Source organism: Blautia sp. MSK20_18, from assembly GCF_020553125.1.
GTDB classification, from domain to species: Bacteria; Bacillota; Clostridia; order Lachnospirales; family Lachnospiraceae; genus Blautia_A; species Blautia_A fusiformis.
The window spans coordinates 230,687-288,357 of sequence record NZ_JAJCGR010000001.1 but is presented as its reverse complement, the minus strand read 5'-3'; the positions used below and the strand labels follow the sequence as shown (position 1 = coordinate 288,357).

The following is a 57,671-nucleotide window of genomic DNA, read 5'->3' as shown; positions in this document are numbered from 1 at the left end:
TTTGCTTTAAGTTCTATGTTATGTATGGTAATGGCGATATATACAGGTCATAAAATGATTACCGGGAATAGGAAGAAAAAGGCGAATAAAGAGAAAGATACAGAAAGGGAGGGATAAATAATGTTGGAAGTAGGGGTTAAGGCACCGGATTTTGAGTTGCCAGATCAAAATGGGAAAATACATAGATTATCGGATTATACAGGAAAAAAAGTGATTTTATATTTCTATCCCAAGGATAATACAGCGGGATGCACGAAACAGGCATGTGGGTTTTCTGAGCGATACCCTCAGTTTACCGAAAAAGGAGCAGTTATTCTTGGAGTCAGTAAGGATTCTGTATCCTCTCATAAGAGATTTGAGGAAAAATATGGATTGACATTTACACTTTTAGCAGATCCAGAGCGGAAAGTTATTGAAGCATATGATGTATGGAAAGAAAAGAAAAATTATGGCAAAGTCTCTATGGGAGTAGTAAGAACCACATATCTTATTGATGAACAGGGGATTATTATAAAGGCAAATGATAAAGTCAAGGCTGCAGATGATCCTGAAAATATGCTCAAGGAATTAGATTAATGAAGATAATATTATCCCCTGCTAAAAAGATGATTACAGATACTGACAGCATAGCGCCGGATGGATTGCCTGAATTTATTGAAAAGACGACAGAGATACAAAGTTGGTTGAAAAGTAAGTCAAAAGAAGAACTGAAGACTATCTGGAAATGTAATGACAAAATTACAGAACAGAACTTCAATAGATTGGAAAACATGGATCTTTATCATTTACTTACCCCAGCTGTCTTATCATATGAAGGAATTGCTTTTCAATATATGGCTCCATCCGTGTTTGAGGACAGTCAATTCGAGTATGTACAAAATCATTTGAGAATAATATCTGCATTTTATGGTGTGCTAAAACCAAGGGATGGTGTGACACCTTATCGTTTGGAAATGCAGGCGAAGGTTGGAATAGGAGAAACAAAAAATCTGTATGAGTACTGGGGAGATTTATTATACCGCTCAGTGATTGATAACAGCAGGATTATAATCAATCTGGCATCGAAAGAATACTCTAAGTGCATAGAAAAATATCTGACACGACAGGATAGATACATTACGATTACATTTTGTGAGTTATCAGGAGATAAACTGGTGACAAAAGGTACATATGCTAAGATGGCCCGTGGTGAAATGGTTAGGTTCATGGCTGAAAACAGAATTGAAAATCCTGAGGATATTAAGAAATTTGATAGACTAGGCTATTCATTCCGCTCTGATTTATCATCAGATGCAGAATATGTTTTTGAACGGAAAAAATGATGATTGAATGATTATTTTAAATAAAAGGTAATCAGTAATATTGATTATTATAATAATAGTAATTATTACTATTATTTATTGACAATAAACAGATTGAGATGCACCACGAAGAGAGATATCGTGCACTTCTTAAGAATATTGAAACTGCACAGGTGTTTGAAAAGAGTGAAGTTAAGGTATGGGAATGCCGTAACTGTGGACATGTTGTGGTAGGAACAAAGGCACCTGAGATATGTCCAGTATGTAACCATCCACAGAGTTATTTCGAAATACGTGAAGAGAACTATTAAAGAGAAGGAGATTATTACAAAGAAGAAAGTGATTATTAAAAAAAGCAGTAATGATAGGCTGTGGCTTTGTTGGTTCTGCATCGGTTGGTAAAGAAGCATTAAAGTTTAAGAATCGACGGATGCTTTGAAGAAAGTTATAGAAACAATTGGATTTTAAATTTTAAACATAGGAAGATAAAAAAGATGGAAGTAAAATATTATGTATGCAATCATTGTGGAAACATTATTGAAATGTTAAAGGATCAAGGCGTACCAGTAATGTGTTGCGGAGAGGCTATGCATGAGTTAAAAGCTGGAGTGACAGATGCTGCTGTTGAGAAGCATGTACCTGTATATACAGTGGACAAACAGCATGTACATGTTGTGGTCGGTGAAATAAAACATCCAATGCTTGATAATCATTTCATTGAATGGATTACACTAAATACAAATCAGGGTATTTATAGAAAACAGCTAATTCCAGGACAGGAACCTATTGCGGATTTCTGCCTCTGTGATGGAGAATATGTAGAAGAAGTATACGCATACTGCAATCTTCATGGACTCTGGAAATGCTAAAAACACTTGACTTTCGTGCTAAGATTACAAAATAATTCAGATACAACAGTAATATATGCTGTGTATTAATATATTTATAAGGAGGAATAAACTAATGAAATATGTATGTGACGTTTGCGGATGGGAATATGATGAAGAGGAAGGTTATCCTGAAGGTGGTATTGCACCAGGAACAAAGTGGGAGGATGTTCCAGAAGATTTTGAATGCCCATTATGTAATGTTGGAAAAGATCAGTTTTCAGAAGTTGAATAGAAGCCTAATCTTGTGTTAAATACAGATGGATAAACCAAAACCCTGGTGCGTGAGCAACAGGGTTTTTTATTGCGATATTTTGTGATGATATCACAGAAAATAATCTACCTTTTGCTTATAATGTAGTTAGAAACTAAGTAAGGAGGTAGTCTAAATGAGATTAAAAGATAAAGTTGCAATCATTACGGGTGGAAGCCGTGGTATAGGATTTGCTACAGCTGATAAATTCTTGAAGGAAGGTGCTTCAGTTGTGTTGGCAGCAAGTTCACAGGAATCGGCAGATGTTGCTGTAGATAAATTAAAAGAAAAATATCCCAATGCAATAGTTGCTGGAATTAGTCCAAATCTGGCAAGCATGGAGTCTGTCAGAAAGGCTTTTAAAGAGGCAACTGAAAAATATGGATGTGTCGACATACTGGTAAATAATGCAGGGATTTCAGAAAACACCTCATTTATGGATTATACAGAGGAGACTTTTGATAAAGTCATGGATCTAAATGTAAAAGGAGTATTTAATACTACTCGTGTAGCAGCAGAATGTATGGTGGCAAGAGGCAAGGGGGTCATTCTCTCAACTTCTTCCATGGTGAGTATTTCGGGACAGCCAAGTGGGTTTGCTTATCCGGCATCGAAGTTTGCAGTAAACGGATTGACTGTATCATTAGCAAGAGAACTAGGACCTAAAGGTATTCGTGTTAATGCTGTTGCACCTGGAATTACAGAAACTGATATGATGAAGGCCGTGCCAAAGGAAGTTATCGAACCTATGATTGAAAGAATTCCATTGCGTCGTCTTGGACAGCCAGAAGATATTGCCAACGCGTTTGTGTTTCTTGCTTCAGATGAGGCGAGTTACATTACAGGTGTTATATTAAGTGTAGATGGTATGGCAAGAAGTTAAGTTAATGAGGTATGGTGATGTAATCACGGAAAATAAATGAAATTAAGACTATAATAAATCTACAAAAAGAGAAAGATAAGGAGGACTGTAAAATGTCTGCTATTAATATCAATAAAAATAATTTTCAGAACGAAGTACTGAATTCCGATAAACCCGTTCTTTTAGATTTTTGGGCATCTTGGTGTGCGCCTTGCCGTATGGTAGTACCTATTGTAGAGGAGATTGCAAGTGAGCGTAGAGATATTAAAGTTGGAAAGATTAATGTAGATGAAGAGCCTGAACTGGCAAATAAGTTCAGTATTATGAGCATTCCAACTTTAGTGGTTATGAAGAATGGGAAGATTGTACAGCAGGTTTCAGGGGCGAGACCTAAGAATGCGATTTTAGAAATGCTTTAGGGGGGGGTGTGCTAATGGGATTTTTTGATCTCTTTAAACAGTCGAATATTAATCAAGGCATAGAAGAATATAAAAGGACTGATGATGCAGTTCTGCTGGATGTACGTACACCGCAGGAATATCAGGAAGGACATATACCAGAAAGTAAAAATGTGCCGTTGCAGCAACTTGACAATATTGCTTCTGTAGCGAAGAATAAGGATATCCCACTGTTTGTATACTGTTATTCCGGTTCACGAAGCCGCCAGGCAACTGGGATACTGCAACGAATGGGATATTCTAAAGTAAATAATATCGGTGGCATTGTAGCTTACTCAGGAAAGGTGGAAAAATAAGATGAAGGTAATAATTGTAGGAGGTGTAGCCGGAGGAGCTACAGCCGCAGCAAGAATACGCAGACTGAATGAACATGCTGAAATTACTGTGTTTGAAAGATCCGGATACATATCCTATGCAAATTGTGGACTTCCATATTATATTGGAGACGTGATCACAGACCCGGAAGAACTTACACTACAGACACCAGAGAGTTTTTTTAAACGCTTCCGTATTAACATGAAAATTCATCATGAAGTTATCTCCATACATCCGGAACGTAAAACGGTTTCAGTGAAAAATTTAGAGAATGGTGAGATATTTGAAGAAAAATATGATAAGCTGATCCTCTCTCCAGGTGCAAAGCCAACACAGCCGAGACTTCCCGGAGTAGGTATTGATAAACTTTTTACACTTCGTACTGTAGAAGACACTTTTCGGATAAAGGAATATATAAATAAGAATCATCCAAAATCGGCTGTATTGGCAGGTGGTGGTTTTATTGGTCTGGAACTGGCAGAAAATTTGAGGGAGCTTGGCATGGATGTTACGATTGTCCAGCGGCCTAAGCAGCTGATGAACCCTTTTGACCCGGATATGGCATCCATGATCCATAATGAAATGAGAAAACATGGGATAAAACTGGTACTGGGCTATACAGTAGAAGGATTTAAAGAAAAAGACACCGGAGTGGAGGTCCTGTTGAAAGATAATCCATCCCTTCAGGCTGATATGGTAGTTCTGGCAATCGGAGTCACACCAGACACAGTATTAGCAAAAGAAGCCGGTCTGGAACTTGGCATCAAGGAAAGTATTGTAGTGAATGACAGAATGGAAACCTCTGTACCGGATATTTATGCTGCAGGTGATGCAGTTCAGGTAAAACATTATGTTACGGGTAATGATGCGCTGATTTCTTTGGCAGGACCAGCCAATAAACAGGGCAGAATCATCGCTGATAATATTTGTGGCGGTGATAGTCGTTACCTGGGCAGTCAGGGAAGCTCCGTTATAAAAGTGTTTGATATGACAGCAGCCACTACAGGTATCAATGAAACCAATGCCAAAAAGTCAGGATTAGAGGTAGATACAGTAATTCTTTCTCCTATGAGTCATGCCGGTTACTATCCTGGTGGAAAAGTGATGACCATGAAGGTGGTTTTTGAAAAAGAGACCTATCGTTTGCTTGGTGCTCAGATTATTGGATATGAAGGAGTTGATAAACGTATTGATGTGCTGGCAACAGCAATTCATGCAGGGCTGAAGGCAACCCAGCTGAAGGATTTGGATCTCGCATATGCACCGCCTTATTCCTCTGCCAAGGATCCTGTAAATATGGCAGGATTCATGATAGACAATATAGCAAAAGGTACCTTAAAACAATGGCATCTGGAAGATATGGATAAGATTTCTAGAGATAAAAGTGTTGTGTTGCTGGATGTGAGAACTGTAGGTGAATTTAACAGGGGGCATATGGATGGATTCAAAAACATTCCTGTAGATGAACTGAGGGAACGTATCAATGAAGTTGAGAAGGGAAAGCCTGTTTACCTGATATGCCAGAGTGGGCTACGCAGTTATATTGCAAGCCGTATTTTGGAAGGAAATGGATATGAAACATACAACTTTTCAGGTGGATTCCGCTTTTATGATGCAGTGGCTAATGACCATGCACTGATTGAAAGATCATATGCATGTGGTATGGATTATTAGAAATAAATAAAATATTTTTATAGTTTGATTGTAATATAAAAAGATCCCCCATTTATTAGAATGACTTCCATAATTCTGATAAATGGAGGATTCTTCTTTATATGTTACAGAAAAACAATTTTATGACCTTTGGAGTATTTCCAGTCTTTTTGGATCAAGGATTGTGATTTTGCCGCGGGAGAGTTTGACGAGACCCTCGCCTTGAAAGTATCGAAGCATTCGAGTGATAACTTCCCTGTGGGAACCAAGATGATTAGCAATCGTCTCATGAGTGATTTTCAGCTCGTTTGTTCCTTCGATAGAGGTCTCTTCTAAAAGAAATGAAGCAACACGCTTATCCAAACTCTTCCACATGATTTGTTCAATCAGCCACATGACATCAGAAAAACGGGTGGCCATTAACTCATTGGTATAGTTTGCGACGGGAGCAGATTCCTTCATAATGTCCTTATAGATTTCAGCAGGGATGATCCAAAGATCAGTATCTTTTTCTGCTTCAATGGTTACTTCAAATTGAATGGAGCGTATGATACATGAGGCGGATAAAAGACACATATCCATATCGAACAGACGGTAAAGTGTAATCTCCCGTCCTTCATCTGAAAGTATGTAAGTTCGAAGCTGCCCGGATTTAACCAGTAATAATCCAGTACAGTCCAGGTTTCCATTGTGAATGATTGTCCCTTTTTTTACATACTGTGTGATTAAATTGTCTGAAATTATTTTTTTCTGTGTTGTATTTAAGTCATTCCATAGTGGAAAACAATTTTCGAAGTTCATAACCGTTATCTCCTTTACGAACATAGTATACTTGCTTTTTTTAGATGCGTCAATTATGTAACTGGCATATGCCATAAATAGAAATAAAAAGAAGTGTAATAAAGTAAATTATCTTTTCTGTGATATCATCACAGAAGCAAGATCTTTTATGCGATATATTAAGTTCAAATAGGAGAAGGAGTTGAAAAATATGACATCTATAAATATAAATAAAGAAAAGTTTGGACAATTAATTCATAAGGAAAAACCGGTTTTGGTTGATTTCTGGGCACCGTGGTGTGGTTATTGCCGTAGAATTGGAGCGGCTTATGAAAAAATAAGTGAAGAATACAGCGATATTCTTATTGCTGGAAAAGTAAATATTGATGAAGAACCACAGATTGCAGAAGCTGAAAAGATTGAGATAATTCCTACGCTGGTTTTATATCGGGATGGAAAGGCAATAGATTCTATTGTTGCACCTGAATCAAAAATAATGATAGAGAATTTTATTAATGAAGCATTGGAAAAATAAAAGGAGGACTGCTGTATGAATGAAAATCATGTTTACGATATGATTATCGTGGGTGGAGGACCTGGAGGGTATACTTCAGCATTATACGCAGCCAGAGCAGGACTTGATACAATTGTTATAGAAAAATTATCTGCAGGTGGTCAGATGTCATTGACCTGGCAGATTGATAACTATCCTGGTTTTGAAAATGGAATTGACGGATTTTCATTGGCAGAGAAAATGCAAAAACAGGCGGAAAAATTTGGCGCTAAAAGTGAATATGCTGAAGTTTATAATATGGATTTAACAGGAAAGCTTAAGAGAGTAGAAACTAGTTCGGGAATTTATATTGGGAAAACAGTAGTGATTGCTACTGGAGCAAATCCAAGAGAACTTGGTCTTGCTAAAGAAAAAGAATTGATAGGTCATGGGGTTGCTTATTGTGCCTCCTGTGATGGTATGTTTTATAAAGATAAGATCGTGGTGGTTGTTGGTGGTGGAAATTCTGCTGTATCAGATGCTGTTCTTTTAAGTCGAATTGCTAAGAAAGTCATCATTGTTCATCGAAGAGATACATTACGTGCAACGAAAATCTACCATGACCAGCTGATGAAAACTGAAAATATAGAGTTTCGATGGAACAATACAGTAAATGAACTGATTTATGGAGAACGATTGACTGGTGTGCGGTTGAAAGATACAGTTACAGGAGAAGAAAACATTATAGAATGTGACGGCCTGTTTGTGAGTATAGGAAGAAAACCGACAACAGATTTTTTAGATAATCAGATAGAACTGGATAATAAAGGATATATTGTGGCAGGTGAAAACACTGAAACGAGTATTCCGGGTGTTTATGCTGTAGGAGATGTCAGAACAAAGTTACTTCGTCAGATAGTAACAGCAGTGGCAGATGGTGCTATGGCAGTACATATGGCAGAAGAGTATGTGGAGAAATAACAATCAGAATTTAATTGTTTAAGAAATTGTTCTTTGGTTAATGGCATTTTTATGTATCCTCTAGTTTTACTAAAATTCAATATGTATTATGTATATAAATAACAGATAATCAGGTATTATCCTTCAGCTATTTGAAAAAATATATATCTACTGCAACTGTTCCGTAATATCTATAGTTTAAAAATGTACAAGAAGCTCGGTTGTCTTATTTGGGACGATTAAGAGGAAGAAATAAACACTATATAATAAAACAATTACATATGAGATGGAATTTTCTATAAGGACACAGGAATCTGGCAGTTCTTAGTGTTACCAAATCCTTCTGTCGTACAGGCTTCATAAAAGGAACTAATATGCGACACTATTGCAATCGAGGTAATATTGACATAGAATTCCATGTATTATAGAATGGTATCTGTAAAAAGAAGGCATGAAGAAAGCAGCTTTAAACGGGCTGCTTTTTTTGTGTCTTCTTTTGTCTTTCCTGAGTACCGGAGGAGTTTTCTGGATGGAGCAGAGAAGACAAAAAATAAATAAGAACAGGAGGAAATATATGGAGGATACCAAAAAAACAGTTTTGGCGGGAAACGGGGAAAAAGATGTTCCGCGTGCAGTCTACGATGGTGTTTTGACAATCGATGTAGACGCGCAGGTTGAAAGCATGGAGGAACAGGAAGAAGCCAGATGGCATCAGCTTTTGAATGCACATCGTACCAGAAAGATTCTGACGGGCCAGCTCGGGGGCATTGAAAAACTGGAGAGTGGATGGATGGTTGCTGTTACATACTTTAATGGCTTCCGGATTATTATCCCAATGAATGAAATGATGATCAACCTTCAGGGAGACGGGCGTGAAAACGCGGATACCTTAAACCGTCAGGTCCGTATTGCTAACAACATGCTCGGCTGTGATATTGATTTCATCATCAAAGATCTGGATAACAAGAGCCGGAGCGTTGTAGCATCCAGAAAAGATGCAATGCTTAAAAAGAGACAGACTTTTTACCTTGGGGAAGATACAGAAAAACCAATGCTCTATGAAGGCAGGATCGTAGAAGCAAGGGTGATCGCGGTAGCTCCCAAAGCAGTCCGCCTGGAAGTCTTTGGTGTAGAAGTATCTGTCCGGGCCAGAGACATGGCCTGGGAGTGGATGGTAGATGCCGGAGAAAAATTCCAGGTAGGTGATCTGGTGCTGGTCATGGTCAATAAGGTGGAAGCAAGCTCTGTTGACCAGATCATTATAGAAGTGGATGCAAAGAGTCCGACAGCCAATATCAATAAAGATAACCTCCGGAAATGCCATAAACAGGGAAAATATACAGGGATCATTACGGAAGTCTATAAGGGAACCTATTTTATCCGCCTTGATATCGGAGTCAATGCCGTGGCACATTCCTGCAATATGTCCGCACTTCCGGGAAAGAAAGATAAGATCGGATTTGTGGTGACCCGCATCAACGACAACTATGAAGTGGCAGAAGGCATTATCACAAGGCTTATCAAAAGAGCTTCCTGAAAATGTTTTTATGATTTTCAAAGAATTCTGTTGACACAGAAAAAGGGATTTCTTTAACATCGGAGATAAAGATGGAAAGGAGTGACGTCAGATGGCAAAAAAGAAGAGAAAACAGATGCGGGAAACCTTGTACTGTCCATATTGCAAAAGACCCGGGGTACTTAGGCCTGCAGCCTATGTCTATGGGGATAACAACCTGGATCCGGAGAAATACCTGTATGTATGCAGCGGCTATCCTTCCTGTGATTCATACATTGGGGCACACAAAAAAAGTATGCGTCCCATGGGAACCATGGCTGACAGCAATCTGCGTAATAAGCGGATCGAAGCACACAGAGCTTTGGATGCAATCTGGAAAAATGGTTATATGACCAAACATAGCACGTATATCTGGCTTCAGAACCGTTTGAATCTCCGGGAAAAGGACACACATATCGGGAAATTTTCTTATTACCTGTGTGAACAGACCATCCGGGAATGTACAGACTATATAAAAAGCCGAGAGGAAAAAAAGAAATCCCCGGATAAAATAAGCGTGGCATGACGGAAAGGATGGATGCCCTTGAGACTACAGGCGACAGAAGATGATGTATATCATCTGATGGACCTTAAAGAACAGTATTTTATTATGACAGCAATATGCAGTGTGGCAGAGGGAATCAGCGCATACTTTTTCATATACCAGAAAAGATGCTGGGATCTTGTATATTTGTGTACTGCACTGACGCTTGCGATAATCCTGCTTCTTCGTCAGGCCATAAAAATCAGCCGGAGGATCATGGAGGCAGAAAACTGTTATATGGCACTTGAAGAGGACAGCCTGGCAGTCTGCCAGCCGGAAAAAAACGGAAAATATGAGTCCTGCAGGATCTTTTACGATGAGATGGATAAGATCGTAGAAGGAACCAGACGGGGAATTCCGGAATTTTATATCGTGATCCGAAAAGAAGGGAAAGAACAGAAAAGCTTTTTCCTTTTGGATGAAGAAGAACAGGAACGGGATGTTTTCTGTGTACGATCCTTTGGCTTTGACAATCAGGGATTTATGGAGTTTTATCGGAAACTCAGGTGGATCGTACCGGGAAGAACAAGGATTATCGGGACCAAAACACAGGAAGTATGGAAACTGCGGCGGCCGAATATCGGAATCTGTACGGCAGCAGGCATGCTTTTGGGGTATGTACTTCCAAAACTCCTGGAAATGATATATGGGTAACAAGTTATATGAAAGAAAACAGATCAGAAGCAGAGATTAGAAAGAGTGAAAATGACAAGGAGGAAATGTCATGAGATGGTATACAGCAATCGGAATGAAAAAAGATGATGCAGATGGAAGGTTTTGTGTCTGGGTAGATGGGGAAGAAAAAGTACTTACAGAAATGGAAACTATTTTGTGGGCTGCGCTCACCTGGTCTTTCTGTGAAGAGGATAAGGTCCACTCCCAGATGCATCGTCTTCTTGTATTTAGTCTTGGAGAAAAACAGGCACAGGAATGGGCGGACAAAGAGGATTTTCAGTTTTGCCTGAACCGTCTGGTAAAGCGGGGCCTGGTTGTGCTGACAGAAGGATGTACCAGAGAGGAAGCTGTATACAGCATTATCAGCCGGTCAGTCATGGCTCCCATGGCCTTTTCACGGACAGAACGCATGAAGCATTTTATGGAAGCCCTTTCCATGGGAAAAGGACTGAAGTTTTCACTGAGGGCTTTTAAAAAGCCGCTGCTTACAGAAGAGGAATACCAGCTACTTTCCTATCTTCAAAGAGAAGGGGATGTTTCCTGCCACCTGAAATGTTTAAAAGAAGAGGCAAAAAGCAGGGAACCCAATTTAACAGATTCCCTCCAGGAACAGATACAACGGGAATTTATAAGCCGTGTAGCGCAGCTTTACTATAAGAAACAGCTTGTGATCGACAACATAAGAAGGGAGGACTGCCTTGAAGCAAACGGAACATCCGTATTGGCACAGGCTGTATAGATGCTTGGAAGATTTTGGAACACGTTATCAGAATATACCGGATTTTTTTAAGGACAGGATCCAGCGATATGGTATCCTGTCTCTTTTTATCCTGCTTTTCGGATCATTTATGGGAACATGGATGAAAGACAAAACTTTTATTTTCTGGTCTTTCCTGCTTGGGATTATCGGGTTTATAAGAACATATCTTATTTTCTGCACCGCGGATAAAAAGACCTATGAAATCGTGGAAGGGCTGGTAACCGGGATAGACGGGAAAAATCCCTTTGCAAGATTACGGAAGATCCGGGTAAGTGATCCGGCCGGCCGGCAGAGTGAACTTTTGCTGGATAAAAACGTAAAAGTTTTGGAGGGAAAACGTTACCGGTTTTATTTTGGCATAAATGAAAAGAAGCTGGTAGGAATCCGCCGGGTGGATGCAGCACTCAATAACGGGACTTTTTTGGGAAACGAAGAAATATAAGAGGAAGAGATCCATTTTATAGCAGGGAGGGGAGCACCAGGCATGGTTCGATTCCATGCTGCCCTGTTTCCGCAAAAGACTATTGCGGGAAATACAGCAAAGGAGAGAAGGATATGTCAGAAACACTACAGGGAACCGTGAAATGGTTCAGCGCACAGAAAGGATACGGCTTTATCACCGGTGAAGACGGGATTGATTATTTCGCCCACTTTTCAGAGATCCAGATGGATGGATACCGGAAATTAAGCGGTGGCCAGCCGGTCCTTTTTGAAGCAGGGACGGATGCCAACGGGCGAAGCCTTGCCAAAAATATTTCCACGGCGGATCCAAACGCTGAGTAAGACGTTTTCATAGTGCATGTACAGATTACCTATTCCCCTCAGATACATGCACTTATGCAGACGGATGAAACAGACAGGCGGTATCATGCCGCCTGTCACAACATGTAGCAGAATAATAAAGACAACTCACGCAATAACACAATATATAGTTAAAATTAATTGACAACCACAAAATGTTGTGGTAGTCTTTAAATGAAAAATAATTTAACAGTCTATAAAAGACTGTGGTTATTCTTTAGTTCCGGACATTCCGGAAGAAACACTTTGGGGCGGTCTTGCCCTTAATGAGAAAAATGGATATGCAAAATATAAGGAAGATGCAAGAAGGAAAGAAGATTCTTTTTGTGTCTTTTTTTATTGCATAAAAAGCAGAAAGGAGGAGCACGAATGAAACTGTCAGTTAAGGAAACTGCAAAAAGAAATACCTTAAGAACATCAAAAAAAGAAAACACATTGTAAAATCAGGAGGGTCGATTATGGAGACAATTAAATGGGAAAACGCAAATGCACTGGAAATTGGAATGCTTATGGAGATGGCAGAAGACGGCTATGTATTTTGCATCGAAGATGGAAAGATACAGGCTGTTGAAGTCCGGATTTTCAGCTAGCATGGAAAGGCGGACATTATGTATTATAAAGATGACTTTTATAAGGAGTTCCGGACAGAAAAGGAACTGTGCGAGTATCTGGAAGAGATAGACAGCCGGGCAGAATGGATCCGGATCACCAGTAAGAAATTAAAGGTGGCAGCTGCAGGAGAGGAAACCTGTACAGAGGTTCAGGGCATTTCCCTGGAAGCACTGGAAAAAGATACCTTATCTCATTCCAGGCTGGTTCTTATCCTGCCCGAGAGGATCTGTTATATAGGAAATTCAGCAATCAAATCGTTGAAAGGACGGGCCAGGATTGATGGCAAAGCCCTGGCAGATGTCGATAAGAAAACACTGGCAGAGATCTTGAATAAATGCCTGAAGGTTGCAAGAGGAAGAGCACTGATCCGTTTCTGTGAAGGAAAAATAAGGGCAGTCCTGTCTGGTGATGAAAAAGATTATGCCATCATATCCATGCCGGATATGTACATGGTTACCTCGGCATATATCCATGGGGACTATGAGAAGGCAACGTTTTTAAACGGCTATGCAGATCATTATTCTGTTACGGCGTCCTGGCAGCTGGAAGATACGAAACTTACAGATGTTTATAAGGAACTGATGCAGAATTATGGAAGAAAGACTGATAAGGACATAAAAGCAGTTGTACGGATCACTACGTCAGACGTCGGTGTGTCCGGAGCGAATATTTTTTATTCCCTGCAGGAGCCGACAAGAAATGTGATCCTTGGCAATGCCCTGAAGGTTACGCACAAAAACTGTAAAGGAATGGAAGATTTCACGGAAAACATAGAGTCGATCTTTGATTACTACCGGGAAGTCTTAAAAGGGGTCATGCGGCTGTGTGATATCTGGATCGAGCATCCGGCAAATGCCATGGCAGGGATCATGAAGCAGGCGGGATTTGGAAAAAAACTGCTTGCAGAAACCGTGGAGCAGTTTAAGGCTACTACTGGGACTGAGCCATGCAGCGCATACGAAATCTACTGCGGGATCTGTGAATCCATTACCATTGCAAGGCAGGAAAAGACGAATGAGAGAGGCCTTTTAGCTCTGGAAGAAAAAATTGCCGGCTGTGTGTCAAAACGCTGGCATGAATATGATATTCCTGGCACTGTAAAATACTAACAGGATTTAAAAGAATGGAGACAGCATGGACTGTCTTTTTTTGATGGGAGGAAAACATGAAGGTTACGAATGGAAAAGATGTGGCAAGGCTGCTGGTAGATGAATACTTGAACTGCCATCCCACCGGACACAAAAAATTTATGGAGTCCATGGCAAAAGAGCAGCAGGAAATAAAAGACAATTACACTTATCTTGGGTTTGCCTGGCTAAAAGGTCTTTCAGAGGTCAGATATTACGACCTTCGAAACGAAGCATCGAAACTGATGGCCGATGATCTGTGCCTGCATGTAAAGGAACAGCCAGAGAGGGTGCGCCTGGTGTATGACGGCGCAGAGGAAATGGAGATCAATCCTTCAGATGAAGAGCAGATGGCAAAAATGTTTACCTGCTACCTGCTTGCAGGAAGTATGGACGGATATGGGGAATTTGTGGATTATGCCCTTGATACCCACCGGACACTGCAGCAGAACCTGACACGTTTTTTTGTGGAATGGTTTGCAAAAGCAGAAAAAGGCTCTGCATTTTTAAAACGGGCAAAGATGGTGTATTCCAGGTATTCCCTGCCATATATCTAAATTACGGAGGTATGTGATGGATAGAAAACTTCCGGACTGGTTAAAAGAGAGCAGGGAGGCAGAAAAACTGATCGCATGGCTGAAATCGCCGGATTGTGAAGTAAAAGAATTTTCCGGACAGCTGTTTATAAAGGCAAGATATGGAAACTGTTTCTTTTTCTTTGACTGTTTAAAGGAAAACAGAAAAACAGACCGGAACTGGTGTGCCGTGATCCACATGCCGGAGTATTCCCTTTATGAAGCAGAAGATCTTTTTCTGAAGCCGATCGGGATACCGGATGATTTTGGTTTTCCTGTGCGTGAGGATCTGATCCCGAAACTGGAAACACAGATAAGCCGCATTGGAAAGAAACTTATCCGGGAACAATGGGATGAACTTTTGTTAAAAGGCGGGTATGCAGCTGCACAGATGATCCCGGAGATCAGCAGGGTTTATATCCAGCTAAATGCAGACCGTTTTATTAAAAAAGGAAAGCGGCCGGAGGATCTGATCTATCAGCCGCAGTTTCATTTTGCGGATATGAAGTGGGAATTTTCTGACTGGATGTTTTTGGAATATTTAAGCAACCCACAGCGGGCAGCAGAGCTTTTCGCCCAGAAGTGGCTGCTTGAAAAACTTCCGGAGATCTCAAAAAAGAAGATCTGTATCGGATGTATCCGGGAGGAAATGGAAGAAATGTTAAAAAAGACTGGGACAGGGCCGGAGGTAAGCCTTCCGCGTTCTGCTTAGTATAAAAAATGAAAAAATCAGGAGGAAACGAATAATATGGGTAAATACAATTACATGAATCTGAACCAGAAGATGATCAGGATTAGAAAAAAGGTGCCGAAGCTGATCCGCAAACGGTACAGTGAGGACGTTACTTATGATTTTGTAAAACTGGATGATATTTATGAATGCCTGACACCGGCCCTTAATAAATACGGGGTCGATTTTGACATCTTAAGTGAAAGGCCGACACAGATGGACGAACAGGGCAATTCCGTGTTTTTAAAGGAAATGGGAGCGCTCTGGAGATATGAGGCTGACCTGGAGCTGTGCTGGACCAATGCAGACCGTCCGGGAGACAAGGTACGGAGCTTTTTGCATGTCATTGGAACCAATGAAGCACCGGATAAAGCAAAAGGTGCGGCATGGACGTATGGCCTGAAGTATTATTTCTTAAATAAATTCAACATCATGCAGGCATCTGGAATAGACGATCCGGACATGCGTGGGACGGAAAAAGAAGAAATGCCGAAGCAGGAAGCTTCCGTAAAACCGGAAAAACCGGAAAAGAAACAGGAAAAGGCAGAAAGAAAAGAAACCGCAGCAAAGCAGGAGCAAACGGAACCGGTCAGGGAAAAGAAAACGGACCGTAAAAAACTGCGTGATGGAAATGCCATATCAGAAAGTCCTGTAAAAGTGGAATATGCAGTGACGGATACAGAAGAAAACCTTCCTGGACAGATGACTTTTGGAATGGAAGAAAGTGAAAGCGGACTGGAAGAATTTTCCGATGAAGAAACCAAAGCGGAAGATCCGGTTCAGACCGAGGAAATCTCCGTAGATGAGGAAATTACTGCCGAGACGGATGCAGACGGTTTCCGTGCAGTAAAAAAAACGGATGAAGTTCCATTTGATGAAGATGATGAGATTTCTTTTGATGCAGAAGAAGAGGAAGAAACACCAGAAGAGACTGCAGAGGAAGTGTTGGAGGATATGGCTCACGAAGAGGATGCAGAGGATGAAGTGAAATGGGCAGAAAAGGTTATCTGCAATTTTGGTGTCTATGCCGGAACCCCTCTTGGGGAAATGATGCAGGATGCCAGAGGTTACCAGACGATCAAATGGCTGGTACAGCGTTACAAAGGCCAGAATCAGGAAATACAGAAAGCTGCGAAGATTCTTTTGGATCATGAAAAGGAAATGCAAAAAGCAGCCTGAAAACAGAGAAATAGTTTGAGATGGCTCCGGGAACGGGGCCATCTTTTATGAAAAGGAGGAAGGCATGTATGCCAGAGAATCGTTTACGATCGCAGAAGTAGCAGATCTTTTGTCAATCCGAAGACTGAGTGATTCTTACCAGGACGAATTTCCGGTGGAATGTCCTTTTTGCGGGGATTTAAGAGGAAAATGCAGTTTTTGCATCCGCAAAAATGGAGAACTGAAGAATGTTTACCATTGCTATCATTGCGGGGCAGCCGGAAACATGCTGACACTGTATGCGGAACTATCCGGCATTTACGGGAGAAACCGGTATAAAGAAGCCTACCGGGAGATAAAGCAGGCACTTTCTTTTTCTGGAAAGGATAAAAGACAGCAGTCCACGACACAAAATGGGTTCGCTTCTATCGTTTCTAAAAAGAAACGCATTTCCCTTACGGAAGAGGAATGGGATTACCGGGACCATGTATATAAGGAAATGCTCACTTTTCTTAAGCTTAAGGAAACACACCGGAGGAACCTTCTCCTGCGTGGGCTGACGTTAAATGAGGTCAGACAGATGGAAGAACGAGGTTTTTTAAGTACGGATGAGGAGAATTCCGTGACCATTGCCAGAAAGCTCTTAAAAAAGGGATTTCGCCTGGATGGGGTTCCTGGATTTTTCATCAACCGGGATGGTGACTGGGAAGCTGCTTTTTATAGGAAGAATAACGGGTATCTTTGCCCGGTCCGGGATGGGAAGGAACGGATCATAGGATTCCAGATCCGGCTGGATGTTCCTTTAAAAGAACGGAAGTACCTCTGGTTTACCAGCAGCGGCTTAGAAAAAGGCACATCAAGCGGCAGCCCGGCAGGAATGTTTGGGAAAATAAAGGATGGCACGGTTTACGTAACGGAAGGGATCTTAAAGGCAGAGATCGCATGGATGTGTACAGGAAATCCTTATATCGGAGTCCCTGGAGTTTCCAATCATAAAGGACTGGAAACTGTCTTGCGAAAACTGAAAGAGCAGGGGTTAAAAAGAGTTTACGAATGTTACGACATGGATAAAATGATGGAATTGTCCTGTAAGCACGATGAAAAAAGTGCGTGCCGGCAATGTGAACATGGAATTTATCTGTATCATGGAGAATGCCCCAGAAAGCGCAGAAAGCGGGACATGATCCGAAAAGGCTGTATAAAACTATATGAGATCTGTGAGGAACTGAATGTATCCTGCAAAAGAGTCACCTGGGATACCGATGCATCCGGTACCTGGATGGAACACTACAAAGGCGTGGATGACTGGATCCTTCAAAAAGAGGAAAAAGGACACAGGAAGACGGCATAAAATGTTTGGTCAGATAAAAGGGAAACTGGAATTTTTTTCAGTTTCTTTTTTATCTGGCTGAAAAAGCCGGAAGAAAGGAGAAAGCGATGCAGATAAGAGACGGACCAAAAGAAAACTGCAGGGAAAAAAGCGATCATGAAAGGAGAACGTGCACTTGGAAAAAAACTGGAAGAAAAGATGGATGGCGGGTGCGATGGCTTTTGCTCTGTGCTGCACTACGCTCTTGCAGACGGGAGCTTCTGCAGTATCCGCCGCTGAGGTGGGAGGCGTTTCCGCACAGAGCGAGACGCAGATCGAGGTACAGACAGAAACACAGACAGAAACGCAGACGGAGAAAAGCGAGGAGGAACTGATCGAGGAAACCGTTGCTGATCCGGAACTTGCGCTTATGGTTACCGAAGGGGAAGCCTTTGATATCCAGAATGATTTTACAGGACTGAAACTCTCTGACGGAGACCATGTGGAACTGAAAAAAGCAGCAATGGAAGACGGGACTGTATTTGATTATAACCATGCGGGGACCTATAAATGCGTATATCTTGTTACGCCCGCATCCGGGGAAGCCTATCTGGTTGCCAGAAACATCACGGTGACACCAAGGGAAGCAGAAACAGACGGATCCAATGGCGGCCAGGAACAGGAAAGCGGCGATGACGAACCGGAGGCAGACCCCGTCCTCCCGACCATAAGCCCGGAAGATGCCCCGGAAACTCAGGAAGAGCCGGAAGAAACGGAGGAACCAGAAGAAGAGGAAGCAGAAGGATTTTCCGATGAGGAAACAGAGGATGGAAGCCATCAGGTTGACATTGTACAGGGAAATGAATTCAATATTGAACTGGACCACGAGGACGGACGTTACCAGACGGGGGAGACGGTCAACTTTTCCGGTGATATCCCGCAGGGAAGCCTGATCGCAGTGGGAACAAGTCTTGTCGAAGCAAACCAGACAGAGAATACCGAAGATCTTCTGTATGCAGAAGTAAGCTACGATGAGGGAACAAATTCCTTCAGCTTTGAGATGCCGGAAGATGATGTTGCATTAAGTGTGCTATATGACCAGGCTGAGGGCGGTATTAGTACCGTGGCAGCTTCCGATGGAGACTTGTGGGATGATTCAACAGACATTGAAGCTAATACCTATTACTATTATTCAGATGGAAAACTGCATCCTTTTGATTCTGTTATGGGACAGGGCGGAAATGATTCCTATAAGTATATCCGTTACAAAGCAGGCGGAAAGACTTATACCGTCTATGCATACTGCATGCAGCACAGTAAACAGTCCCCGCCAAGTGGAACGACTTATAAAAATATGGTCGAACTGGATGAAGGCGGCGATGACCGTTATTTAAGGAAGGCCATGTTTTACGGATATGGCGGTCCCGGATGGGGCGGCACATTCAACGGCTATAATATCAAATCCATCATGGAAAAATACGGCTGTTCCTCCGAGACCCGTGCAATGCAGCATTATCTGGTCGATTATTTATATGACGGGGAATCCGGATTTGGCGGCTCCCTTTCGACAACTGCCAAAAACATGTTAAAAGAGATCAAGGCAGCCCTTGCAAAGATGCCGGATCCAACGACCATGGAACTGACACCAGGGCTCAGTGCTTCTGCAAATGGAAACCAGAGCCCGACCTTTACATGGAAGGCAAATGCAGCTTTTGTGATCACGGTCCATCTGGAAAACGGGGTCTCCCTTGTAAATGAGACGACAGGGAAAACCGGGACCGGAAATGTGAGCGTAAAGGGCGGTGAAAAATTCCATCTGGAAGCAACCACCCAGAATATTGGAAGCCTGAAAGGAAAATATGCGATCACATCCAACTATCCGCTTAATTTCCATGCCATGCTCTTAAAGCTGGCGAACAGCCAGGATATCGGATTTGGATATTATACAGATACACTGGAGCTGAACCTGGAGGTAGACTGGCCGGATGAAGCAACGGTCAAGATCATCAAAAAAGATAAGGGAAGCAACGCGCTCCTTGCAGGTGCCGTTTACGGCATCTATGCAGATGAAGCCTGCACGAAACTTATCAAAAAAATGCCGGCAACAAATGCAAAAGGGGAATCCGAAGTAAAGATCACCAAAACACAGGATACCGTTTACCTTCGTGAGATTTCAGGCCCGTCCGGATACGTGCTGGATACGAAAGCCTATGGGGTAAAGCTGGTCGTAGGGCAGACCGCTTCCAAGAACTTAACGGATAAAGAGCAAAAGGGTGCACTCACCATTTATAAAGAAGGAGAAGTGCTTACCGGAGCGACCGTCACGGAAAATGGTGTGACATTTACCTACGAAAAACGGAAATTGAAAGGAGCCGTTTACAGTGTTTATGCAGGTGCAGATATCAAGGCGGCAGATGGCACCCTCATCTATAAAAAAGGTGCACTTGTCAAGGATAATCTGGTTACCGGAGATGACGGAAGCGTTACGTTAAAAGACCTCTATCTTGGCACCTACACAGTAACCGAGACGAAGGCTCCGGATAATTATGTATGTAAAGGAGAGTCCAAGACTATTGAGCTTGTGTATGCAGGCCAGACCGTAGAAGTGCAGACTGGCAGTGCAACATTTTTAAATGAACGCCAGAAGGCAGCAGTCCGTGTGGAAAAACAGGACGAAGAGACCAAAAATCCGCTTTCCGGAGGTATTTACGGGCTGTATGCAGCAGAAGATATCAAAGTTGATGGTAAGACCGTTGTTCCCAAAGGAACACTGATTGAAAAAGCAACGACCGGAGCCGATGGAAAAGCTTCTTATAAAGCGGAACTTCCGATCAATTACAGCTACAGCATCCGGGAGATCCAGGCACCGGAACTTTACCTTAGAAACAGTGAGGATACTTACACCTTCACTTTTAAGTTTACCAATGATAAGGAAGAAAAGGTAAACTTTAGCCATACCTTTACAAATAAGCGTGTAAATGCAACGATCGACCTGGTAAAAGAAGACAGCGAGACAGGAAACAGCGCACAGGGAGATGCAGTATTTGAAGGAGCCATTTACGGGCTCTATGCAAGAGAAGACATTAACCATCCGGATGGCAGGAGCGGAGTCCTTTATAAAAAGGACGAGCAGGTAGCTACCCTGACGACCGATAAAGAGGGAAAAGCAAGCGTAAGCAATCTGTATCTTGGAAAGTATTATTTGAAGGAGATCACGCCTCCAGTAGGTTATCTTCTGGACGAAGAGGAGCATGATGTAAACTGTGACTACGAAGGAGACCAGGTAGAGACGGTAAAACGAAATACCGTTTCCAAAGAAGACGTGATCAAACAGCCCTTCCAGCTGATCAAAGCAGCGGATAATGATAAGACCGATGCGGATCTTTTAAAAGGTGCCGGATTCTCTGCTTATCTGATCAGCAGCCTGACTGTAAAAGACGATGGAAGCTATGACTTTACAAATGCGACCCCGATCGTTCTTACGGAAGACGGAAAAACAGAAATGTTTACCGATGAACGCGGCTATGCGTGCAGCATCCCGATCCCTTATGGACGCTACATTGTCCGTGAGACTACAACACCGCATAATTTTATGCCGGTAGATGATTTTATCGTAACCGTAACTGAGAACAGCACCACACCGCAGGTGTGGAGAGTCCTTTTGGACGATGAGTTCAAAGCAAAGCTTAAGATCGTGAAACAGGATGACGAGACCAAACTGCCGGTCCTCCTTGCCAATACAGAATTCAAAGTGTACGACCTGGATGCGAAAAAGTATGTGGAACAGGTAACGACCTATCCAAATACGGTTGTCCATAAATCCTATTTTACGGACGAAAATGGTTACCTGATCCTTCCGGAATCCTTAAAATGTGGAAATTACAGGATCGAGGAAGTGAGCGCGCCGGATGGCTACACCCAGAATACCCAGTATGTGGAGATCAAAGTTGACAAAAATACAGCTTATCAGATGGATTCTGTCAGCGGGGATGCCATCATTACCGTGACCTATGAAAACCATCCGGTCAAGGGCAAACTGGTGATCCATAAATCCGGTGAAACCTTAAAATCCTTTAAAAAGGATTTTGTATACGAAGAAACTTCCCTGGAAGGGGCAGAATTTGAAATCTACGCAGCAGAAGATATTTTCACACCGGATCATCAGGTGGACGAGCAGGGAAACCGTCACGTGATCTATGCAAAGGATACCCTGGTAAAAACAGTGACCACCGATAAGAATGGAGAAGCTGTGATCAAAGACCTTCCGCTTGGAAAATACCGTGTGAAAGAAACAAAAACACCGGCCGGATTTGTCTTAAATCCAGACAGTCAGGAAGTATCCTTTATCTATAAGGATCAGAACACACCGGAGATCGAAGAAAAACTGGAATTTTCCAATGAACGCCAGAAAGTAGAGCTAAGTGTGGAAAAACAGGATGCCGAGACCGGAAAGGCTTTAAAAGGTGCAACCTTTGGATTATACAATAAAGAAGCAATTTCTTCCGGCGACAAGGTGATCGTAAAAGCAGATACACTGCTTCAGGAGATCACAAGCAACGAAAAAGGTAAGGCAGCGTTTACGCTGGATCTTCCGCTTGGCAGATACTATGTGAAAGAACTGCAGGCGCCGGCGGGTTATGTATCTTCCGATGAGATCCTGGAATTTGATGCCACATACCAGGGCCAGGACGTAAAAACGATCAAATTAAAATCCGTGAAGAAAAACCAGCCGACAACGGTAGAAGTAACAAAAGCAGATATCACGACCGGAACAGAACTTGACGGGGCTTCCATGAGTGTACTGGATAAGGATGGCAACGTGATCGATTCCTGGACATCCGTAAAAGATTCCCCACATGTGATCAAGCGACTTCAGGTTGGAAAAACTTACATTCTGCGTGAAGAGCTTGCACCATATGGCTACTTACGTGCAACAGACGTAGAGTTTACGATCTCTGATACTGCAGAAGTACAGAAAGTCAAAATGGAAGATGAAGTCCCGGTAGCAAGACTTCTGGTAAACAAGAAAGGGGAATTCTTAGACAGCGTATCCCTTCTTGACAATGCAAAAGGCATGATCGAGCACCTGTTCAACTATGTGACTGGAAACCTGACTGATGTAACCTTCAATGTTTACGCGGCAGAAGCCATCCGTGCAGCAGACGGGGTAAGTGCAGATTATTATGCGGCAGATGAACTGGTCGGCTCCATTACAACAGATGGAAATGGCATCGCCCAGATGGATAACCTCCCGCTTGGACGCTATTACATCGTGGAAAAAGAGACCTCACATGGCTACGTTCTGGATAATGAACCAAGATATGTGGATCTTACATACCGTGACCAGGATACACCTCTGGTTACTTATAGTGCCGACTGGCAGAATGCGCGCCAGAGGGTACAGGTGGAAGTCCTGAAAAAAGAAAAGGACAGTGACAAAGTACTTTCCGGGGCAATCTTTGGCCTCTATGCAGCAGACGACATCGTATCTTCTAAAGGAAAAGTACTCCTTGCGAAAGACACCCTGATCGAACTGAAGACCACAGATGAGGATGGAAAGATCCAGTTTGTTGCAGATCTCCCGGTTGATAGCAGGTACTACATTAAGGAACTTGCCGCCCCGGATGGCTATGTGACAGATCAGGAACCGCAGGAATTCACTTTTGAGTACCAGGGCAGTGGAACCAGTGTTGCAGAGTATGCGTTCACCTTTGAAGATGAGCAGACTACGGTAGAACTTTCCAAAGCAGACCTAACGGACAAAAAAGAACTTCCGGGAGCATCCTTAAAGGTAACAGATGAGGATGGGAATACGGTGGATGAATGGGTATCCAAAGAGGAAGCACATATCATCAAGGGTCTTATCGTAGGAAAGAAATACAAGATGACAGAAACAAAGCCGGCAGATGGTTATGTGACTGCGGAAAGTATTGAATTTACCGTCGAAAACACAAAAGAAGTACAGAAACACCAGATGCTTGATGATGTGACCAAAGTGGAAATCAGCAAGAAAGACATTGCGGATTCCAGTGAGGTACCGGGAGCAAAACTGATCATCCTAGATAAAGATGGAAAGAAAGTTGAAAGCTGGACGTCCACGGATAAACCGCATATGGTCGAAAAACTTCCGGTAGGCAAATATACCCTTCGTGAAGAGCAGGCCCCGGATGGATACCTCATTGCGGAAGATGTGAAATTTACGGTAAAAGATACTGGAAAAGTCCAGAAAGTCAAAATGAAGGACGCACATCCGTATGGAAAACTGGTCATCAAAAAGACCGATTCCACCAGTAAGGCAGCCCTTCCAGGAGCAGAATTTGAACTGCGTGAAAAGGAAAACGGAAAAGTCGTAGAAAAACTGGTAACGGATAAGACCGGAACAGCGACAAGCGGCAAGATTCCGATTGCTACTTATAAAAATGGAAAAGTAGAGAAAACCGTGGAATATATCCTGGTAGAGACCAAAGCACCAAATGGTTATGAATTAAGCAACAAAAAAGAAGAGATCCGCTTTGAATACAAAGACGGAAAAACCAAAGTGATCGAGATCGTAAAAGAGATCAAAAACACCAAATCCCCTTCCGGTAGCACACCGACAGGAAACAGCCCGAAAACAGGGGACAGCACCAACATCTGGCTTCCGATCCTTCTGGCAGTCCTTTCTGCCTGCGGCATTGGCGGCGTGATCTGGTATAAGAAGAAAAAAGGAAATTAAGGAATACGGTTCAGGGCTGCTCGATTTACCGGCAGCCCTTTTTCCAGGAAGAATAATCGGAGGTTTGTATGAGATACATAAAAGAAATCATGATCGTGGCAGTCTGCCTGATGGTACTCAGTTTTTGCGTATGTACCGGTTTTGGCATTTACTTTATGTACCGGGAAGGTGTGCAGGAATATGAAGACCTGCGTACATACGTCAAGGAAACAGATGAGGATGACCACACAGAAGGAACAGACGGAAGCGATGGGAAACAGACCGTGGTTGATTTTAAGGCATTAAAAAAGATCAATCCGGATATCGTTGCATGGATCCGGATCCCAGATACCAGCATTGATTACCCGGTAGTTCAGGGAAACGATGACTCCTATTACCTGACACATACTTTTAAGAAGACAGAACATGTGGCAGGGGCCATTTTCCTGGATTCCGATAACAATGCCGATTTTTCTGATGACAAGAACATCATTTATGGTCACAATATGAAAGATGGCAGCATGTTCCGCGGACTTCGAAATTTCCTTGGCGATAAATTTTTAAAAGAACACCATATCCTCTATCTGTATCTTCCGGATGAAGGGGTATGGATCTTTGTGATCGTAAAATGCGAGTATACACCGGCAGATGGAGATGCTTTTTTACTTGGAACGCAGGAAGAAGTCCCGACGCTTCTGCTTTCCACCTGTGGAACAGATGCCTCCAAACGTCTGGTCATATGGTGTGAAAGGCAGGAAGAGAAAGGTGGGCAGATAGAATATTCTGACGAGGAAGCAGAAGTACAGGAAGCTACGGATGATCTTGCTTTCTTAGATGGGGAGTTTGTAGAAAACGAAACCCATGATTTTATTTAAATGTTTGCAGAAATTTAATGGATAATTTCTAAAAAATATAACATTTTAATTTTCAGGTCTTTCTGGATGGACAGGAACAATAATAGTCTATCCGGGAGGACCTTTTTTTTATTGCAAGAATGGCGTAAAATGGCACTTTTGATGGAAATACGATTGCAGAAAAATGAAAAAAGAAATATTAGTTCTGACTATCATGTCCAGTATGCCGCAAATCATTTGGAGAAGGCGAAGGACGTGTTTATGAAAGCGATGAAGATCCTCTGGATTTATATAGCCCAGTGGAAGGAAAAATAGAAATTAAACTGAGATGATAAAAAAATATAGAAAAAAGAATTGACAATTGTATTCTACAGTTGTAGAATACAATTAACTTCTACAGATGTAGAAAATAAAATTCTAGGAGAATCCACGATGAAGACAAAATTTATGACACTTATGACGGTAGCAACACTTGGGATTTTTTCAGCTGCAACGGTTATGGCAGCAGGAAATAACGATTTCTATACACAGCCGCCGGCTGGATCTGAATGGGAAAAAGCAGATACGGAAGGTACCTATGCAAGCTATACGAACGGAAATGATTATGTAAATATCTATAAATATTCACTGGAGGATGTCAAAACAGGGATTGCCAAATGCAATGACACATACGATGCCTGCTATCAGACAATTTATTCAGAGGGAAACAGCCTGTATATGGCAGTGGGATATGCAAAAGATGCAGATGACATCAGTGACGTCAGAAAATTTGTAGAATATATTTCGTATCCTGGAAATCCTTCACTTACCAGACAGGAGAATGAAAACCAGACCGATGATTCTTCTGATGATTCTGATAAGGCAACTACAGATACTGCCAGTCAGAAGTCAGGAGGAGATTCAGATTCCTCCGATACAGAAGAAAATGCTTCTGCAAAATCCTCGGACAGCAATGATGATTCCGATATCCTTTCTACCTCACCAATGACATTAGTTGACAGTGATGGAAATACCATTGAGATTAATTACATTCTTCACAAAGATTATTCTTGTGAATATCGTGGAGATGATGGAATGAACTATACCGATAATGGGGATGAGACTTATACCGACGAAAATGGAAATACCTACTCAGCTCTGAATGATGATACTCATCATCTGGGACATACGTTGGAACAGCATGACCTTCAGGATGCAAACGGTAATACTGTGACGGTTACGGAAACTACAAATGGTGATTATTATTTCCAGGACGAAAATGGTACAGGATTTACGGACAATGGAGACGGGACATGGAGTGATGAAAATGGCAGCAGTTATACAGAAATAGACTGATAGTGGTCAGTAGCTGCAGGAATGGCAAGGGCATTTGCAAATTGTGCAAAAGCCCTTGCCATTTCCGTGAACCGTGGTAAAATAGAGTTATTCCTACATTTGTAGAAAATATGTAACAGGAGGTATGAAAAAGTGAAAAAAACTTACCAGAGACTTCCGGAATCAGAGCTGGATATTATGCTCGTTCTTTGGAATAATACTCCGCCGATGACCAGACCGGAGATTGAGAAAGTGATCACTATGAAGAAAAAACTTGCATCAACAACAATTTTGTCATTGCTGACCAGATTGGAGAACAAAAATTTCGTGGAAGTGACGAAACAGGGAAAAATGAATCTGTATACACCCCTGGTTTCGCAGTCAGATTATCAGGCACATGAAAGCCAGAGTGTTCTTGAGAAACTTTATGGGAATTCACTAAAAAAGTTTGTAACTTCACTTTATCATGGAAAGAAGATCAGCTCGGAAGAAGTCCAGGATCTCAGTGAATTTCTTAAGAACCTGGAGGACAGGGAGGAATAGCGAATTATGGAGGTTTTCATTCTACACATTCTGAAACTGAATGTTATTGCAGCAGTAGTAATTTTACTGGTAAAAGTGCTTGCGACTCTGTTTAAAGGACGTGTATCAGCGAGATGGAAGTACCTTATCTGGCTGTTGATTACGATAAGCCTTTGTGTTCCGGTGCGCCTTCCGGCGAATCTGGCACTGGTGGATTTCAAAGTACTTAGAAGCAGTCAACAGAATACGCAAAGCCCGAAGATAACGGATTACGCAGTCAGACCAGAGGAAAGTCAGAAGATAACAGAAAACGTATCATCTGCGAGCAAAGACATGAAAAATCTGACAGAAATCCCGGAACAAAAGAGAACTGTCAGGTACGAATCAGATAAATGGCTGGGAATTGTGGCTTTGATTTTTGCTGCTGTCTGGCTGAGCGTAGCGGTACTTAAACTGACGGGAGAATTGCTGGCATATTATTTTTCTATAAGGAATCTGGAACGGATGAGTCTGCAGGTAAGTGATACGGTGAGTATTCAGATGTACCGTGCAGCGTGTCAAAAGAAGCACGTACGCAGAATACCGGAACTCAGGCAAAACGCAGGTCTTACCACACCGCTTCTTGCAGGACTTTTACATACAAAATTGTATCTACCAGCAACCGGGTATTCAGCAGAAGAAAGAAAACTTATCTTTTACCATGAACTTACACATTATTGCCATCGGGATCTCTGGTATAAGATGCTCCTTCGAATCTGTGCATCGATATACTGGTTCAATCCCTTTCTTCTTATCATGCTGAAAGAAGCGGATAAGGATATTGAGAATCTGTGTGATACAGCAGTTGTTCGCAGAGTTAATAAAAAGGAACATAAATTATATCGACAGCTGCTTCTCAGGACAGTAGCCATGGAAAATCAGATTCCATATGTGACAGCAAGTCTTAATGACAGCGAAATGGTGTTTAAAGATCGGATTCTGTATATGGTGAACATTCGGAAACTCCGCAAAGGAATTCTTCCGGGAATTCTTGTGACGCTGCTGCTTGCAGGCGGTAATCTGGTATTTAATGTCTCTGCCGGGACAGATACAGTTTCAGTAGAGACGGAGAAGTCTGGTATTGAAAAAAATGCAGATCCAGAGAAAAATAATGTACCGGATTATGCACCATTTTCTGAAATGGTAACTATGCAGAAAGCTGCTGAAACCCAGGACGAAGGAGGAGTGACAGAGAATACAGATACAGAGGATTCTGTAGACGAAGAGGAAAAAGCAGATGCGGAAACAAACGATGAACCTGCCATGGAAAACAGCGGACAGGTAAGTGAAACGACCGATGATGGAATTACCTCTGACAACAACGGGTCTGTTTCATCTTATGAAAATCTGCCAGCAGGCGTACCATATACCAGTGGATTCAGTACTACTTCCGGTGTAGCATCAATTGTAGCACCGGGTGGAGGAGATGAAGAATCCAGAGTTCTTTACGATAACGGAGATGGGACCTATTCTGATTATTATGGGAGCCGATACAGTTATCAGGGAGATGGAAACTGGGCAGATGCCAATGGAAATTCATATCGTACCTGGAATGACGAAGGTTATCATTTCGGAAACCAACTGGAACAGCATGAACTCCAGGGCAGTAACGGTACTGTTAATGTAATAGAAACAACAAACGGAGATTATTATTATTGTGACGCAGATGGGGTCGGATACACAGACAATGGTGACGGCACCTGGACGGATGAGAATGGGAACATCTATACAGAATAAAGGATTTGTCCGATCGATGCATATTCAAATGATATTATTTCAGAAGAGGTATTGTATATGACCTACAATTTAGTAGAAATTCAGAAAAGACAGGAATCTACTGACAAATTTGTTCAGAAAGTTGGTAAAACTTTATGGCATTACACTTCTTTTCCAGCCTTGGATGGAATTTTAAGGAAAAAAAAGATTTGGTTTGGCAGCGCAACGAATGTGAATGATGCAAAAGAAGTGATTGGGTTTATTGATAACCTGAAGCAGAACATTGAGAACGTTCTTACCCAAAACAATATAAAACCCAAATGTGATGTTGATAAAATATTTAAAGAAATATATGACAGAACATCGCAAAAACACCTTTTTATGTTCTGTTTGTCACAGGCATTAGACGATGCAGCTCAATGGGACCGCTATGCCGATCATGGACGTGGTGTTGCAATAGAATTCAATACCGAAGCATTGCACAACCTGTTATATTATCATGGGATGATCATTGGCGAACAGTATTATACTCAGGAGACCAGGGATCATGAATTATACAAATTATTGTCTTCATATATTTCCACTGGAATTCTGGAAGGATTTTCCAACTTAGATGGATTCATTGATAATTTAGCATTATGTGCCCTTATTCACAAACATCCTACATTTACTGCTGAAAAGGAAATCCGAATCGCACCATATTTTGTAACGGACAACGATCCTCATATCGAATACAAAACATTCAATATAATAAAAGAGTTCTACATTTTAGATTTACAAAAAGTCTTAGAAACAGAAAATATGCACAGGGAAGATATTATCAATTCAATTATTATCGGACCACGTTCATCCCAGAATCCAAAAGATTTGGAAAACTACTGCAGACATCTTGGGTTGCATAAACTGGCTCAAAATATAAAAGTATCTGATTGTCCATTGCGTTAATAGATAAGAGGTTCCACTTACAGTGTGGAATCTCTTTTTCTGTCGAAACTCATTTAATGATTTTTGTTGTTGTCGGTTGCTTCATATAGTACACTGTCGTTATAATTATTAACCGGCAATGGAAAGAATGAGGAAATCGTATTGGATACCACAGATTACACTTCATGTGCAGAGATCGAAGAAGCAAAGAAAGCGTTTTTCGAAACCAAAAGGAATCGAAAAACGCTTTTTCATATATGACATATAAAAAAATGGGATCATAAACGATAGCATATTATTTGCGAATATCTACTAGTCCCTTTTTCAGTATATATTCAGAGAACTCATATGAAGCTCCGTCTCCAGTCACATTCAGATACAGATTTTTGAGGTCGCTTTCATTTACGATCCAGGCCATGTTCAGCTGTACACTTTCGCCTGGTTTTATAGAGGAAATGTAGTTTCCACCATTGCCATAATTTTCAGAGACACTATAATATACCATTCCTCCAGTCTTTGCCACGCCGTCCCAGCTAATGTAGTCATAGCCATCGCCGGCCTGTTCTGTTGGAATGTAAAGCTGTACTTTTCCATTTTCCTTAGTCAGGGTCAGTAAAGCACCAAGATAAAGCATATGGTCGATTTCCTCATTTGAATGATTGGTATAGGTAACTGTAACATAGACCAGTTTCTGATTCACTTCCTCTGACTTCACAATTTCATCCAGGGAATCGATTCCGTCGCCAGATTTCACATAATTCAATGTGTTTGTAGATAGCTTTCCATCAGCATCAATGGCTTCCGCCCATTCTTGTGGTATTTTGTCCGGATCGAGAAGCTGAAGATCATCAGAAATTTGAACAGAATCTACCTTTGCAGAAATCGTTTTTTCCAGATATTCACCATTTGTGTTTTCACCAATCACATCCAGATCAAAGGTGTCACCAATTTGGTAAATGGGTAGTTTTTTCTCATTTACAGAAGTACTTATTTCATCATTATCATCTTCTGTCTTTTCAGATATCATCTCTCCGCTCCATGTAGGCAATCCGGCGGTCTTTACCATAGTCGTGTTTCCCTCAATCACCAGATTTTCTGCAACTTTTATGGCTTCATCCTTTGACACATCATCTCCGATGTAGATCATAAGCACACGATATAAATCCGGGCAGACAAGATAAATTCTCTGGTTAAGAGCCCCGTTTTCGGTAATGCTATTATATTTGAGATATATCCCCTGGTATTTTCCAAATGTACGCTCTTCACTATCAATAACATTCTGATCCTGTACTACCTGTCCCAGATCATTTTTATCCAACAGGACAAATGAAAAACTGAACCCGCCAGTCATGCCATGCTCAGGATATTGGAGATGGTACTCGTCAATCCAGCTCATGCCCTCCGGAACATATTTAGCAGACAGATCTACCTCTGGGACCTCATCTGGAAGCACGGTCTTCTTTGCTGCATCACCAGCATCAATTTTGACTGAAACACCATAAGAACCCTGTTTTTCCAAAAACCAGTGATACAGATTTACTCCTGCATATACTGCCGTGGAAACTGCCAGTGCACACGCAGCTGCCACTGCGGCAACTTTCGGAGCTGTCCATCGTTTTCTTCTTCGCAGATTCGCCACTTTATTATCCGCCAGCTGCTTTGCTACCTCATTTTGAATCATATTATGGATAAAATCCGGTGTTTCGGGAATATCGTTTTTCATATCTTCTAATCTCATATTGACACCTCCTGTAATTCCTGCCTTAATTTTCCTCTTGCCCTTGCAAGTCTCTTTTGAACGGCACCTTCCGATATTTCAAGGATCTGGGCGATTTCTTTTACACTGAAATCTTCTATATAGTATAGAATAACGGGTAAACGCAGTTCCTCTTTTAAGGAATTTACGGCTGTATACAATTCACTGTAATTCTTTGTTTTTTCTGATTCCGGTTCCTGTCTGTCAGCCAGATTTTCCAATGGGATAAATTTACTGGATTTACGCACAAGGCTGTAACATTCGTTGATTAAGATACGGATTAACCAGGTCCGGGCATAGTTATCGTTTTTTAATGTGCCGACGTTGGAAAAAGCCTTCACAATTGTTTCTTGAATAGCATCTGCACAGTCATAGTCACTAAATAAAATTGTTTTTGCAGTTGAGTATAATTGTCTTTCTGAATCTAGGATCAGAGATCCAAGTTGTTCCTTTGTCATTTAAACACCACCTTTTTTTTTGCCAGCCAGCATTTTCTTAGACGTGCAGAAATCAAAAATATCCCTAATAATTTATTCTTTTTCTTATAAATGGACAAGTTCGTGGTTTTGCACAAAAAAATGTCTACTTTCGATAGTATTCCATAATAAAAGCAATAAAACAAGCATTTGCAAAGGGACATTGTTATAATTAAATTTGTTCATGGGTGTTATTTGTGATTACTTTCATGCTAATATGCTAATGTGCATTATCATATTAGCATGAAAAAAAATTAGGAAAATCTTAATAATTTCTCATGTAATCCATTGTGAATTTAGATGCTGTATTTGTTATACTTAATCGAGTACAAGCAAAAAGGAGAGTTGAAAATATGTCTGAAAAGATATTGATTATAGATGACGAGCAAGATATAGCGGATCTGTTGGAGGTCTACTTGAAAAACGAAAATTACATCGTTTATAAATTTTATTGCGCAACGGATGCCATGTCGTGTATTGAAAGCGGCGACATTGATCTTGCCATTCTGGATATTATGCTCCCGGATATGAACGGTTTTTCACTTTGCCAGCTTATTCGAAAGAAATACACTTATCCAATCATCATGCTAACGGCTAAAATTGAGGAAACGGATAAAATAACGGGGCTGACATTGGGAGCGGACGATTATGTGACAAAACCTTTTCGCCCACTTGAAGTAATTGCCAGAGTGAAAGCGCAGTTAAGACGTTACAAGAAATATTTGCCCAGTATCATCACAGAGAAAGTTCCATCGGAACTTTCCTATAACAAATTGTGCCTGAATGTGCAGACCCATGAATGTCTGTTAGACGGTGAGCCGGTTTCTCTGACACCGACAGAATTTTCTATCCTCCAGGTTCTTTTGGAAAGTGCCGGGAATGTTGTAAGCATTGAGGAACTGTTTCATGCAGTTTGGAAAGATGAATACTACTCTAAAAACAGCAGCACAATTACTGTGCATATCCGGCATCTGCGTGAGAAACTGAAAGACACTTCCGATACTCCGCAGTATATTAAAACGATTTGGGGTGTTGGTTACAAAATTTAAGCGAAAGGAGTACGCTATGAAAAGAAAATCAAATTGCTTTGTAACCATTTTATTCTTAATTTATCTGGCACTTTTGGTTTGGATCATACTTTTTAAACTACAATTTTCAATCAGTGATCTGGATAAGATAAGAAGTATAAACTTTATTCCTTTTCACTATGACAAGGAAATCGGAGCAGCATTTCACTTAACAGAGGGGCTCGATAATTTCTTGATTTTTGTGCCTATGGGTATTTATCTTCAAATGCTTCTGCCAGGAACAAAATTATATGTGAAATTCATGCTGATTGCTGGAACAAGTTTTTTATTGGAAACTATGCAGTATATCTTAGCAGTCGGACGTTCTGATATTACTGATGTACTCACAAATACGGCAGGTGGTCTTTTGGGGCTTGCTGTATATTCGATGACGGCTCGGTTAATCGGAAATAGAATAAAAGCAAACAGACTGTTTTCCATTCTGGCAAGCATAGTAAGTGTTGTCGTGATTGGACTGCTTGGCTTAATTCTGTTTGCTAATCGGTAGGAGGTGTATTCTCATGTCGAAGAAAGAAATGACAACAGAAAAGCGCCTTAAAGTGCGCTTATATCTATCATTGCTGATTTATACCGTTGTTGGATATGGTTTGACCCTTCTCTTGGACTACATCTTTTCAAAATTTGACAACGATATTTTTGCATGGATCTACTGGAGGCTTGGTCCGCTGTTTATTCTGTATCTGGTGATAGGCTTTGTATGTATCTTCAATTACTATTGGAAAAAGCCGTGGGACTATCTGGATGAAGTAATTGACGCAACCCAAACGGTCTATGAGCAGAACAGTCATACAGTATCGTTGTCTGATCCTCTGAAAGAACTGGAGGAACAGCTCAATCAGATCAAAATGTCTGTTCTGTTAAGCAAGCAGGCTGCAAAGCAGGCTGAAGAAAAGAAAAATGAAATTGTCATGTATCTGGCACATGATATACGCACACCTTTAACAACAGTGATCGGTTATTTGAGCCTACTCCATGAAGCCTCTGATATGCCTGAGCAGCAAAAGGAAATGTATGTCAAGATCGCGTTAGACAAAGCAGAGCTCCTTGAAAGACTTATCAATGAGCTTTTTGAAATTACCAAGTACAATGCACATACGGTCATTATCAAAAAAGAAAATGTAGATTTGCATTGTCTGATTGCGCAGGTAATAGATGAAATATACCCGACACTCTCTGCAAATGGCAACACGGCGGTATTTACTGCGGAGGACAACTTATCTGTGAACGCTGATCCCGAAAAGCTGGCGAGAGTTTTCAGTAACCTTTTACGAAATGCCGCGTCATATAGTTACCCGCAGACAGAAATCACTATATCCGCCAAACGGTTAGAGCATGATATTCAGATTACTTTTGAAAATCGTGGGGAAACAATCCCGGAGGAACAGCTTAACAGTATATTTGAGAAATTCAATCGCTTGGATGATGCCCGGCTTTCTAATACAGGTGGTGCGGGACTTGGTCTTTCTATTGCGGAAGAAATTATACATTTACATGGTGGAAAGATTACTGCATCCAGTCAAAACGAAACTATAGACTTTGTGATTACATTACCCCTTTCCGCTTAGGAAAATAAGACTGTGATCTTAGGAATTACTTAGGAATTTAAGCGTGTGATTTTTGAGATTGAAAAGCCTTTGTTCGGTACAATGATTATCGAACAAAGGCTTTTTATTGTTCAGCCGAAGCAAAAGAAAGGAGTGTAAGCATGGAACTGAAAATAGAGCATTTAAGCAAGCAGTTCAAAGACAAAACAGCAGTAAATGATGTCAATCTGACATTGACTCCCGGCGTTTGGGGACTTTTGGGGGCGAATGGTGCAGGGAAAACCACGCTCATGCGCATGATTGCTGATATTATGACACCAACCAGCGGAGCAGTTTACTATGACGGAAAAAACATTCGAGAGTTAGGTGAAGTCTACCGAAGCAAGTTTGGCTTTCTGCCGCAGGATTTTGGGTATCACCGGGATTTTACGGTCAAAGATTATTTGGAGTATATAGCTGCGCTGAAAGATATTCCCACAAGGGCAACTACCAAAAAGATCAATCATTTGTTGGACATTCTTTCGCTCTCCGATGTGAAAAAGAAAAAAATCTCCAATCTGTCAGGCGGCATGAAGCGTCGTGTTGGTATTGCGCAGGCTATGTTGAACGACCCGGAGATACTTGTCATGGACGAACCGACAGCAGGACTTGATCCCGGAGAGCGCGTGCGTCTGCGGAATTTCATTTCCGAGTTTTCGCATGATCGAATCGTGTTGATTTCCACCCATATCGTATCTGACATAGAATATATTTCTACGCGCAACGCAATTATGAAAGCCGGAGAAATTGTTGATGTCGGAACTACCGCAGAACTTGTCAAGCGGATTGAGGGCAAGGTTTGGAATTGCATAATTCCGACCTCAAAGCTGCCGGAATGTGAAATGCGGCTGCGCATTATCAATCAGCGAGGCGAAGATCACAATCAGGTTTCTATTCGTTATCTGTCCGAACATTCGGAAATTGATGGGTCTGTTACAACGGAGCCACGATTGGAAGATCTGTATCTGTGGTTGTTCCCGCAGACAGACTTGGAAAAGGAGGACAGATAATATGCGGCTCTTTAGACTTGAACTAAAACGTATCTTGAAGTCACGGCGCACCCTGATTTTACTTGCAATCGCACTTTTGCTTTCCGTAGCCATGGCATACCTGCCTATTTCATTTGAGGGTATTAACCGTCCAAACGAAGATGGCTCGGTTACAGAATTAGATGGCTTGGCAGCTATCAAGTACAAACAAGATTTATATAAAACATCCGCTGGTGAAGTGACCCCGGATAGGATCAAATCGGCTTTGGAAACTTATCAAAGCTGCGTTCGAGAATATGGGCCGGTCGAGAAAGAGGGCTTTCCTCTGGCTGTATTTATTGAAAAAATCGTCCCGTTCCGTCACTTGCTGATGGGTCTGTCCGAAGCGTTTGCTGATCCAGTAACAGGCATTGGTGCTGATTTAATGGATATTGACCCGAATGACATTGACGGAGCCTATTATGAAAAGTGCGCAGAACATTTACAGGATGTCATGCGGAATGAGCAAAGAGAAAACGAAACCGCACAACAGAAAGCTCTTGAAAAATATTCAGAACTTGATACGCCATTTTATCTTCATTCTGGAATTTCTAAAGATGCATTTGATTATATTGAGTTTTATATTTTGTTCCTTGCTATTTTGTGCGTGGCAATCGCAGCTCCTACTTTTGCCGGAGAATATCAAACGGGCGGTGACAGCATCCTGCGAACCACCAAATACGGGCGTAAACAATTAGCAATTACCAAAATTCTGGCGGCATTTACACTTTTCGTTGTTACTTTCCTTGTCGGGATCACGGTACACATTCTGATTTTAGATGCAGCGTTCGGGACGGATTGCTTAAAAACATCGTTTCAGATGCGATTCTCTATCATTAACCTGCCAAACATCAATCTGGGGCAGTTGCAGATCATTCTCGCAGCAGCGGGCTTACTTTCTGTATTAGCAACGGTTAGCTGTACATTGTTCCTGTCTGCAAAATGTAAAGACACATTGACAGTTTTGCTGATCTCTATTGTATTTCTTCTCATGCCGCTTTTTGCTTATGTGGCGATGGGAGCAACATGGCTCTCTACCATACTTCCATCTGCCGGAATTGGTATGCAGAACAATTTCCTTTGTCAGCTTGCAAATTTCAATTATCTGAATATCGGTGGGATGAGTTTCTGGACACCGCATATTATTTTGCTTTCGGCAGGAATTGAATTATTTGTGTTTACATTCTTGGCGATTCATTCCTATTGCAGACATCAGGTAGCATAAAAGAAGTTCAAAATAGAACGAATTGATTATCTGCCGCACGACGGCAAAAGAAAAAGCAGACAATTTGGAACGACGGCTTTGATTTTCAGAGCCAGCGTTTCTTTGTGGCAACACAAACCTATGATGAATTTTCTGGAAATATTGTAGTTAATAGCATTGTTTATGCGTTGAAAATATCTGAAAAATTGATGATAGTAGAAATATAATATTAAAATAAAAAATAATATAAAAAATTGTTTTACTATAAAAAAATATATAGTATAATACAACCATAAGAAGTGATAAAAAAATAACAAGTTGACCTAGCCAAACATAATAAGTTTTACTGTTGTGTTTGGCTTTTTTTATTTGATAGCCAGAGTGGGAAGTGAGGTGTCTACAATGATAATCTGTGTTATCTTTGATTTGGGAATGGCAGTGATTATGTTTTTATTTGGAATCAGTTTTGTAAAATCAAATGGAAAGGCCGCTGCATTTTTGTCTGGCTATAATATGAAATCTACGGAAGAACGAAAACAGTATGATGAAAAAGAAATGTGCAGAGTATATGGAAATCGGATGATGTGGATGGCACTGCCATTTGTAGCCGGTGCAGCCATAGATTTATTATACAGTGGAATCGGATGTTTTGCAGCGTGTGTAATATGGACCGTTCAATTTGTTTTATTGATGAAAGAACGTATGAAACGAGAAAAAATAGAAAAGAACATTTAGGCAAAAATTATATTCGAAAGAAGATATACAAGCTATCCAGGAACAGGATAATTCTCGGGAACAAGAGGAACTTTAATTACTTAAAGGAGATGACGTGAATATGAGATGTCCATATTGTGAAGGAAAAATGCGAAAGGGTCAGTTGCATGCGGTTGGCGCAGGGGCAGGACTGGAGTGGAAAGAAGGCTCTGAGAGTTTGCGGTTAAATACGGATCCAGAGTTGGCAGCAAGGATATCTGGAGACCGCATAGCTGCCTATAATTGTGATTTTTGCAGAAAGATTATTGTCTCTTACGAATATTGAGATTTTCAATTCTTTGAATTGTAATGACCGTAACGGGAAAGGATAAAAAGAGATAATAGAAAAATATCCAGAGGGCGAGGAAGGCCGGACATTTGGCTCTCTCGTATATGAGGAAGAAATGTATTCTATTGGAATTCCTACGGTTTTGTATAAGGAACTTCTGCTAATAGCAGAAGGTAAGGAAGAAAATTTACTGGAAAAACTTCTTGAAAAAATTTCTTCTAAGGAAACATATTTACTAGATATCGTTCCAGATGAGGCACTGTTATGGATGGTATAAGCAGCAGGAAATTAACATGGGGAATTTGCATCGTTGGAATTGCGATTGCAATAATAAGCTTCTTTTTCTTACCGGAGATTATTCCCGTTCACTTTGCTGGGAATGGAGTCGCAGATGACTTTGGCAATAAGACAGAAATTTTTTTAATGCCGATACTCCTTCTGGCTGTTACAATCTTGAGTGGTATAAAAAGTATAAAGTATGTTCTGATGCATTCGAAGACTTGGCTAACAGTTGGTCAATATAACCTAATGATTGATTGTGTTTTAGGAATTATATTGATCGCAGAAATTTTTATGATTTATGCTTCGTTTGTTTAAAGGCTGATCTATAAATAAAGAAGCAGATATATGGCAGTTTCTGGTTCATTGGGCAGGCTGTTTTATATCAAAGTGTGAAGAGGAGCTGGTTCATGATGAAAAAAGTAATTCCAATTATTTTATTTACGGTATCAGCAATATTGCTTTCTGCATGTGGCAGAAAAGAAGAACTGTACGAGATTCCTGACCTGTCACAGTACAAGACAGATTATGTAGGAGATTCTTCGAATGTTATAAATATTGTAAGTGGGCAAGAGTATCCGGAAGGATATTCTTATGATAGCATACAGATACAGTCTGAAACGAAGCCTTATGGATTAACAGTATTTCTAAAAGTTGAGCCGTCTGCAGTTAAGATTGAAGATGAATTGCAAGTTAATGCGGATATGACATTTGATTTGATTGGTAATTTGGAAACACTTGATTATAAAATAGCGGATAGCAAGGAAATCATTGCATCGTATGAACGGTAGATCATTCAGTGGTTAATATTTTGTCTGCTATTATGTAGTAAGAAAAATAGGAAAGCGAAATATGTATTTGGAGGACAGCAATGAGAAAATGCGAAAAGTGTGGAACAGTCATGAGAGCGGATTTAAGACTTAAAGTTAATGGCGGTGGCTATGCGATCGTTGTAGATGTAGATGAAAAACAAAAAACGACAACTATAGATGATGTTAAAGTTGCAGTCTGTCCAGAGTGTGGACATACAGAAATGTATTTAGAGGATTTAACTAAATTGAAGTAAAATTAGATATGATTGAAACAGGATAAAAAATTTTGATGGAATGCTTGTGGAGAAAATAAATATGAAAAAACTTAATTATACAGAAGATTTATTGAGAGTTATCTTCTTTTGGATAGGAACATTCTTTCTTGTTTCCGGTATCTTAAGTTTTCTTGGGATATTAAAACCAGCAGTAAACTCAGGTATTCAGAATCCAGATATGTTGGGAACTGTGTTTTCTATAACCGGGGTGCTTTTGTGTATAATAAGTGCTGCTCTTGGAATTTATACTGCAAAGCTTGATAAATTACATTTACAATTAATCGAAAATGGTACAAAAGTGAAGGGCTTGGTAGAAAAAGTATATTTGCAAAAATACACAAGATATAGAAGACAGATTCCATACAGGATTCTATATAGTTTTACATATCATGATAAAGTGTATTATCATAAAAGCCGTTTGGTATGGGAAAAGCCGGATCTTAAGAAAGGCGACTTGATTACCGTATATGTAAATAATCTTGGTAAATCAACAGTTTATAATTGCAATGAAGCGGTCTGATATCTAGCCTCTATATTTCGGAAAAATACTGCACGATCTGTGGTTTACAGAAGAGCAGCTTCAAAGAATGCTGAGGATGAAAAATGCAAATCCATCAGATGTATGGAAATTCAGAGATTATTAATTGGACAAATTGAAAGCTGAAAGGAAAACTGCCTATCCGTTTTCAGCATTGGCGGATCCGTCTGCTAATAAATGGTTTACAAATCAAAAAAACTTGGTAAGAGTATTTTCATAATTCTGTTCAATTTTGTCTATGTTTTCGAGAATCCTGTTCATGTACAAATGCAACTAAATTAGAGTATAATAAGGGAAACCATTGAAACTGGGTTTCCGTATTGGACATTCCTGTGATGGCAGGAATGTCCTTTACATATAGCGGTAAATTCTGAAGTAGTTGGCATAGAAGTTCATGAGGTAGTTGACGTATGCTTTAAATCTTTTCATTTCGTTTTCCTCCTTTCTTTATCTTACAAGCACATTATAATATCAGAAGACGTCTATTACTTGCCAAATGGGAAGAAAAAGTAGACAAAACTTGCAGGAGATTAATTGGAATGTACTGGTAAGAGCATCACAGACATTTGCCTGGATGCAGGATTTGAAAGCCAAAGGACATTTAACCGGGTATCTCGTGAAAGATATAAAGTAATGTCAAGGGAATATCAGAATCTTTATCGTGAACAATATTTAAGTCAGACCCAGGATGAAATATCTGGAATGGAGAAATAGGATGGCATTTATAATCTGTATAGCAGCACTCATAATCATGATGTTTGTATTTACCAAAATGTTGTTAAGCTTTGGCAATAACAGCAGTGCGGCAGTTGAATCTGTTGATGCGACTGTAGTTGAAAAGAAGCAAGGAATCTATATCCATATGCAGTCTGAAGCACATGTACCTTGGTTTCGTGTTGTGTTTGAGATGACGGATGGAAGTTTGATGGAATTTCAAATACAACAGGGAGATTTTCGTGAACTGGAAAAAGGTGATCGAGGTATGCTGACTTATCAGGGAAATCGGTATATATGCTACCAAAAATATAAATTTAAAAGTGAAGCACAGGAGGAAGAAAAATGTTAAGTGAAAGCATTGCAAAACTGGTACAGTATGGGATTACAACAGGTCTGACACCGGAATGTGAAAGAAACTACACAACAAATCTTCTGCTGGATGTTTTTCATGAAGATGATTATGAAAAACCGGACAACATTGAGGAACCTGTTAATCTTGAAGAAACATTGGACGAATTGCTGGATGAAGCCGTAAAAAGAGGTCTGATTGAGGACAGTATTGTATACCGGGATTTATTTGATACCAGATTGATGAACTGTCTGATGCCACGTCCGGGTCAGGTACAAAAAGAATTCTGGGACAAATATGCAGAAAGCCCGAAGAAAGCTACTGATTATTTTTATAAGCTGAGTCAGGACAGCAATTATATCCGCAGGTATCGTGTAGAGAAGGATCAAAAGTGGAAGGTAGACAGTCCATACGGTGAGATTGATATTACCATCAATTTGTCCAAACCGGAAAAAGATCCAAAAGCAATTGCCGCGGCAAGGAATGTAAAATCCGGAAGTTATCCGAAATGTCTTCTTTGCCCGGAAAATGAAGGATATGCGGGACGTGTTAATCATCCGGCAAGGCAGAACCACAGAATTATTCCGATCACAATCAATGATACTCCTTGGGGATTCCAGTATTCTCCGTATGTGTATTACAATGAGCATTGCATTGTGTTTAACTGCCAGCATACTCCAATGAAAATCGAGAGAAATGCATTCATTAAACTGTTTGATTTTGTAAAACTGTTTCCGCATTATTTCCTTGGATCTAATGCAGACCTGCCGATCGTAGGTGGTTCGATCCTAAGCCATGATCATTTCCAGGGTGGACATTATACATTTGCAATGGCAAAAGCACCAATTGAGCAGCACGTGGTACTTCCGGGATTTGAAGATGTAGAGGCTGGAATTGTAAAATGGCCATTATCTGTGCTTCGTATTCGACATAAAGATTTCAAACGTTTGGTAGATCTGGCAACACATGTGCTGGAAGTATGGAGAGGCTATACCGATGAAAAAGCATTTATTTATGCTGAGACCAATGGAGAACCACATAATACAATTACACCAATTGCACGTAAAGTAGGTGATACCTACGAACTGGATCTGACATTAAGGAACAACATCACAACAGAAGAACATCCGCTGGGAGTGTACCATCCGCATGCAGAATATCATCATATTAAGAAAGAAAATATCGGTCTGATCGAAGTTATGGGACTTGCAGTTCTTCCGGCCAGATTAAAAGGTGAGATGGAACTTTTGGAAGAGTATATTCTCGAAGGCAAAGATATTTCTTCAAATGAACAGATTGAGAAACATGCAGAGTGGGTTAAGAAGTTTCTTCCGAAATATTCGGAAATCACAAAAGAAAACATCCATGGCATTCTTCAGAAAGAGATTGGAATCGTATTTACCCATGTTCTGGAAGATGCAGGAGTATACAAATGTACGACCGAGGGAAGAGAAGCATTCATGCGTTTTCTTGAAACATTATAAAAATTGAAATAAAAGGATTCTTTGGGAAATGGGAGGTAAGTGAAACCTCCCATTTTTTTTTAAGGAAGATGATGAAAATAGAATATTTTTTATAAGGTGTGAAACCTTCCTAGGCTTTTCTTTTAGATGTAAGAAGAAGTAGCAGTGGAACAAAAATAAAGATCCTCCATAGTGCAGGAATGGTGATATTGTTTCGGAATGCAAATGCACTGCCAGAAGAATCTGCCGGTATGTAAATGCGAAGATCTACAGTACAGGATGAACTTTCATCTCGTATATCTAAAGGAAGCTGAGAATGATATACTTTGCCTTCATGGGTGAATTTAACAGGCAGTGCCCAGTAATAATGACGCGGACTACCAAAATTATAAAGATAATATCCGTCTGCTTTGATTAAATTTGGATTTTCATGGTAAAGAAAATAGTTTTTATTGGCATAAAAGAATGTCCCGCCCATTAATAGAAGCCAGATCAGCACCAGTGCAGCTTTATTCAAAAAAGGACTATCAAATACTCTTTTCAAAAAATCACCTCCTGTTAGATAAGGACATTTTATCAAATGAACCAGGAAAATTCGATAGAAAGAAAAAATTTATTATTATGAGAACCGATTTGCTTGTATCTGCATCTGATTAGTGTAAAACAAACACGTGTATAATCCGGCCGGACAGAAGGAGAAAACAGAGAAGCGATTTTGTATAGAAGAAAATAAGTGAGATCTGATTAGGTGCTGTCGTGAATCAGTCAAGGATGAAAAATCCCTGACCGGTCATGGCAGCCCTTTTTTTCCTGTTTTCAGGGTTCTGTTCACAGAGAAAAAGGAAAGTGTCTGAAAGTACCCCAAAAGTGCTAAATGTGAGATAAATGATGATGCGGTGTTCCTATCCGTAAAAGAGCAGGGGAAAAATGTTTTGTAGAAATCAGCTTACTGTTTGTAAAAGAAAATGTTTTTTCCAGCAGCCTTGGTTATTTTTTATTAAATCGGAGATATTAAAATCAGACGATTTAAAAAGTTTGTCTGAATGCTGTTTATCGTTAAAAACAGGGGGCATGGATGGGAAAAAGAAAAGAGATAACCGGTAAGGATAATGGAAAGCAAAAAATGTGGATAATGATCACTGTCATCATAGTGTTCTTTGCTATGGCTGGCTATGCAGGAATGTCTTATTACTATTCAGACAGATTTTTTCGGGGAACAACGATCAATGGAATTAACTGTTCTGGAAAAACATCGGAAGAGGCAGAACAGGCGGTTGCTAAAAAAGCAGAGGATTATCTGCTGGAAGTAAAGGCAAGAAATCTGAAATCACAGAGTATCAATGGAAAATTGATCGGATATCGTTATGTTTCGGATGGCAGTATTTCCCAATATCTGGATGAACAAAAACCATATAAATGGGTTCGGGGATTTTGGAAAAAGCAAAATTATACAGCCAAGGAAAACATGACCTATGATAAAGTGAAGTTAAAAGAACAGATGGAAAAACTGGAATGTGTAAAAAAAGAGAATCAGACAGCACCAGAAGATGCTTATGTAGCTTATAAAGATTCGAAGTTTGAAATCGTACCGGAAACAGAAGGGAATACCCTGGATTTCAATGGAGCTTATCAGGCACTGTCAGAAGCGATTACTGACAAAAAAAGAACGATTGACCTGAATAGCTGTCCGGCTGTTTATGTAAAAGCGGCAGTAATGAAAGATGATCCAGATCTTAAAAATTCATTGGAAGAATGCCAAAATCTGATCCGGACCAAAATCGTATATATATTTGGAGAAGAAACGGTAACATTGGAGGGGGACGAGATCAGAAACTGGCTCATTTTTGATGAGAGAGGACGGCTGCAAAAAAATGAGGATGAACTGAGACAGTACGTGGCAGAATATGTGGCAAAGCTGGCTGCCACACATGATACCGTAAATACAGAGAGGGAATTTTGTACAACAAGCGGACGTACTGTTCAGGTGTATAGTTCCGTTTATGGATGGAAGATCGATCAGGAAAAGGAAATAGAAACCATTATGCAGGAAATGATTGCAGGAGTACAGATAAACCGGGAACCGGTATACGCTATGCGGGCAAATGCACGGGGTATGAATGATATAGGCAGCACGTATATTGAAGTGGACCTGTCTGCACAGCATTTATATTACTATCAGGATGGTTCGATCATTTTGGAATCGGATATTGTGTCAGGAGATATGCAGTATGCAGAACGGCAGACACCACCGGGAATTTTTCAACTGTATTACAAGAAAAGTCCATCTGTGCTGAAAGGAAAGATGTTGGAAAATGGGAAATATGAATATGAAAGACCAGTAACTTACTGGATGCCTTTTAATGGGGGGATTGGATTTCATGATGCTTCATGGCAGCCATACTTTGGAGGAAATCGTTTCCGAGAAGGTGGTGGATCCCATGGATGCATTAATCTTCCGGCGGACAAAGCGGCAGAACTTTATAATAGGATAGACGAAAGTGTGCCGATTGTCTGTTTTTATTAAAAATGGGCAGGATATATAGTTTTATATAGAGGTTTGTTTATAAAATGGAAGATCTTAATTGGTCTTCTGTTTTTTTATAATTATCAGCAATAGTTTCATGGAAGAAAAGTGTGTATGTTCCATCCAGATATGGAAAGAAGTCTTTGACCATTTTGACCGGCAACCGAAAAAAATCGAGATAAATGAGAACTATTCGATTGATGATGATGCAAAGGAAACCTTGCAGGAGAAAAGCAAGAGGATGCTGGTTACAGAAGCAAGCCAACGGGAAATGTAGCTGAGCGAAGTGACTTGCCTAAGTAAATTGAAATGGAAATATGGCTGATAGTGTGATATGATTTGAATGGCAAAAGATATTTTAAGGAACAGACATATTAGCGTTAAGTTTGCTAAGGAGAATAATATGGAATGGTTTGGAATTGCAGCATTATTGCTGCTACTTTGTTATTCGGCGTATCCGGGAAAAGTAAAGCGTTTGGAAACGAAAGTAAAACGGTTAGAGAAAAAGCAGAGAGGAGTGGCATATATGTCAAAGCTGATTAATGATCTTGTAGGAAAACAGTGTATTATCAGATCAGAGTTCATTTTTAGTTTTGCGGGAAAAACTGAATTATCCTGCAAGATAATAGACGCAGATGATGAATGGATAAAAATTTGTTATACAGAGAAAAAAGATAAGCAGGTAGTTAAGCTGATGCGGATTGAAAATATTGAATCAATAGAAGAACAGTAAGTTCTATTTTGGAAATTCAGAGGAGTAAAGAGCATGGATTATAATTTACAAAAAAATCAAAATGCAGAACAGACTTATCATTCTATTCGTAATTCTATTGTGTCTGCACAACATCGTTTAAGCACAGCGGTAAATTCTGCTATGGTAACAACTTATTGGGAAATTGGAGAACAGATTTTTAAAGCATGTGGAGAAAATGATCGCGCAGAATACGGAAAGAAATTATTGGAATATCTTTCTGAGCAGCTGACCGCAGAGTTCGGAAAAGGTTTTGATAAATCGAATCTTCGTAAGATGAGGCAGTTTTATTGCACTTTTCCAATTCGAGACACACTGTGTCCTGAATTGAGCTGGTCACATTATCGTGTCTTGATGCGTATAAATGATGAACAGGCAAGAAGATTTTATATGGAAGAATGTGCAAAAGCAGCATGGAGTGTTCGTCAACTGGAACGGCAGATCAACACGATGTATTATCAGCGTATTTTAGCAAGCCAGGATAAGATAGCGGTTGCAAATGAAATTCAAATAACAGAGCCAAAACCAGAATATGAGAAAATAGTGAAAGATCCTTATGTTATGGAATTTCTGCAGATTCAGCCTGACACACATGTATATGAAGGAGATTTGGAACAGGCATTGATTGATCATCTTCAACATTTCCTTTTGGAACTTGGAAGAGGATTTTCATTTGTAGCACGCCAGAAAAGATTTACATTGGATGGACAGGACTTTTTTATTGATCTGGTATTTTACAACTATATTTTAAAATGTTTCGTTCTCATTGACTTGAAAATGGGTAAACTGACCCATCAGGATCTAGGACAAATGCAGATGTATGTGAATTACTATACTCGTGAAATGATGAATGAAGGAGACACGCAGCCTATTGGAATTGTACTTTGTGCAGATAAGGGAGATTCTATTGTAAAATATACGCTTCCTGAAGATAATCACCAGATATTTGCATCGAAATATTTCACCTATCTGCCGTCAGAGGAAGAATTGAAACGTGAATTAAATTTGAAAGAATTTTACAAAAAAGAATAAAAACGAAAATACAAAGCGGAAGTTATAGTAAAGGAGATTCACAATGAAGTTTTGGATTTTTATGTTGATTATGGATTTGCTTCTTCCATTTACGATGATTGGTTTTGGAAGATATTTTATGAAAAAGGCTCCAAAGGAAATAAATTCAGTATTTGGATATCGAACTTCGATGTCTATGAAGAATAAAGACACATGGGAATTTGCTCATAAATATTGTGGTAAAGTCTGGTATGTCTGTGGAATGGTTATGTTGCCGATAACAGTAATATTCATGCTTTTAGTAATTGGAAAAAATGAAGATTGTGTTGGGAGTATGGGAGGAATTATTTGTGGTGTTCAACTTATTCCTTTAATTGGGTCTATTCTCCCAACAGAAATAGCATTAAAAAAGAATTTTGATAAGAATGGAACAAGACGATAAAGTTTGCAGAATCAAGAAAATCGGAATTTATAGGAGAACATAGATATGAATATAGAATTAAGAAAGTGGTCGGTTGAAGATAAAGAAGTATTAATAAAAATGTGTAATTCAATTGATAGAAGTTTTTTATCTGATAGATTACCTAATCCATATACAAATGCATCTGCTGAGTGGTGGTTAACCATGGTAAAAGACAACGAAGGTAAAAAAGGTGTCTTTCGAGAGATTGTTGTTGATGGTAAAATTGTAGGAACGATATCTGTTGAACAGAAGGACGATGTGTATCGCAAGGATTCTGAAATTGGTTATTATTTATTGCAGGAAGTATATTCAAAAGGCATTATGAGTGAAGCAGTAAGACAGATTTGTGAAATTGCATTTGAAACATTAGACATTATCCGTATTACAGGGCTTGTATATGAAGCAAATATCGCATCAAGAAAAGTGTTAGAAAGAAATGGCTTTTTACTTGAAGGAAAAATGGAAAAAGCAGTTATTAAGAATAACAATATTTTTGATTTATGTATTTATGGGAAAGTAAGATAAATTTAGAATTTGAGGAGGTGGAAAATGTATTTCACGGATGAGAAAGATTACATTATGCGAATGATAAAAGAAATGGTGAGAATATTATTCTCTTTAATATATGGGAAAAAGTATGTTTCTGTTGAGCTTGAAAAAGAAAACAAATATGAAGTGTCAGGGAAAAATTTGAAAAGTTTTCTTGATATGATTGATTCAGGGCAAATTAACGAAGCAGAGAATATACTTTTAGATAACATTGATTATGCAAATAATGATGAAGTGATGGCGGCAGCTCTTTTCTATCAATACCTTAGTGAGAAAGATAGTGAGTTTTTGATTAACAACAATTATACAAAAGAAGAAGTGCTTTCTGGCTTTAAGCAATTACTTGTGCAGTCAGGATATAATAATTTGTTATATATGATTAAGGATGATGAGTAATGCAGAAAATCCAGTTTGTAGAATTCAAAAATTTAATATGAAATATGAGATAGAGCGTATGGAAATAATCTATACGTTCTATTTTTTTTTGCCTTTTTGAAAAAAGTGATTAAAAAACTATTGACATTTTGTTACCGGAAGAACTAGCCAATCAGTTGGGCGTATCCAGACAGGCAGTATCTAAGTGGGAAAGTGCAGGAGCTGTTCCAGATTTGCAAAGAATTTTACAGATGTATCTTTTTGACGAACCGGAAGCTGCATTATCCCCACAGAGACAGCTTACATTGTTGATGCAAATATATAGTTGTGCAAAAGAGGGAGCACAGTTTATTATAGTTACGCATTCGCCAATTTTGTTAGGAATACCTGATGCAGATATCTATTGTTTTGATGATGGACGAATACATTTATGCGAATATGAAGAAACAGAGAGCTATCGGGTAACAGAAATGTTCATAAATAACAGGCAGATGCTGTTGGATAAATTGCTAACAGATTAGACAAGAAAGGAATCGACGGATTCAAGTTTGTGAAATTAAGAAAATCAGGATTGTAGAGGAAAATATTACATGAAGAAATTAGGACAATAAGCGGGAATCCTCGGCAATTCAATTACCGAGATGAAAGCGCAGGAGTGTGCATGGCTGCACATTGAAATAATCTGATAATATAATAATCTCCCTTGATATTAATGCCATAACTGGCATATAATCAATCGAAAATATGTTTGATTTTTTGTTGCGTATTTCCGCTCATCATGTTATACTATATGTATGAAAGAAAATCTAATACATTACAGGACTTGTGTATGTAATATCAACTACCATATGGTGTTGTCGGTGAAATACCGGCGGAAGATATTAAACCCAGAAATTGAGGAATACCTTCAGGAACTGGTGCAGCAGATTGCTGAGGATAAGGGGTTTACCGTTCATCTATTCGAATGTGGTGAAGGTGACCATGTCCATTGCTTTGTATCAGCTCCGCCAAAGCTGTCCATAACAGCAATTGTCAAGTATCTGAAGGGGATCACCGGCAGAAAACTGTTCGAACGTTTTCCGGAAATAAGAAACCAGCTATGGAAGGGAGAGCTGTGGAATCATTCCTATTATGTGGAAACAATCGGATCTGTATCTGAGGAAAATATCCGCCGTTATATTGAACATCAGAGCAAGTCGTATTGATTTAAGACGGACTGTGAATAGCGGTCCGCATAACTGTCTGAAGGGGGAAGAGGAATGCTGCTGTCACACAGAACATCTGTAAAAATCCGGCCGGAATATTCCAATATCATAGGGCATATGTGTTATGCAGCATCCAAACTCTGGAATATCTGTAACTACGAACGTCACCATTATAAAGAACTGGGACTGGAAAAGTATCCTGACTGGTATTACCAGAAAAAAGCACATAAAGGAAATCTGTGGTATAAACAGCTTCCGTCACAGACAGCACAGGAGACCTGCAAGCAGCTGGACAAAGCATGGAGATCCTTTTATGTCCTTAAAAAGACCGGAGGGATCAAAGATCCAAATCCACCTCATTTTAAACAGGGAAATATACCGGTCACATACATGCAGATGGGGCTCCGGCATGAGAAAGGTTCGGACCAGCTGCGGCTGTCTCTGCCAAAGGATCTGAAAAGCTACATGGAAGAAACATATGGGATCCATGAAAAATTTCTATATCTTGAAAATAAGATTTTCAGGGACATGGATCATATAAAACAGCTGCGGATCTATCCACCGGAAAACGGAAAATGCGACCTTATTGTTATCTATGAGATTGAAGAACCAGAGCAGCTCTCTCAGAATGAACATTATTTATCTGTTGATCTGGGACTTCATAATCTGATGACCTGTTATGATTCCGAAAATGGCAGGACTTTTATCCTTGGAAGAAAATATCTTTCATTGGAAAGGTATTTTAATAAAGAAATCGCCAGAGTGCAGTCAGTATGGTATGCGCAGCAATCGGAAAGAGGAATAAAATATCCAAAATCATCGAAACATATCCGGAGATTTTACAGGAAAAAGCAGAATGCAGTAAAGGATTATCTTCACAAAGTGACCAGATGGATTGCAGAATACTGCAGAAAAGAAGATATCCGCTGTGTGGTTGTGGGAGACATGCGAAATATCCGCAAAGAAAAAGATATGGGGCATAAGACCAACCAGAAGCTTCACAGCCTGCCGTATAATAAGCTGTATATCATGCTGGAATATAAGCTGAAACTGTATGGGATTCCATTGATAAAACAAGAGGAAAGCTATACCAGCCAGTGCAGCCCATTATCACCGGAAGTATCAAAAAGATATGCAGAAGCATCAAACCGAAAAGAACGGGGCATGTATATAACTGATGGAGTAAGATACAATGCAGATGCAGTAGGAGCATTTAATATCCTGCGGAAATATCTTTCCGTATCCGGAAAGCAGAAAGAACTGTCCGTAACCGGACTAAAAAATCCAGAAATAATAAAAGTAGCTGCATAGCCGAAAGGCAAGCAGTATTGGTGTCATGGACGCACCCTGAAAAAAGGCAGTATCCCGCCAGATTTCAGATGCTCTGATAACTCAGTTGCCGAGTAGTTCACTATTGGTATCATTAAAAACGTTTGCCTTTTTTGTAGGCTGGGCTATATGTGTTTCAATTTTGCCTATACCAGATACAAAAAGTGCGGCAGTCTGGAGATTTTGGGCAGAATTGATTCCATTATTGTCAGTTATTGGTTTTACAATTATTTTCTGGTTAATAGATAAAAGAAACATACGATTATATCTGACTGGAAAACCTGTTTATAATATCGTACTTGGGTGTATCACAGGAGCTATTTGGTTAGGAGTATCTGTTGTGATATTATCTTTAACAGGGGTCATACATATTGATGGCAGAAACCAAATTTCTATGCTTTGGTTATGGTTATTTTCAGCTTTTATCAATAGCGTTATGCAGGAAGTGTTAGTTCGTGGTTACTTGTATCAGATGATAAAAAATAATTACAACATCGTTGTCGCTGTCCTTATATCTACCGGATTATTTACATTTGCACATGGTGGGGCTTTTGAGGCAGGAATACTTCCTGTACTAAACGTTATAACGATGAGTCTTTTCGTGACAGCAGTTTTGGAATATACGGAATCCTTAGTTGCTCCGATTGTAATCCATTTTTTATGGAATGGAGTTGGTGCAATTATTTTGGGTGGAGTATCATTAGCAGAAGATTATCCGCATTTGTTCAACATGGTAATTAGTGGAAATTCAATTTTGTCGGGTGGCAGCTGTAAAATTGAAGGTAGCATAGTTGTACTGTTTATGAACTTGATTTTAATGTTAGGATTCGTAATGGCAAAAAAGAAAAGAGACAAAAATCTATAATTTCAGTTTTATTGTACTTTTCTAATTCGAGACACACTGTGCCCTGAATTGAGCTGGTCACATTATCGTGCCCTGATGCGTATAAATGATGAGAAAGCAAGATCAAATGCAATGTAGACTTGGGATATAAAAAACTATACTATAGAAAAACGTTAGAGGTGGCAGCGGGAATGAAAAATAAAATTTTGGTGATAGAAGATGACCGTGCAATTTCAGAATTGCTGTGCATGAACCTGGAGGCAGCAGGGTATGAGACTGTGGCAGCGTATGATGGGGAAGAAGCCCAGAGGCTGCTCTTATGGCAGGAGGACGCGGACCTGGCAGTGGTGGATATCATGCTGCCGGGAAAAGACGGATTTGCACTGATGGAGGATTTCAAAAAGAAGGAGCTTCCGGTGCTCTACCTGACTGCAAAGGATGATGTGGCTTCCAAGGTAAAGGGGCTGAAACTGGGTGCAGAAGATTATATGGTAAAACCTTTTGAGATGCTGGAACTTCTGGTACGCATTGAGAAGGTGCTGGAGAGGACGGGACGGGCCAAGAAAGTCTTAACGGTCCGGAACATCCTGGTGGACATGCAAAGCCATCAGGTCTACAAAGACGGGCTTCCGGTAAGCCTAAAGCCAATGGAATATGACCTCTTTGTGCTGCTCCTGCAAAATAAGAACATTGCACTTGGAAGGGAAGGACTGTTAAAACGGGTCTGGGGAGAAAACTACCTGGGAGAAAGCAGGACGGTGGATGTCCATATCGGACAGCTCAGAAAAAAGCTGGAACTTTATGATGAGATCAGGACGATCCCGAAACTTGGATACCGTCTGGAGGAATAAGGATGAAGCTGTGGAAACGAACGGTACTTCTTATGCTGGTAACGCTATTATGTGCCCTGATTCCAGTGGGAACGCTAAGTCTTTATATCACAGGAAAACGAAGCCTCAATAATGCTGCAGAGACCTACGGAAGACAGCTGGAAAATGGTAAGATACTCCTGGAACAATTTTGGGATAACAGCAAATATGAGCAGATGTCCGAGACTGGAAAGCAGGCTTATATGGGATTTCAATTTCAACGATGCTGTGGGTCCGGCATGGCGCTGATCGATAAGAAAAGTAGTACCGCTATTGAAAACCTGACAGATTATAAAGTGGTTGGGATTGAAAATCTGGGTCTGAAGAATGAAAAAGATCCATATGCCTATAAGATACAGAAACTGGGGAAGAAATACCTTCTTCTTCAAAAAGTAGCCTTATCTAAACCAGAAGGATACGAAGTCCTCTCCGTCCGGGAAGTCACAGGACTCTTCACAGAGCTGAGGCAGACCGCTATCTGGTTTGCCGGAATCTATCTGGCAGTGTTTCTGATGGCAGGACTTTTTATTTATATGATGATGAAAAGAACCGTGGAACAGATGGAGAAGCTACAGGAAGTGGCAGAGAAACAGGAGCTGCTCATGGGGGCACTTTCCCATGAAATGCGTACCCCGTTAACGTCCATTATCGGGTATTCGGATACCCTGCGCCATGTAAAGCTGAAAGATGAACAGAAAGACCGGGCACTGGAACATATCAACCGGGAGGGAAAGCGCCTGGAGGCTCTTTCTGGGAAGATGCTGCAGATGCTGGGGCTTTATCAGAACCATGCCATACAGATGGAAATGACCATGGCAGGTGACCTTTTAAACCATGTCATAGACATGGAAAAAGAACAGGCAGAAAAGAAAGCGGTGCACCTCAAGATGGAATGTGAAGCCTTTTCCATGAAAATGGATCCGGCCTTGATGGAAAGCCTTCTGATAAACCTGATCGACAATGCCCTAAAGGCTACGGATGCCGGTGGAAGCATTTGGGTAAAGGCTTATGAGAAAGCTGGAAAAAAGATCTTTGAGGTGTCGGATACCGGAATGGGGATCCCGGAGGAAGAAATGGGAAAGATCACAGATGCATTCTATATGGTGGACAAATCACGAAGCCGAAAAGAAGGCGGATCCGGACTTGGGCTGGCACTCTGTGTGAAGGTGGCTGAAATCCATGGCGGATGCTTGAAAATCGAAAGCAGACAGAGAGAGGGGACCACGGTAAGAGCCATCTTTTGATTTACAATTTGTTTACATCTTGATGAATACATCGGCAAAGCAATATGGTACTCTTTTCTCATAAGAAGAGGGTACCTTTTTTAATACCGAAAGGAAAGGATGGAAAAAGGATGAAGAAAATAAAAATGTTTATGGGAGCCGTTCTGTGTATGAATCTTTTGACATTATCCGGATGTGACCGTATTGTCCAGTCTGCTGTTGTGGAAGAAAAGGATCAGACAGAACAGAAAAAAGAAGAGAAAAAGGAGACAGTTCAGAAAATCGTTGCCGAACAGGTTCAGGCACCGGAAACATACCAGACAACAATCCAAGCAGATCTAAGATCAGCGGACCGGGAGGATAAAGAAACCCCGATGAATTTTACCCTGACAGCGGATGCACCGGTAAAAGTCCCGGATGTAGATGCAATCTGTTTAAAAAAAGTAAAAAGGGTGGCGATTCCTGAAGAAGAACAGAATAAAATAAAAGACACATTCGGAAAAGGACAGCCCATGCAGGAAGAGAAGAATGAGAACGAACAGGCGGGGACATATACAGTAGATGGACTGACCTATCGGTATTCTTATACACAGAGTGAGCAGGTATCGGATGTGGAGGAACTCGGATTTGGGATAGCGAAGTTTATCTTTGACGATTGTGGAGACATGACCCTGGAATCGAGTGAGAAAAAAGAAAGGGAAGAACGCTTTCAAAATTATATAAAGGCAGGAAGCGGGAAAGTATCTGAAAAGGAAGCAAAGGAGAAGGTTTCAGGTCTTGTGTCCGGAAACTGGGAGATATTTGAAAGTTCCTCAAAAGCACTTACTGAAGGAAGCACTACCTTGGAAAAAGATGATTTCATTTTTGAACGGATGATAGACGGGGTTCCGGTTAATTATGTGAGGGAAACCTCTCTGCCTGTTAATGAGCAGGCTCTTGAATGGGAAAACGAAGATGGAACACTTCATGAAGGACAGTCTGAAGGATGGGAAAATGAAGTACTGACGATGGACTTTTGCAGTGGGACACTTCAGAGTTTTCTGCACCGAAATCCCATAGAAGTATCGAATGCTTCCGATGAAAGGCTGTTCCTACTTCCTTTTGATGAGGTCAAGGATATCTTTGAAAAAACGATCACTTTGCAGGTCATGACAGAAGACAAGAATCGGCTGATCTCTGTCGATGGAGGAAGCCACTACCGTTATCCGTCCATTGATGCACAGAGTGCGGAGATAACCATAACAAAGGTACAGCTGGGTTATATGTGCATGCCAGACAGTGAAGGCAGCGATACCGAAGCAGTCCTGATCCCGGTGTGGGATTTTTATGGAACCTGGACATCCAAAGAGCCAGAGTATGAGTACGGAAATGGGGAGGATGGACCGGTCATGGGAGACGTGACGATGGATGATGCAGGCGTTCCACTCCTTACGATCGATGCACGGGATGGAAGCGTAATACAAAGGATTCAGGCTGGATGGGCGACTTCTATGGGATCCAAGGATATAAAATAGAGTGTGAATGAAAATGGTGATGAGAACCGTGTCCTTAATAAGAAAGAAACCATGCTGGCATCACAGAAGCAGGATGCAATGAAAGTAGCATTTAAAGACTGGATTTTTAAAGACCGGCAGAGACGAGAGAGGCTGGTAAAAGTGTACAATGAACGATTTAACAGCATCCGCCCCCGTGAATATGATGGCAGTCATTTAACTTTCCCAGGAATGAATCCGGAAATAGAGCTTCGTCCGCATCAGAAGCATTAGATTGCCAACCCGGAGATATTCTGGAATATGTAAAAAATGATAATGATTTGAAATGATATTTTCTATATTTCAAATGGATTGAAAAGGACTTAGATTTGATAATTTATCATAAGTCCTTTTTTCATACGCATAAATCAATCACTCCTTTCTGGGTATGAAAAAAGCAGTCAATCGTATAGACTAACCGCTTTTCTCCCTTAAGATGATTACATATTTGCAATCGCAAGTAAACTTAAAAAAATAACAATAAAAACCGTTCCAATAGTAGTAAGAACATTTATAATTTTAACTGCTATTACTTATATTTACTTTCATGCTAATGTGTATTATCATATTAGCATGAAAGGAGAGAATATATGACTCAATTTGAAAAATTAGATTTGTTATTGCGTGAATGTGGAGGGACAATTCAGACATTTCAAGTCCTAAATAATGGAATTAGTAAGTCTGTGTTTTATGCCTATGTGAAGGAACGAGGATTAGAGCAAGCTTCTCATGGTGTGTATGTATCACCTGATACGTGGACAGATGCGATGTTCCTTTTGCATTTGCGTTGTGGTCAAGCTGTATTTTCTCACGAAACTGCATCGTTTTTTCATGATTTAACGGACAGAGAGCCTTTGAAATACACCATAACAGTAAGAACTGGATATAATCCAAGCCGTTTGCAGGAAGACGGTTTTCAAGTGTATACAGTAAAAAAGGATTTACATGAAATAGGGATCACAACTATGCTGACATCATTTGGACATTCAGTTCCGGTTTATGATATGGAGAGAACGATTTGCGATCTGCTTCGCAGCAGGAAAAATATTGAAATGCAGGTCTTCCAAGATGCATTAAAGCAATATGCGAAACGTAAGGATAAAAACTTACGGATGCTTATGAAATACGCAGCTATGTTTCATGTTGAAAAGATACTAAGACCATATTTGGAGGTGTTACTTTAGATGATAACAACAGCAAGACAATTAAAGGATTTAATTCGTAATATGTCAAAAAAAAAATCCGCAGATGCACAGATTTTGATGCGGAATTATATGATGGAACGTTTTTTAGAACGAATTTCTTTATCAGAGTATAAAAACCAGTTTATATTAAAAGGTGGAATGCTGGTGGCGGCAATGGTTGGTCTGGATGCCAGAGCTACTATGGATCTGGATGCTACCATAAAAGGCACTAATGTTAGTGTGGAGGATGTAGAAATGATTATATCCCAAAGGAAGGAGTTGCATCATGAATAGGATTTTGATTATAGATGATGACAAAGCACTGTGTGAATTGATTAAACGTAGCGTACAAGCAGAAAACATAGAAGCTGATTTTTGTAATACCGGAAAAGAGGGTTTACAAAAATTAAGAGAGCAGGAATATCAGCTTGTAGTGCTGGATGTGATGATGCCCGGCATGGATGGTTTTGAAACGCTGGAAGAAATTCGCAAGGAGTACAGCTTACCGATTTTGATGTTTACATCTAAAAATGACAGCCTTTCTAAAGTACGAGGCTTACGGGCCGGAGCGGACGATTATCTTACAAAACCGTTTGATATGGATGAACTGATTGCCCGTATTGCGTCTCTTATACGCCGCTACACCCGTTTTAATCAGCAAGCCGGAGCCATACAAAAGCTAAATTTTAACGGACTGCAGATTGACCTTGAAAATCGTTCTGTTACTACATCAAACGGCACTTTTGAACTGCCCCCAAAGGAATTTGATTTACTCCTGTACTGTGCAAAGCATCAAGGAAAAATTTTGACAAAACAACAGATTTATGAGGAAGTTTGGGGCGAAGAATATTTCTATGATGACAGTAACATTATGGCGATTATCAGTCGGCTTCGTAAAAAATTAGAAGTCAATCCTTCAAGCCCAAAGTATATACAAACGGTTAAAGGGATTGGCTACCGGTTTAATAAGGAGGTGTAGTCAGTATGGAAATCATTGTATTCTTGTCCATTGTGATTGCTGTTGTAGCTGTATTGACTTCCATCGTTCTCGTTCAGCGTGTAAAAAAACAAATAGCAGAAATGGCCGATGTGCTGGTTGATGTGAAAAACGGAAATGGCAACCGGCGTATTCTATCTGCAACAAATGAACTGACAGCACCTCTTGCTTATGAAATCAACGAGATCGTTGTGGCCTATGAAAGCAGACTTTCAACTGTACGGCAGACGGAAGAAACCAACCGCCAGCTTATGACGAGCCTTTCCCATGATGTGCGAACGCCCCTTACTACTCTGATTGGGTATCTTGACGCTGCACACAAAGGACTGGTCAC

General features: G+C 40.4%; 65 protein-coding genes and 5 pseudogenes (2 of these 70 running past the window's edge). 66 read left to right on the top strand and 4 right to left on the bottom strand.

From position 1 onward, the window contains the following. From LI091_RS01405 to LI091_RS01360, 10 genes and pseudogenes are all read left to right on the top strand, one after another. A protein-coding gene (locus LI091_RS01405) for a DUF6219 family protein (RefSeq protein WP_005421604.1) crosses the window boundary here: on the top strand, window positions 1-117 show its 3' portion. It extends 96 nt beyond the left edge of the window; 117 of the gene's 213 nt are visible here — the last part of the coding sequence; its start codon lies off the left edge, out of view; the stop codon is at window positions 115-117. Window positions 118-120: 3 nt separating this feature from the next. After that, window positions 121-576, top strand: a complete 456-nt coding sequence (gene bcp / locus LI091_RS01400; RefSeq protein ID WP_005421605.1) for a thioredoxin-dependent thiol peroxidase — start codon at window positions 121-123, stop codon at window positions 574-576. Then, window positions 576-1,322 (top strand): peroxide stress protein YaaA, encoded by a 747-nt coding sequence (gene yaaA / locus LI091_RS01395; RefSeq protein ID WP_005421606.1) that lies wholly within the window; start codon window positions 576-578, stop codon window positions 1,320-1,322. The genes bcp and yaaA overlap by 1 nt, the downstream gene beginning before the upstream one ends. Window positions 1,323-1,411: 89 nt before the next feature. After that, window positions 1,412-1,612, top strand: a pseudogene (locus LI091_RS01390) (rubrerythrin family protein); the annotation flags it as partial. 183 nt (window positions 1,613-1,795) lie between these two features. Beyond that, complete coding sequence (locus LI091_RS01385; protein WP_015524981.1) at window positions 1,796-2,170, top strand: desulfoferrodoxin family protein; 375 nt, start codon at window positions 1,796-1,798, stop codon at window positions 2,168-2,170. Between the two features lie 94 nt (window positions 2,171-2,264). After that, on the top strand, window positions 2,265-2,423 hold the full coding sequence (locus LI091_RS01380) for a rubredoxin (RefSeq protein ID WP_005339874.1): 159 nt from the start codon (window positions 2,265-2,267) through the stop codon (window positions 2,421-2,423). A gap of 154 nt (window positions 2,424-2,577) precedes the next feature. Then, complete coding sequence (locus tag LI091_RS01375) at window positions 2,578-3,324, top strand: SDR family NAD(P)-dependent oxidoreductase (RefSeq protein ID WP_005421611.1); 747 nt, start codon at window positions 2,578-2,580, stop codon at window positions 3,322-3,324. A gap of 92 nt (window positions 3,325-3,416) precedes the next feature. Further along, entirely contained in the window at window positions 3,417-3,722 is a 306-nt protein-coding gene (gene trxA, locus LI091_RS01370; RefSeq protein ID WP_005421612.1) for a thioredoxin, read from the top strand. Window positions 3,723-3,736: 14 nt separating this feature from the next. Next, window positions 3,737-4,057: a rhodanese-like domain-containing protein gene (locus tag LI091_RS01365; protein WP_015524982.1), complete on the top strand. Its 321-nt coding sequence runs from the start codon at window positions 3,737-3,739 to the stop codon at window positions 4,055-4,057. Between the two features lies 1 nt (window position 4,058). After that, window positions 4,059-5,750: an FAD-dependent oxidoreductase gene (locus LI091_RS01360; protein WP_059085769.1), complete on the top strand. Its 1,692-nt coding sequence runs from the start codon at window positions 4,059-4,061 to the stop codon at window positions 5,748-5,750. A 120-nt stretch (window positions 5,751-5,870) separates the two neighbouring features. Here LI091_RS01360 and LI091_RS01355 read toward each other — a convergent pair whose 3' ends face one another. Then, window positions 5,871-6,554 (bottom strand): Crp/Fnr family transcriptional regulator, encoded by a 684-nt coding sequence (locus LI091_RS01355; protein WP_173734330.1) that lies wholly within the window; start codon window positions 6,552-6,554, stop codon window positions 5,871-5,873. A gap of 166 nt (window positions 6,555-6,720) precedes the next feature. On the opposite strand from LI091_RS01355, the gene LI091_RS01350 reads away from it, so the two are divergent. From LI091_RS01350 to LI091_RS01255, 20 genes are all read left to right on the top strand, one after another. After that, on the top strand, window positions 6,721-7,044 hold the full coding sequence (locus LI091_RS01350; RefSeq protein ID WP_005330449.1) for a thioredoxin family protein: 324 nt from the start codon (window positions 6,721-6,723) through the stop codon (window positions 7,042-7,044). A 15-nt stretch (window positions 7,045-7,059) separates the two neighbouring features. Then, a complete protein-coding gene (gene trxB, locus LI091_RS01345) occupies window positions 7,060-7,983 on the top strand; it encodes a thioredoxin-disulfide reductase (RefSeq protein WP_059085771.1) in 924 nt (307 codons plus the stop codon). Window positions 7,984-8,536: 553 nt separating this feature from the next. Then, entirely contained in the window at window positions 8,537-9,499 is a 963-nt protein-coding gene (locus tag LI091_RS01340; RefSeq protein ID WP_110925766.1) for a S1 RNA-binding domain-containing protein, read from the top strand. A gap of 91 nt (window positions 9,500-9,590) precedes the next feature. Beyond that, entirely contained in the window at window positions 9,591-10,043 is a 453-nt protein-coding gene (locus LI091_RS01335; RefSeq protein ID WP_059085772.1) for a zinc-finger-containing protein, read from the top strand. A gap of 18 nt (window positions 10,044-10,061) precedes the next feature. Then, complete coding sequence (locus LI091_RS01330) at window positions 10,062-10,715, top strand: hypothetical protein (RefSeq protein ID WP_265190691.1); 654 nt, start codon at window positions 10,062-10,064, stop codon at window positions 10,713-10,715. Window positions 10,716-10,785: 70 nt separating this feature from the next. Next, a complete protein-coding gene (locus LI091_RS01325; protein ID WP_114001685.1) occupies window positions 10,786-11,475 on the top strand; it encodes a hypothetical protein in 690 nt (229 codons plus the stop codon). Beyond that, window positions 11,435-11,938, top strand: a complete 504-nt coding sequence (locus tag LI091_RS01320; protein ID WP_147238612.1) for a hypothetical protein — start codon at window positions 11,435-11,437, stop codon at window positions 11,936-11,938. The genes LI091_RS01325 and LI091_RS01320 overlap by 41 nt, the downstream gene beginning before the upstream one ends. A gap of 113 nt (window positions 11,939-12,051) precedes the next feature. Beyond that, a complete protein-coding gene (locus LI091_RS01315) occupies window positions 12,052-12,279 on the top strand; it encodes a cold-shock protein (protein ID WP_114001683.1) in 228 nt (75 codons plus the stop codon). 476 nt (window positions 12,280-12,755) lie between these two features. Further along, a complete protein-coding gene (locus LI091_RS01310) occupies window positions 12,756-12,887 on the top strand; it encodes a hypothetical protein (RefSeq protein WP_005423021.1) in 132 nt (43 codons plus the stop codon). A gap of 18 nt (window positions 12,888-12,905) precedes the next feature. After that, complete coding sequence (locus LI091_RS01305) at window positions 12,906-14,018, top strand: hypothetical protein (protein WP_114001682.1); 1,113 nt, start codon at window positions 12,906-12,908, stop codon at window positions 14,016-14,018. Window positions 14,019-14,074: 56 nt separating this feature from the next. Then, window positions 14,075-14,593 (top strand): hypothetical protein, encoded by a 519-nt coding sequence (locus LI091_RS01300; protein ID WP_114001681.1) that lies wholly within the window; start codon window positions 14,075-14,077, stop codon window positions 14,591-14,593. A gap of 16 nt (window positions 14,594-14,609) precedes the next feature. Then, entirely contained in the window at window positions 14,610-15,323 is a 714-nt protein-coding gene (locus tag LI091_RS01295) for a hypothetical protein (protein WP_110103107.1), read from the top strand. Window positions 15,324-15,359: 36 nt separating this feature from the next. Then, window positions 15,360-16,520 carry an ERF family protein gene (locus LI091_RS01290; RefSeq protein WP_114001680.1) on the top strand — a complete coding sequence of 387 codons (1,161 nt, stop codon included), beginning with the start codon at window positions 15,360-15,362 and terminating at the stop codon, window positions 16,518-16,520. 64 nt (window positions 16,521-16,584) lie between these two features. Next, window positions 16,585-17,850, top strand: coding sequence for a hypothetical protein (locus tag LI091_RS01285; RefSeq protein ID WP_114001679.1), 1,266 nt, complete (start codon window positions 16,585-16,587; stop codon window positions 17,848-17,850). Window positions 17,851-18,004: 154 nt separating this feature from the next. Next, complete coding sequence (locus LI091_RS01280) at window positions 18,005-24,523, top strand: SpaA isopeptide-forming pilin-related protein (protein WP_265190690.1); 6,519 nt, start codon at window positions 18,005-18,007, stop codon at window positions 24,521-24,523. Window positions 24,524-24,591: 68 nt separating this feature from the next. Further along, entirely contained in the window at window positions 24,592-25,377 is a 786-nt protein-coding gene (gene srtB, locus LI091_RS01275; RefSeq protein WP_059085779.1) for a class B sortase, read from the top strand. Between the two features lie 411 nt (window positions 25,378-25,788). Further along, the gene (locus tag LI091_RS01270; protein WP_015542765.1) at window positions 25,789-26,691 is read left to right on the top strand and encodes a hypothetical protein; all 903 of its coding nucleotides are present in this window, start codon (window positions 25,789-25,791) and stop codon (window positions 26,689-26,691) included. A gap of 132 nt (window positions 26,692-26,823) precedes the next feature. Beyond that, window positions 26,824-27,213, top strand: coding sequence for a BlaI/MecI/CopY family transcriptional regulator (locus LI091_RS01265; RefSeq protein ID WP_059085781.1), 390 nt, complete (start codon window positions 26,824-26,826; stop codon window positions 27,211-27,213). Window positions 27,214-27,219: 6 nt separating this feature from the next. Continuing rightward, entirely contained in the window at window positions 27,220-28,968 is a 1,749-nt protein-coding gene (locus LI091_RS01260; RefSeq protein ID WP_015542764.1) for a M56 family metallopeptidase, read from the top strand. 57 nt (window positions 28,969-29,025) lie between these two features. After that, a complete protein-coding gene (locus LI091_RS01255; protein ID WP_265190689.1) occupies window positions 29,026-29,892 on the top strand; it encodes a DUF2971 domain-containing protein in 867 nt (288 codons plus the stop codon). 274 nt (window positions 29,893-30,166) lie between these two features. On the opposite strand, the gene LI091_RS01250 is transcribed toward LI091_RS01255, so the two are convergent. After that, complete coding sequence (locus LI091_RS01250) at window positions 30,167-31,609, bottom strand: DUF4367 domain-containing protein (protein WP_059085783.1); 1,443 nt, start codon at window positions 31,607-31,609, stop codon at window positions 30,167-30,169. After that, window positions 31,606-32,085 (bottom strand): sigma-70 family RNA polymerase sigma factor, encoded by a 480-nt coding sequence (locus LI091_RS01245; RefSeq protein WP_059085784.1) that lies wholly within the window; start codon window positions 32,083-32,085, stop codon window positions 31,606-31,608. The genes LI091_RS01250 and LI091_RS01245 overlap by 4 nt, the downstream gene beginning before the upstream one ends. Before the next feature lie 371 nt (window positions 32,086-32,456). Here LI091_RS01245 and vanR point away from each other — a divergent pair, with 371 nt between their 5' ends. The 16 genes from vanR (at window position 32,457) to galT (ending at window position 42,502) form a co-directional block, all read left to right on the top strand. After that, window positions 32,457-33,152 carry a VanR-ABDEGLN family response regulator transcription factor gene (vanR, locus tag LI091_RS01240; protein ID WP_173740085.1) on the top strand — a complete coding sequence of 232 codons (696 nt, stop codon included), beginning with the start codon at window positions 32,457-32,459 and terminating at the stop codon, window positions 33,150-33,152. A gap of 16 nt (window positions 33,153-33,168) precedes the next feature. Continuing rightward, window positions 33,169-33,678 carry a VanZ family protein gene (locus LI091_RS01235; RefSeq protein ID WP_059085786.1) on the top strand — a complete coding sequence of 170 codons (510 nt, stop codon included), beginning with the start codon at window positions 33,169-33,171 and terminating at the stop codon, window positions 33,676-33,678. A gap of 13 nt (window positions 33,679-33,691) precedes the next feature. Beyond that, a complete protein-coding gene (locus LI091_RS01230) occupies window positions 33,692-34,756 on the top strand; it encodes a sensor histidine kinase (protein WP_265190688.1) in 1,065 nt (354 codons plus the stop codon). Between the two features lie 140 nt (window positions 34,757-34,896). Beyond that, on the top strand, window positions 34,897-35,784 hold the full coding sequence (locus tag LI091_RS01225; protein WP_265190687.1) for an ABC transporter ATP-binding protein: 888 nt from the start codon (window positions 34,897-34,899) through the stop codon (window positions 35,782-35,784). A 1-nt stretch (window position 35,785) separates the two neighbouring features. After that, complete coding sequence (locus tag LI091_RS01220) at window positions 35,786-37,027, top strand: ABC transporter permease (protein ID WP_265190686.1); 1,242 nt, start codon at window positions 35,786-35,788, stop codon at window positions 37,025-37,027. Between the two features lie 381 nt (window positions 37,028-37,408). After that, window positions 37,409-37,741: a DUF3784 domain-containing protein gene (locus tag LI091_RS01215; RefSeq protein ID WP_059085790.1), complete on the top strand. Its 333-nt coding sequence runs from the start codon at window positions 37,409-37,411 to the stop codon at window positions 37,739-37,741. A 100-nt stretch (window positions 37,742-37,841) separates the two neighbouring features. Next, window positions 37,842-38,045: a PF20097 family protein gene (locus tag LI091_RS18720; protein ID WP_015524992.1), complete on the top strand. Its 204-nt coding sequence runs from the start codon at window positions 37,842-37,844 to the stop codon at window positions 38,043-38,045. Window positions 38,046-38,163: 118 nt separating this feature from the next. Beyond that, on the top strand, window positions 38,164-38,325 hold the full coding sequence (locus LI091_RS01210) for a hypothetical protein (RefSeq protein ID WP_173722117.1): 162 nt from the start codon (window positions 38,164-38,166) through the stop codon (window positions 38,323-38,325). Then, window positions 38,313-38,645, top strand: coding sequence for a DUF1648 domain-containing protein (locus LI091_RS01205; RefSeq protein WP_173734484.1), 333 nt, complete (start codon window positions 38,313-38,315; stop codon window positions 38,643-38,645). The genes LI091_RS01210 and LI091_RS01205 overlap by 13 nt, the downstream gene beginning before the upstream one ends. Window positions 38,646-38,737: 92 nt before the next feature. Beyond that, on the top strand, window positions 38,738-39,118 hold the full coding sequence (locus LI091_RS01200) for a DUF4825 domain-containing protein (protein WP_055056114.1): 381 nt from the start codon (window positions 38,738-38,740) through the stop codon (window positions 39,116-39,118). Window positions 39,119-39,198: 80 nt separating this feature from the next. Continuing rightward, window positions 39,199-39,393, top strand: coding sequence for a zinc ribbon domain-containing protein (locus LI091_RS01195; RefSeq protein WP_173740084.1), 195 nt, complete (start codon window positions 39,199-39,201; stop codon window positions 39,391-39,393). A 61-nt stretch (window positions 39,394-39,454) separates the two neighbouring features. Beyond that, complete coding sequence (locus LI091_RS01190; RefSeq protein ID WP_059085791.1) at window positions 39,455-39,934, top strand: hypothetical protein; 480 nt, start codon at window positions 39,455-39,457, stop codon at window positions 39,932-39,934. Between the two features lie 25 nt (window positions 39,935-39,959). Further along, window positions 39,960-40,058 (top strand): hypothetical protein, encoded by a 99-nt coding sequence (locus tag LI091_RS18715; protein WP_158565314.1) that lies wholly within the window; start codon window positions 39,960-39,962, stop codon window positions 40,056-40,058. Between the two features lie 428 nt (window positions 40,059-40,486). After that, window positions 40,487-40,666 (top strand): AraC family transcriptional regulator, encoded by a 180-nt coding sequence (locus tag LI091_RS18710; protein ID WP_442860772.1) that lies wholly within the window; start codon window positions 40,487-40,489, stop codon window positions 40,664-40,666. Between the two features lies 1 nt (window position 40,667). Continuing rightward, window positions 40,668-41,018, top strand: a complete 351-nt coding sequence (locus tag LI091_RS01185) for a DUF2500 domain-containing protein (protein ID WP_015524998.1) — start codon at window positions 40,668-40,670, stop codon at window positions 41,016-41,018. Then, the gene (gene galT, locus LI091_RS01180) at window positions 41,012-42,502 is read left to right on the top strand and encodes a UDP-glucose--hexose-1-phosphate uridylyltransferase (protein WP_265190685.1); all 1,491 of its coding nucleotides are present in this window, start codon (window positions 41,012-41,014) and stop codon (window positions 42,500-42,502) included. Before LI091_RS01185 ends, galT begins: the two co-directional genes overlap by 7 nt. Before the next feature lie 109 nt (window positions 42,503-42,611). Here galT and LI091_RS01175 read toward each other — a convergent pair whose 3' ends face one another. After that, window positions 42,612-43,025 carry a hypothetical protein gene (locus LI091_RS01175; protein WP_044961941.1) on the bottom strand — a complete coding sequence of 138 codons (414 nt, stop codon included), beginning with the start codon at window positions 43,023-43,025 and terminating at the stop codon, window positions 42,612-42,614. 531 nt (window positions 43,026-43,556) lie between these two features. Here LI091_RS01175 and LI091_RS01170 point away from each other — a divergent pair. From LI091_RS01170 to LI091_RS01075, 20 genes and pseudogenes are all read left to right on the top strand, one after another. After that, window positions 43,557-45,005, top strand: a complete 1,449-nt coding sequence (locus LI091_RS01170) for a L,D-transpeptidase family protein (RefSeq protein WP_021652238.1) — start codon at window positions 43,557-43,559, stop codon at window positions 45,003-45,005. A 97-nt stretch (window positions 45,006-45,102) separates the two neighbouring features. Next, complete coding sequence (locus LI091_RS01165; RefSeq protein ID WP_015525005.1) at window positions 45,103-45,282, top strand: hypothetical protein; 180 nt, start codon at window positions 45,103-45,105, stop codon at window positions 45,280-45,282. A 66-nt stretch (window positions 45,283-45,348) separates the two neighbouring features. Beyond that, on the top strand, window positions 45,349-45,738 hold the full coding sequence (locus LI091_RS01160; protein WP_242981826.1) for a hypothetical protein: 390 nt from the start codon (window positions 45,349-45,351) through the stop codon (window positions 45,736-45,738). Window positions 45,739-45,771: 33 nt separating this feature from the next. After that, the gene (locus LI091_RS01155) at window positions 45,772-46,788 is read left to right on the top strand and encodes a PDDEXK nuclease domain-containing protein (RefSeq protein WP_110103119.1); all 1,017 of its coding nucleotides are present in this window, start codon (window positions 45,772-45,774) and stop codon (window positions 46,786-46,788) included. Window positions 46,789-46,831: 43 nt separating this feature from the next. Then, window positions 46,832-47,209, top strand: coding sequence for an SdpI family protein (locus tag LI091_RS01150; protein WP_015525008.1), 378 nt, complete (start codon window positions 46,832-46,834; stop codon window positions 47,207-47,209). Window positions 47,210-47,254: 45 nt separating this feature from the next. After that, window positions 47,255-47,755, top strand: coding sequence for a GNAT family N-acetyltransferase (locus LI091_RS01145; protein ID WP_110103120.1), 501 nt, complete (start codon window positions 47,255-47,257; stop codon window positions 47,753-47,755). Between the two features lie 24 nt (window positions 47,756-47,779). Then, window positions 47,780-48,175 carry a DUF6483 family protein gene (locus LI091_RS01140; RefSeq protein WP_015525010.1) on the top strand — a complete coding sequence of 132 codons (396 nt, stop codon included), beginning with the start codon at window positions 47,780-47,782 and terminating at the stop codon, window positions 48,173-48,175. Between the two features lie 119 nt (window positions 48,176-48,294). Further along, window positions 48,295-48,408 (top strand): annotated as a pseudogene (locus LI091_RS18705) (helix-turn-helix domain-containing protein); the annotation flags it as partial. Continuing rightward, window positions 48,406-48,675, top strand: a pseudogene (locus LI091_RS01130) (AAA family ATPase); the annotation flags it as partial. The pseudogenes LI091_RS18705 and LI091_RS01130, both read left to right, overlap by 3 nt. Before the next feature lie 273 nt (window positions 48,676-48,948). Next, complete coding sequence (tnpA, locus tag LI091_RS01125) at window positions 48,949-49,359, top strand: IS200/IS605 family transposase (RefSeq protein ID WP_442860771.1); 411 nt, start codon at window positions 48,949-48,951, stop codon at window positions 49,357-49,359. 54 nt (window positions 49,360-49,413) lie between these two features. Continuing rightward, window positions 49,414-50,670, top strand: coding sequence for an RNA-guided endonuclease InsQ/TnpB family protein (locus tag LI091_RS01120; RefSeq protein WP_015525011.1), 1,257 nt, complete (start codon window positions 49,414-49,416; stop codon window positions 50,668-50,670). 103 nt (window positions 50,671-50,773) lie between these two features. Further along, on the top strand, window positions 50,774-51,553 hold the full coding sequence (locus tag LI091_RS01115; RefSeq protein ID WP_242981827.1) for a CPBP family intramembrane glutamic endopeptidase: 780 nt from the start codon (window positions 50,774-50,776) through the stop codon (window positions 51,551-51,553). 170 nt (window positions 51,554-51,723) lie between these two features. Next, complete coding sequence (locus tag LI091_RS01110; protein WP_265190684.1) at window positions 51,724-52,383, top strand: response regulator transcription factor; 660 nt, start codon at window positions 51,724-51,726, stop codon at window positions 52,381-52,383. A 2-nt stretch (window positions 52,384-52,385) separates the two neighbouring features. Continuing rightward, a complete protein-coding gene (locus tag LI091_RS01105; protein WP_265190683.1) occupies window positions 52,386-53,645 on the top strand; it encodes a sensor histidine kinase in 1,260 nt (419 codons plus the stop codon). 110 nt (window positions 53,646-53,755) lie between these two features. Further along, window positions 53,756-55,138, top strand: coding sequence for a DUF6034 family protein (locus LI091_RS01100; protein ID WP_044961766.1), 1,383 nt, complete (start codon window positions 53,756-53,758; stop codon window positions 55,136-55,138). A gap of 3 nt (window positions 55,139-55,141) precedes the next feature. Continuing rightward, a pseudogene (locus LI091_RS01095) lies at window positions 55,142-55,387 on the top strand (hypothetical protein); the annotation flags it as partial. Between the two features lie 359 nt (window positions 55,388-55,746). After that, the gene (locus LI091_RS01090; protein WP_021651954.1) at window positions 55,747-56,340 is read left to right on the top strand and encodes a type IV toxin-antitoxin system AbiEi family antitoxin domain-containing protein; all 594 of its coding nucleotides are present in this window, start codon (window positions 55,747-55,749) and stop codon (window positions 56,338-56,340) included. After that, window positions 56,341-56,607, top strand: a pseudogene (locus LI091_RS01085) (nucleotidyl transferase AbiEii/AbiGii toxin family protein); the annotation flags it as partial. Between the two features lie 19 nt (window positions 56,608-56,626). Next, window positions 56,627-57,319 carry a response regulator transcription factor gene (locus tag LI091_RS01080; RefSeq protein ID WP_021651952.1) on the top strand — a complete coding sequence of 231 codons (693 nt, stop codon included), beginning with the start codon at window positions 56,627-56,629 and terminating at the stop codon, window positions 57,317-57,319. 5 nt (window positions 57,320-57,324) lie between these two features. Then, a protein-coding gene (locus tag LI091_RS01075; protein WP_021651951.1) for a sensor histidine kinase crosses the window boundary here: on the top strand, window positions 57,325-57,671 show its start. 571 nt of this gene lie beyond the right edge of the window; only the first 347 of its 918 coding nucleotides appear in the window; its start codon is at window positions 57,325-57,327; its stop codon lies beyond the right edge, outside the window.

Coding starts and splice junctions, on each gene's coding strand:
- LI091_RS01110 (WP_265190684.1), top strand. CDS start 51,724: ATGAAAAATAAAATTTTGGTGATAGAAGATGACCGTGCAATTTCAGAA.
- LI091_RS01285 (WP_114001679.1), top strand. CDS start 16,585: ATGTATGCCAGAGAATCGTTTACGATCGCAGAAGTAGCAGATCTTTTG.
- galT (WP_265190685.1), top strand. CDS start 41,012: ATGTTAAGTGAAAGCATTGCAAAACTGGTACAGTATGGGATTACAACA.
- LI091_RS01230 (WP_265190688.1), top strand. CDS start 33,692: ATGTCGAAGAAAGAAATGACAACAGAAAAGCGCCTTAAAGTGCGCTTA.
- LI091_RS01340 (WP_110925766.1), top strand. CDS start 8,537: ATGGAGGATACCAAAAAAACAGTTTTGGCGGGAAACGGGGAAAAAGAT.
- LI091_RS01185 (WP_015524998.1), top strand. CDS start 40,668: ATGGCATTTATAATCTGTATAGCAGCACTCATAATCATGATGTTTGTA.
- LI091_RS01150 (WP_015525008.1), top strand. CDS start 46,832: ATGAAGTTTTGGATTTTTATGTTGATTATGGATTTGCTTCTTCCATTT.
- LI091_RS01165 (WP_015525005.1), top strand. CDS start 45,103: ATGGAAGAAAAGTGTGTATGTTCCATCCAGATATGGAAAGAAGTCTTT.
- LI091_RS01335 (WP_059085772.1), top strand. CDS start 9,591: ATGGCAAAAAAGAAGAGAAAACAGATGCGGGAAACCTTGTACTGTCCA.
- tnpA (WP_442860771.1), top strand. CDS start 48,949: ATGAAAGAAAATCTAATACATTACAGGACTTGTGTATGTAATATCAAC.
- LI091_RS01145 (WP_110103120.1), top strand. CDS start 47,255: ATGAATATAGAATTAAGAAAGTGGTCGGTTGAAGATAAAGAAGTATTA.
- LI091_RS01315 (WP_114001683.1), top strand. CDS start 12,052: ATGTCAGAAACACTACAGGGAACCGTGAAATGGTTCAGCGCACAGAAA.
- LI091_RS01195 (WP_173740084.1), top strand. CDS start 39,199: ATGAGAAAATGCGAAAAGTGTGGAACAGTCATGAGAGCGGATTTAAGA.
- LI091_RS01220 (WP_265190686.1), top strand. CDS start 35,786: ATGCGGCTCTTTAGACTTGAACTAAAACGTATCTTGAAGTCACGGCGC.
- LI091_RS18720 (WP_015524992.1), top strand. CDS start 37,842: ATGAGATGTCCATATTGTGAAGGAAAAATGCGAAAGGGTCAGTTGCAT.
- LI091_RS01355 (WP_173734330.1), bottom strand. CDS start 6,554: ATGTTCGTAAAGGAGATAACGGTTATGAACTTCGAAAATTGTTTTCCA.
- LI091_RS01375 (WP_005421611.1), top strand. CDS start 2,578: ATGAGATTAAAAGATAAAGTTGCAATCATTACGGGTGGAAGCCGTGGT.
- LI091_RS01235 (WP_059085786.1), top strand. CDS start 33,169: ATGAAAAGAAAATCAAATTGCTTTGTAACCATTTTATTCTTAATTTAT.
- LI091_RS01105 (WP_265190683.1), top strand. CDS start 52,386: ATGAAGCTGTGGAAACGAACGGTACTTCTTATGCTGGTAACGCTATTA.
- LI091_RS01160 (WP_242981826.1), top strand. CDS start 45,349: ATGGCAAAAGATATTTTAAGGAACAGACATATTAGCGTTAAGTTTGCT.
- trxB (WP_059085771.1), top strand. CDS start 7,060: ATGAATGAAAATCATGTTTACGATATGATTATCGTGGGTGGAGGACCT.
- trxA (WP_005421612.1), top strand. CDS start 3,417: ATGTCTGCTATTAATATCAATAAAAATAATTTTCAGAACGAAGTACTG.
- srtB (WP_059085779.1), top strand. CDS start 24,592: ATGAGATACATAAAAGAAATCATGATCGTGGCAGTCTGCCTGATGGTA.
- LI091_RS01385 (WP_015524981.1), top strand. CDS start 1,796: ATGGAAGTAAAATATTATGTATGCAATCATTGTGGAAACATTATTGAA.
- LI091_RS01255 (WP_265190689.1), top strand. CDS start 29,026: ATGACCTACAATTTAGTAGAAATTCAGAAAAGACAGGAATCTACTGAC.
- vanR (WP_173740085.1), top strand. CDS start 32,457: ATGTCTGAAAAGATATTGATTATAGATGACGAGCAAGATATAGCGGAT.
- LI091_RS01120 (WP_015525011.1), top strand. CDS start 49,414: ATGCTGCTGTCACACAGAACATCTGTAAAAATCCGGCCGGAATATTCC.
- LI091_RS01140 (WP_015525010.1), top strand. CDS start 47,780: ATGTATTTCACGGATGAGAAAGATTACATTATGCGAATGATAAAAGAA.
- LI091_RS01260 (WP_015542764.1), top strand. CDS start 27,220: ATGGAGGTTTTCATTCTACACATTCTGAAACTGAATGTTATTGCAGCA.
- LI091_RS01305 (WP_114001682.1), top strand. CDS start 12,906: ATGTATTATAAAGATGACTTTTATAAGGAGTTCCGGACAGAAAAGGAA.
- LI091_RS01215 (WP_059085790.1), top strand. CDS start 37,409: ATGATAATCTGTGTTATCTTTGATTTGGGAATGGCAGTGATTATGTTT.
- LI091_RS01210 (WP_173722117.1), top strand. CDS start 38,164: ATGTATTCTATTGGAATTCCTACGGTTTTGTATAAGGAACTTCTGCTA.
- LI091_RS01325 (WP_114001685.1), top strand. CDS start 10,786: ATGAGATGGTATACAGCAATCGGAATGAAAAAAGATGATGCAGATGGA.
- LI091_RS01170 (WP_021652238.1), top strand. CDS start 43,557: ATGGGAAAAAGAAAAGAGATAACCGGTAAGGATAATGGAAAGCAAAAA.
- yaaA (WP_005421606.1), top strand. CDS start 576: ATGAAGATAATATTATCCCCTGCTAAAAAGATGATTACAGATACTGAC.
- LI091_RS01155 (WP_110103119.1), top strand. CDS start 45,772: ATGGATTATAATTTACAAAAAAATCAAAATGCAGAACAGACTTATCAT.
- LI091_RS01380 (WP_005339874.1), top strand. CDS start 2,265: ATGAAATATGTATGTGACGTTTGCGGATGGGAATATGATGAAGAGGAA.
- LI091_RS01250 (WP_059085783.1), bottom strand. CDS start 31,609: ATGAGATTAGAAGATATGAAAAACGATATTCCCGAAACACCGGATTTT.
- LI091_RS01080 (WP_021651952.1), top strand. CDS start 56,627: ATGAATAGGATTTTGATTATAGATGATGACAAAGCACTGTGTGAATTG.
- LI091_RS01200 (WP_055056114.1), top strand. CDS start 38,738: ATGATGAAAAAAGTAATTCCAATTATTTTATTTACGGTATCAGCAATA.
- LI091_RS01300 (WP_114001681.1), top strand. CDS start 14,075: ATGAAGGTTACGAATGGAAAAGATGTGGCAAGGCTGCTGGTAGATGAA.
- LI091_RS01295 (WP_110103107.1), top strand. CDS start 14,610: ATGGATAGAAAACTTCCGGACTGGTTAAAAGAGAGCAGGGAGGCAGAA.
- LI091_RS01290 (WP_114001680.1), top strand. CDS start 15,360: ATGGGTAAATACAATTACATGAATCTGAACCAGAAGATGATCAGGATT.
- LI091_RS01205 (WP_173734484.1), top strand. CDS start 38,313: ATGGATGGTATAAGCAGCAGGAAATTAACATGGGGAATTTGCATCGTT.
- LI091_RS01310 (WP_005423021.1), top strand. CDS start 12,756: ATGGAGACAATTAAATGGGAAAACGCAAATGCACTGGAAATTGGAATG.
- LI091_RS01190 (WP_059085791.1), top strand. CDS start 39,455: ATGAAAAAACTTAATTATACAGAAGATTTATTGAGAGTTATCTTCTTT.
- LI091_RS01365 (WP_015524982.1), top strand. CDS start 3,737: ATGGGATTTTTTGATCTCTTTAAACAGTCGAATATTAATCAAGGCATA.
- LI091_RS01270 (WP_015542765.1), top strand. CDS start 25,789: ATGAAGACAAAATTTATGACACTTATGACGGTAGCAACACTTGGGATT.
- LI091_RS01090 (WP_021651954.1), top strand. CDS start 55,747: ATGACTCAATTTGAAAAATTAGATTTGTTATTGCGTGAATGTGGAGGG.
- LI091_RS01350 (WP_005330449.1), top strand. CDS start 6,721: ATGACATCTATAAATATAAATAAAGAAAAGTTTGGACAATTAATTCAT.
- LI091_RS01360 (WP_059085769.1), top strand. CDS start 4,059: ATGAAGGTAATAATTGTAGGAGGTGTAGCCGGAGGAGCTACAGCCGCA.
- bcp (WP_005421605.1), top strand. CDS start 121: ATGTTGGAAGTAGGGGTTAAGGCACCGGATTTTGAGTTGCCAGATCAA.
- LI091_RS01245 (WP_059085784.1), bottom strand. CDS start 32,085: ATGACAAAGGAACAACTTGGATCTCTGATCCTAGATTCAGAAAGACAA.
- LI091_RS01100 (WP_044961766.1), top strand. CDS start 53,756: ATGAAGAAAATAAAAATGTTTATGGGAGCCGTTCTGTGTATGAATCTT.
- LI091_RS01225 (WP_265190687.1), top strand. CDS start 34,897: ATGGAACTGAAAATAGAGCATTTAAGCAAGCAGTTCAAAGACAAAACA.